A 40,876-nucleotide genomic window follows, 5' to 3' on the forward strand; every position below is an offset into this window, starting at 1 on the left:
TTTTTTCAACTCGACTTTCTCACTTTCAGTATACCCCATTTTGCCAAGATTCTGTTTTGTATTGGCTTCCCGTCATCCAAGCACCGACCTGCCAGCACCACAAATGTTCCTGAACTTTTGGTTCTTGTCGAAAGAGCGGGGGTGCGCTAGTCTTGGACAATGCTTGGATTCATCATGTGATACGTCTTTTATAGAGACGAAGTGTTGAACGCTGTCCCACCTACGCTTGCGCTTGGAGGTGGGGGGCATCGATTCATCCCATACTTACGCTTATGCGTGGAAGTGGAGGTCTTCCCGATGCGGGATGATAAAAATCCATTTCTTTATATGAGAAAGGGGCAAACCATGTCTAAGACGGATCGAAAAAACAACGCTTGACAACCGTCCTGTCTTTCCGATACGATGGTGATGTAATCGATTACATAAGCGAGAGGACTACGACCAATGGCAAGCATAAAAGACGTGGCGAAGCGGGCGAACGTATCGACGGCCACCGTGTCGCGCGTGCTGCGCAACGCGGGCAACGTCACTGAAGAGACAAGGCAGCGCGTGCTCGAAGCCATTGAAGCGCTGAATTACCAGCCGAACGTGCTCGGCCGGTATTTGCGGCGGATGGAGACCGAGACGGTGCTCGTCGTCGTGCCCGATATTACGAATCCGTTTTTCTCGAAGGTGCTGCGCGGCATTGAAGCGGTCGCCCTCAAGCACGGCTATCAGGTGCTGCTTGGCGATACGCAAAACGATGTCCGGCTTGAGGAGCAGTATTTGAATTTGCTGCCGCAGCGGCAAGTCGACGGGATGATTTTTTTGACCGCCCGCATCCGCAAAGAGCTGATGGAAGAGATGGCGGAGCAGTTTCCGATCGTCTTGGCGTGCGAGTATTTGGAAGGGGCGGACATCCCGACCGTTTCGATCGACAACATCAGCAGCGCCCGCAAGGCGACAGAACACTTGATCCGCCTCGGCCATCGCCGCATCGCTCACTTGTCCGGACCGATGGACGTTATTTTGAGCCGCGACCGGCTGCGCGGCTATTATCAAGCGTTGGCGCAGCACGAGATCGAAGTCGATGCGGCGCTCGTGCAGGAAGGTGATTTTACCTATGAGTCCGGATATCATTTGACGCTCAAGCTACTCGCCCTTGAGAAGCCGCCAACCGCGATTTTCGCCGCCAACGATGAGATGGCGATCGGGGCGGTTAAAGCCATTCGCCATCGCGGCGGGCGCGTTCCCGACGATGTAGCCGTTGTCGGATTTGACGACATTCACATGGCCTCGATTTTTGAACCGAGCCTTACAACCATCGCCCAGCCGATGTTTGAGATCGGCCAAAAAGCGATGGAGTTGCTGCTTCGGCTCATTGAAGGAATCGATGTCGAGCGGCGCCAGCTCGTTCTTCCCGACCGGCTTGTCATCCGCGATTCGTGTGGAGGCGGGCGCTCTGTCTGAAAAACTGGATAGAGCGTCCCGTTCCGGTCCTGGGGGACGGGCGGATTTTCTGGCGATGATGTAATCGATTACATCAAGCGAATGATGGGGAAGCGATGGAATATGGAAGCCGCAAACATAAAACGCAAGGGGGAAAAAGCATGGGGAACACGATTCCAATCCGCCTCGGCTTGATTGGAGCCGGAGGCATTTCCAAAGAACATATCAAGGCGGCGCTCACCCTGCCCGAGCGCGTCGTCTTGCAGGCGATTTGCGACGTCAATGAACAAGCGGCCGCGGAGAAAGCGAAAACGTACGGCATCCGCGAAGTGTATTGCGACTACAAGGAACTGCTCGCTTCACCAGATGTCGATGCCGTCATCATTACCGTGCCGAATTTTTTGCACGCCCAAGTGTCAGTCGACAGTTTGCGGGCCGGAAAACACGTTCTTTGCGAAAAGCCGATGGTGACGAAAGCGGAAGAGGCGGACGCCATCATCCGCGCCCGTGACGAATCGGGAAAACAGTTTATGGTGTCGTTGAACAACCGCTTCCGCCAAGCAGCGCAATGGCTGCATGAGCGAATCCAATCCGGTGCGTTCGGCGAGATTTATTACGCGAAAACGGGCTGGGTGCGCCGCCGCGGCATTCCCGCATGGGGGGCGTGGTTTTTTGACCGCGAACGCTCCGGCGGCGGCCCGCTCATCGATTTGGGCGTCCATATGCTCGATGTGACGCTTTGGCTGCTCGGGAACCCGAACCCGGTCGCGGTGACGGGGAAAACGTACGCGAAGTTCGGCCCGCGCCGCCAAGGGGCATGGCCGGGAACATCGTTTGCGCCTGATGCCGCCTATACGGTCGAAGATTTCGCCTCGGCGTTCATCCAGCTCGAAAACGACGCGACGGTGCTGCTGGAGACGAGCTGGGCGTCGCACATTGAAGAAGAGCGGGCATATGTCGAATTTCTTGGCACGGAAGGCGGCGTGCGCTGGGAGTGGAACATCGCCGGCAACCGCCAAGAAGTGAAATGGTTCCGCAACGAACACGGCGTTCCGGCCGATGTCACGCTTCATTTTGATGATCAAAGCGAACGGGTGGCGCTCCTTGACCATTTCTTGACGAGCATCGCCGAGAACACGCCGCCGCTTTGCACCGCTGAACAAGGGCTTACGATCGCCAAAGTGTTAGAAGCGATTTACGAATCGTCCGAAAAAGGGCGGCAAGTTCGCATCGAATGGTGAGAAACGCTCCATGAATCGCACTGGCGTCCCAACGAGTCGCGAACATGGGGAAACATTCCAAAAAACACTCGGCCTAGCCGCATACAGGCAGGCCGAAAGAACCAAGGGGGATCAATGAATGACTACACCCATCCGCGTTGTCGTCTGGAACGAATTTCGCCATGAAAAGAAAGATGAACAGGTAAGAGCGATTTATCCGGAAGGAATGCATACCGTCATCGCGAACTACCTAGCCGAAGCAGGGTTTGACGCCGCGACCGCTGTCTTGGACGAACCGGAGCACGGCTTGACCGACGAGGTGCTCGACCGGTGCGACGTCCTCGTCTGGTGGGGGCATATCGCCCATGACGAAGTGAAAGATGAGGTTGTCGAACGCGTCCACCGCCGCGTGCTGGAAGGAATGGGGCTCATTGTCCTTCATTCCGGCCATTTCTCGAAAATTTTCAAAAAGCTGATGGGGACGACATGCAATTTGAAATGGCGCGAGGCGGATGAAAAAGAGCGTCTCTGGGTCGTCGCCCCGGGCCATCCGATCGTCGAAGGGATCGGGCCGTACATCGAGCTTGAGCAGGAAGAAATGTACGGCGAGTTTTTCGACATCCCAGAGCCGGACGAAACGATTTTCATCAGCTGGTTTGAAGGCGGGGAAGTGTTCCGCAGCGGCTGCACGTTCACGCGCGGGAAAGGGAAAATTTTCTACTTCCGCCCTGGCCATGAAACGTATCCGACGTACCATCACCCGGATGTGCTGAAAGTGATCGCCAACGCCGTCCGCTGGGCCGCGCCGGTCAACCGCGGGGAAATCGTTTTCGGCAACGTCAAGCCGCTTGAGCCGATCAAAGCGAAACAAGGAGGAGTGACGCAGTGAAACCGATCAACGTCGGCATTATCGGCACGGGCTTTTCCGCTTCTTCCCATATTGAGGCGCTCCGCCGCCTGCCGTTCGTGAACATTGTCGCCATCGCTTCAAGCAGCCAAGAAAAAGCGGAGGAAGCCGCGCGCCGATTCGGGATTCCGAAAGCGTACGGCGATTACCGCGCCTTGGTGGACGACCCGGACGTCGAAGCCGTGCACAACTGCACGCGCAACGTCCTCCATTTCCCGATCAACAAGGCCGTGCTTGAGGCGGGAAAACATTTGTTGTCGGAAAAGCCGCTCGCCATGGACAGCGAACAGTCGGCGGAATTGAAGCGGCTCGCTGAACAAAGCGAAAGCCTTAGCGCGGTCTGCTTCAACTACCGCCACTACCCGCTCGTTGTCGAGGCGAAAGAGCGGCTTGCCCGTGAGGCGAAGCGCGTCCATTTCGTGTACGGCGGCTATGTGCAAGACTGGCTCTTGTATGACACGGACTACAACTGGCGGCTCGACCCGGCGCAAAACGGCCCGTCGCGCGCCATCGCCGACATCGGTTCGCATTGGTGCGACACGGTGCAATACGTGCTCGGCAAGAAAATCGTCGAAGTGTTCGCCGACTTGCGCACTGTCCATCCGGTCCGCTACAAGCCGAAGCAGGAAGGGAGCACGTTTACATCCGGCCACAACCAAGACGCCGAGCCCGTCCAGATTGACACGGAAGACGGCGGCAGCGTGCTCGTCCATTTTGACGACGGCACCCACGGGGCGTTTACGATTTCCCAAGTGAGCGCCGGCCGCAAAAACCGGCTCTATTTTGAAATCGCCGCCGATGAGATGACGCTCGCCTGGGACCAAGAGCACCCGAACCGCCTCTGGGTCGGGCGCCGCAACGGCCCGAACGAAGAAATCGTCCGCGATCCAGCACTCTTGTCGCCGCAAGCCGCCGCTTACGCCCATTATCCAGGCGGCCATGAAGAAGGCTGGCCGGACGGGCTGAAAAATTTGTTCCGTGATTTTTACAGCGCCATCATCCGGAAACAACGCGGTGAGGCGCTCGGGGAACTGCCGTTTGCGACGATCGCTGACGGCCACCATACGATGACGATCGTCGACGCCATTTTGGAAAGCCATCGCACCAAACGGTGGGTGCGGGTGGCGGAATAAGCGGCGTCAGCGCGGCCAGCACGGGCGCGAACGGCGCGCCAAAACAAAACGACACGGCGGAGCCGGCCGCCGACCGGCCGGCTTCACACCGCTAGAAAGGGGAGAAGAACGAGATGAAAGTAGGCGTATTTACTGTTTTGTATCAACAGCTGCCGTTTGAGGAGATGCTGGACAAAGTCGCCGCCATGGGCATCGAAGCCGTTGAGCTTGGCACCGGCAATTACCCGGGCAGCGCCCATTGCGATCCCGACGCGCTGTTGGATCAGCCGGAAAACATCAAAGCGCTGAAAAAAGCTGTCGCCGACCGCGGCCTCGTCATCAGCGCGTTAAGCTGCCATGGCAACCCGCTTCATCCGGACAAAACGTTCGCGAAACAGTCACATGACACGTGGCGGAAAACGGTCAGGCTCGCCGAGCAGCTCGAAGTCCCGGTCATCAACGCCTTCTCCGGCTGCCCGGGCGACCATCCCGGCGCCAAATACCCGAACTGGGTCACATGCTCCTGGCCGCCGGATTACTTGGAAATTTTAAAATGGCAATGGGAAGAAGTCGTCATTCCGTACTGGCGCGAAGAAGCCGCGTTCGCCAAGGAGCACGGCATCACGCAAATCGCTTTTGAAATGCATCCGGGCTTTGTCGTCTACAACCCGGAAACGCTCCTCAAACTGCGCGAACATGTCGGCGACGCGATCGGCGCCAACTTCGACCCGAGCCACCTGCTTTGGCAAGGCATCGACCCGGTTGAGGCGATCAAACTGCTCGGCCGCGAAAAAGCGATTTTCCATGTCCATGCGAAAGACACGTACCTAGACGAAACGAACATCCGCAAAAACGGCGTGCTCGATACGAAACATTACAGCCAAATCCTCGACCGCTCATGGGTGTTCCGCACCGTCGGCTACGGACAAAGCGAAAAAATGTGGCGCGACATCGTCAGCGCCCTGCGCGCCGTCGGCTACGACTACGTGCTGTCGATCGAGCATGAAGACATGCTCGCTTCGATCGATGAAGGGCTGTCCAAAGCCGTCGCGCTTTTGAAAAAGGTGCTGTTCAAAGAAGAACTGCCGGAGATGTGGTGGGCGTAAAAAATAGCGGCAAGGGAACACGATCCCTTGCCGCCTGCCGTTTCAAACGCCTGCGCCAGTCAGCCAACCGTCTGCCCCCATTTGTCAATGAGCTTCATCAACATGCGGACGAAAAACGATAAGGCAAAAATGGTGACAAATGAATGCATCCATGTCCATCGATGATACTCAATCAAATCCGTATGCTTTTCATACAACACCTCAACAGCCGTTAACGCAGCGGCATACAGCGCACATTGGCCGATGATTCCAGGAAGGCGCGAGCGGCGGGAAGTTTGATAGAAATACACACAGATGATCGGATACAGGAAGTATTCAAACAAAACGCTCGTCTCGAAATAGCGCCCTAAAAACCGGACGGGATACTCAAGCCAATGGTCTTCAACGACGATCACCCCAAAAAAAGTAGAAAAATACGCTTTCAACAGGAACACTATCACCTTTTCCTTGACTGGCGGGGTTCGCAAGGCGAAAAACAACAAGATCATCCCAACAACAAGCAGCGCCCACAAATGGATCCGGTCCATGGCTTATCGTCCCCTGTGAAGAATTTGCCTACTTTGCTAGTATGCACAGCCGAACAACGATCTTATTCCGTCCAGTTGTGTTTGCCCCAAACTAGAACGCCGCCCACCCGCTGCACCAATCGCGAAAGAGACCCCCAACGCCCGCAGAGGGGCCAACCGCCTGCTTTATACCGCCCGCGCCGTTTGACGGCCGACGCGCCCTTTCATGAACAGCAGCCGGTGCCCGTCCACCGTCAAATCAATCATCGCGCCATCGAACACGTCATCGCCTGACTTTTTTCCGTTCGCCTGCAAATACGCGACCCGATACCACTTGCGCCCATACTCAAAATACATGTACCGCCCGCGCCGGAAATCGATCCAAAACTTCACCCGCTCACCGTTTACGCTCTTCCACACATACCCCCACGCCCGGTCTTGGCGGATCGGCGCCATTTTTGGACGCGCGGAATTGATGGCTTCATAATACAGGCGGTGTTTGATGTCAAACAGCACCATCCCGTTTGCCTCCTTTTGGACATGATACTATATGTATAGCGCCAAACGGGCAAAAATAGACATGCTGGCTCACTCATTTCGTCTCAGCATTCGCCCAGCGAGCAACCGAACGGCCAACGTCAACAGAAACATTGTAACGAGTGAGTATTCCCACTTCCAACCATGATATTCGATCAAATCCGTATGCCGTTCAAAGACAACCTCAAGGGCTGTCAGCACCGCCGCATACCCCGCGCATTGCGCCGCCACACCCGGCCAGCGCGCTCGGCGCGAGGTGGCATAGACGTACACACTGACAACCGGATAGAGAAGATATTCAAAAATGACGCTGTTATTTATATAAGAAGCAAAAAAACGGACCGGATACTCGAGGAGCCCGGCCCCCGCCACGATCGAACCGAAAAAACTCGCCGCATATGCATTGAGCAAAAACGAAAGCCATACTTCCCTTGGTGAAAAAACGCGGAAGCTGAGCCCCAGCAAACCGATGCCCACCGCAACAAGCGCCCAGAGAATCCATTGTTCCATGATCGCCCCCTGGATGCGAATGATGTCGATTTTTCTTTAGTATGGGATGAGGGAGGGGGGAGTATGTGAATTTTTTAGTGTTTTCATTTTACGACAGCGCAATAGGCCTTAGAAGTGATGGTCTTATGTATGTTCTGTCCTATGAAAAAAAGTGGAATTTTGTAAAATAGTAGGCTCTTCACCACAAAATATACTTGACAATCAGGTTGTTTTCTGATCAAGGGTACAAAAAATGCGAAATTTCCTGTATGGTAAAGGTGACCAAACCATTATAAATGCACCTTGAAAAGTTAACCTTTGCATCACGCTGCACACCCCAAGCGTCGAAGCACCTCTTCCGGTTGTTGATCTATATATTCCATAAACCGGGCAATGGCTTGGTCAATATCCATTTGATCTTTGTGAAACACATTGGCAATGACCGCATCCTTGAGCCATTTCCACAAGCGTTCGATGGGATTCAGCTGTGGGGAATAAGGAGGTAAAAAGATCAAGTGAAACGATTCCCCTTCTTGGCGCAAGAAATCTCTCACCATTTTGGCATGGTGGATGCGGGCATTGTCGAGCACGAGCACGATCAGCTGGTCTGGATAACGGCTCTTCAAGATCTTTAAAAAATCCAAAAACGTCGTCGCATTCGCAGCGACTGCTCGATGAAGAACGGTGTCCCCATTGAGCACATTCACCGCCCCAAATACAGAAACGTGGGCATGATGGCCGTACGTGGGCACTTGTTTTTGCCGGCCTGCCTCCGACCAAGTGGCCCGCAGGATTTGATAAGACCGGACATGAGTTTCATCGGCATATAAAAGAATCGTATCGGGAGTGATCAGTTTTTTTTAATGAGATCCATTTGTTTCTCAAACGCCTGCTGTTGTTCGGCATCGCCTTTGGCCAGGGTATAGGTGGGACGAGTCCAAGACAATCTCATTCGATGTAAAAGTTTGCGAATTCCTTCCCGGTACATGTCCACCTCGTAGTGTTCGCGGATATAAGACTGAAGAATCCGCGTATTCCAAGAAGAAGCGATGTCCCAACCGAGTTCGGCCGGGGTGTGGGTCAAGATCGTCTGTTTCAGTTCCTGTTGCTGTTCCAGTGTCAAAAACGGCTCCCGGCCCGGCGGATATTTCCGATCGAGCAGGAGATCGAGCCCTCCTTCGTTGAATAAGGAGACATAAAATGCGACGCTTTGGCGGCACAGGTTGAGCATGGAAGCGACGTCTTTCCCCAGATACCCTTCCATGACGAGGCGAACGGCCATGACGCGTTGACGCAGGGAAATGTTTTTGATTTTTTTCTCTTCCTTTCGAAGGGTTCGTGGCGTCCATCCATGGTCATTGGTGATTTTCAATCGTTTCATTCCGTTTCCGCTCCTTTTCTTCGTGAAGTACCTAGGAGCAGTATAACCGGGGTGGAAGCCACTTATACGGACGTTAATGTTTCAATGTGCATCTATATGGATGAAACAGAAGCAAACGATTTATCAGTTCATTGTAAAAGTAGTTTCGCTAGTTAGTATAGTATATGGTTTATACTATATGTATCACATTGGTATAGAAGAAGGACTGTTATTTTAAACATATACACCATCCCCGTCTTTCAAAGGAGAGAAGGGGATGGTTTTTGTTATTGTGACTAAAATACAAATATAAACGGATGTTTTTCACAATTGCAATATCATGAAAATATATATTCCATTTCGAAATGAGCTGGATCCATTTTTCTATGAAAATCCCCACTCCTCGACCAAATCAGTATACGCGTTGATCGGGCCGGATATACTGAAAAATGGCCAAAGAAGGCAATAGAAAAGCAGAGGTGCCCGATTTTAGGGCATCTCGTATATTCTGTCCGCCTTTTGGCTATACTAATTAAGTTGTGGGTGGCGGAACGGCTCCTTGCGGGAGATCATGCAAAAGATGATCGTAAGCATTCGCCTTGCTGTGGCGATGAGTGCTTTTTTCTTCCCGCGTCGGGACGCCAACGACCAAAAATTCCTCGCTAATGGGTGATTCTTGGATCGAGCCACTGACCATGCCGCCTCGCATAATGCCGATCGGAGATGGGGATTGCCTTTGGTGGTTCGCGTACTCTTTCGCTTTCCGGCGCTTTCATGGTTGCTGGGGGGTCAATCCGGTCCATGAGGCGGCGCGCTCCGGTGTTTCGAGTACGCTCATATCGGTTCCCATCTCGGCAATCACGACGGCGGCGGTTTCTTTTTTTACTCCGGGCATGGTCATCAGAAGTTCCACTTCCTGTTTAATATTGTTGTAACAGCTGATCGATGCGTTGATCGATTTTTTTAAATCAAGTGTGTTAGGCATTTTCTGTTCGTAGTCACCTTTCCAAATGAAAGGGCTCACATGGGTGGCACCAAACGAACTATAACAGTTTTATGCACAGGGTCGAACCACCATTAAAAAGAACGTCTTTTTAATCTGTTTGTGTTTCTCATTCATTATGGGAAAGAGTGACTGATTTTCATGCATGGGTGGAGAGAGAATTTTTCTTATGGATGTTTTGTGTAAAAAAATATACAAAAACAATGTTAGAAAATATAACAAATTCATTGAACGATTTATCTTTGACTTTTACACTGTTAATTGAAAAGAAGAGAAAGGTTGCACAATTGAATAGTAAAAAGCTCTCTAGGGTTCCGTTAACAAGATAAACTGTGTATTGCAAAAAAAGTGTCTTGTTAAGTCTGGTCCAAGAGAGAGCGTATAGAAAAACGCTTAAAGCGTTTTTCTATATACACGGAGGGATAAAAGCCCGGGAGGACTTAGTACTTTTGAGCTTTTTATCCCTCATTTTATTTTTAACAAAATTGTTTATCGAGGTGAGAAAGATGAAAAGAAATTGGGGAGTAACCTATCTTTTAGCCATCATCTTGTTATTGGCAACAGCCTGTGGAAATTCGTCTACCAGCACGAAAGAGGATGGAAGTAAAAGTCAACCGATCAAAATCGGGTTTAGTGCATTGCCCAGCTGGTATTTGTGGCATTTAGTTGAAGAAAAAGGTTTTTTTAAAAAGCATGGAGTCGATGTAGAACTTGTATGGTTTCCGGTTTATGCTGATTCTCTTTCTGCATTAAATACTGGAAAAATTGATGCCAACAGCCAAGCGCTCATTGACACGATTTCTCCTATTGAAAAAGGAGTTGATTTAAAAGTTGTGTTCATTACTGATAACTCATTGGGAGGAGATGGACTAGTTGCTACTAAGGATATTAAGACCGTTGCTGACTTAAAAGGAAAGAAAGTCGGCACAGAAATTGGAACTATCGAGCACTTCTTTATGCTTACTGCTTTGAAAGAAGCTGGGTTAAGCGAATCGGATGTGAAATTCACTAATTTGACGGTTCAAGATGCTGGGAATTCGTTTATTGCTGGCAAGCTGGATGCGGCTGGGTTGTGGGAGCCATTCTTGAGTATGGCAGTGGAAAAAGGAAAGGGGCATAAGCTGGTGACATCCGCTGATTTTCCAGGACTTATTGCCGATGTTTTTGTTGTAAGAGAGGAAATCTTAAATACTCGAAAGGAGGATATTCAAAAAATAGTAGCTGCTTGGTTTGATGCAGTGAACTATCTCTCTAACCATTATGATGAATCGATCCAGTTAATAGCTGAACAAGCTGGGATCTCTAAAGAAGAACTTGACGCTGGGATGAAGGGATTTAAGTTATTTTCGCCAGAGGAAAACATAAGGGCATTTCAAGAAGGAAATACGTATCAGTCGATTTATTATACAGCTCGAAAAAATGCAGAATTCTTAAAAGAATTAGGTTTTATTCAAGAAATACCTGATTTGGACCAATTAGTTGATCAGACATTCATCAATGAAGAAATTAGGAGAAACAAATAAGGAGCTGATTTTATGGAATGGAGACAGGAGAGAAGAAACAATTGGAGGTTGCTGAGAATCCGTGAAGATATTTCTAAACAATGGTACTTTACTGGCGTAGCGGTAGCGTTTCTAGTTTTACTGGGCGTTTGGATTGGATTAAGTTACTTTAAATTCGTTGACGAAGTCTTTCTTCCCTCTCCTTTAAGTGTCATTCAGGCGTTATTTTTATCTTTGCTTAGTGTTGAATATTGGAAGGAAATTGGAATAAGTGTGTACCGCGTGTTTATGGGATTTTTACTGTCGTGTTTATTAGGTATACCTCTTGGAATTTTGGCAGGAACATTTAAATTTGCAGAATCGTTTGTTGTACCAATTTCTGAGTTTTTCCGTTATATGCCAGCTGCTGCTTTCATTCCGTTGATCATGGTGTGGGCTGGAATTGGGGAAACAGCCAAAATTCTTGTTATTTTCATAGGATGTTTTTTCCAAGTAGTATTAATGGTGGCGGATAATGCAAACCAAGTTCACAAGGATTTGCTTTACGCTTCTTACACTCTTGGAGCCAACCGCTGGCAAGTCATTTCGAGAGTGATTATTCCTGCTATGCTTCCGCAATTAATGACGACTATGAGACTCATTATGGGATGGGCTTGGACTTATTTAGTAGTAGCGGAACTCGTAGCTGCCAATAGTGGTCTGGGATATACCATTATGAAAGCACAACGTTTTTTGGATACGAATTCCATATTTGTTGGCATTATTGTAATTGGACTGTTAGGGTTAATCATTGATCGTTGCTTTGCAATTATCAATAAAAAGTTATTTCCTTGGGTTGAATGAAGGGGGAATTTAAATGCTGAGCGCAGTAAAGAATGATTATTTAACGCAAGAATCAAAAATTGAAATCGAAATTCAGAATCTATCGAAAATATACAAAACAAAAAAACGGCTCATTTCAGGCGTTAGAAAATGTGTCTCTATATGTAAAAAACGAAGAATTTGTATCCATCCTTGGTCCTTCAGGATGTGGAAAATCAACGATTTTAAGGATATTGGCTGGTTTAGAAGAACATACTTCGGGAAGTGTGAAAGTCTCGGGAGAAGAGGTGAGAGGACCTAGCAGAAAACGAGGAATGGTATTCCAATCGTATACCCTTTTTCCTTGGCTGACAGTAAGAGAAAATATTGAATTTGGGCTCAAGCTGAAAGGGATGAAGGAAAAAGAGAGGAGAGAAATTTCTGATCGTTATTTAGAACTGGTGGGATTAGAAAAGTTTGCTAACTCATATAGTAAGGAATTGTCTGGGGGAATGAAGCAACGTGTGGCGATCGCTCGGGCCTTAGCCAATCAACCTGAAGTGTTGTTAATGGATGAGCCTTTTGGAGCTTTAGACGCGCAAACAAAGCAATCCATGCAAAAATTATTGCTAGATATATGGAAAAAAGAGAAGACAACTATTGTATTCATTACACATGATATCGATGAGGCCCTCTTTCTTTCGCAACGGATTTATGTCATGGAGCAAGGCCGGGGAGAATTGTCGAAGAGATTGATGCAGATTTGCAATTATTCAAAGATGGAGAACTCGTAGACGTAGAACGATTTATGAAAATGAAAAAGCACATCATTTCTCTATTACATCATTAATTTTTAAAAACGTCTGCGAGTAAGCTTTGAGCGATGCCCGAGCATGGGAAATAAATACGACTCATGCCCTGGTGGGGGTTCTCACAGAACACGTCCATGAGATGCTTTCTCCTCCATTATTAAAGACAGCGTCTTGTGGATTAGGTTCAAAGAAAAATGAATAACAAAGTTTTCTAGGGTTCCGCAGATTAATTAGTATCTGGTCTGGTCCGAGAGAAAACGCACAGTGAGAAACTGTGTGCACGGAGGGATAAAAGCCCGGGAGGTGTCAGTGAAGACAATTTTTGTCTCGTTGTTGCCTCCTTTTGATTTTCTAACTCAGTAAAGGAGTAGTGGTCGCGAAGTGTACCTATGGATTGTTAGATATCAACAAAACTGAAAGAACATGTTATGGATTTTGTCGAAAAATATTTTTTGGCACCCATGAGAGGCCAAGAAATCTTGATATATCAACATTTTTAAAGGGAGGTTTACCGGTCATGAAACAATACTGGTCTAAATTGTTAGTTCCTGGAGGAAAGTGGTCTGGAGTGATTGGAAAGGGGAAATGTATTCGTTTTACGGCTCTCGATCAAGGTGCAAATGTTTCATTATTGCTGTATAACGCAAAGGATAAGTTTGAACGTTATAACATGCCGGATACACTAAAGGCCCAGCATACGTTTTACTTGACGAAGGGGAATGTACTGTTGAGTGACAACGGACGGGTGTTGGTTAGTATTATCGAGGATAGTGTTGGTTGGCATGATACTGTTTCAGGTTATACTACTCGAGAAATGACAGATGCCAAATATGGAGTGACTACCTATCAACAATTACGAAATGACTGGCTTCGCAGCGGAGAAGAAAATTTTGCGATGGAACTAGTTCGAAATGGATTGGGACTGAGAGATTTAGTTCCTGTTGTTAATCTTTTCTCAAAAGTGTATTGCGACCATCGGGGAGATATGCATTTTGTCGTTGATCATTGCCAAAAAGGAGATACGGTCACATTGCGAACAGAAATGGATGTATTGCTTATACTTTCTAATACGCCCAATCCGTTAGATCCAAGAACTTCTTATCCTTCTGTACCTGTAAAGATGGAAGTATATGACGCTGAGACTGTAAAGCAGGACGATTATTGTCTTAACTTTTGCCCAGAAAATCGGCGAGCGTTTGAAAATACATTGGAGTATTACCAATTAATGAGTTGATGTTATACAAAAAATCATTAAGGGAGGAAAGGAAACAATGTTAAATCAAGTAGAAAGTCCTCGAAAAGTAGAAAATGCCGTATATAACACAATTGTTCCGGCTGGAACAGGGTGGATGCGTGAATTGCTTCCAGGTCAAGTGCTTCGGATCGTTGATTTAGAAGGAAATCAAGCGGTTGATACGCTATTTTTTGATTCGGAAAATCCGGAAGATCATTACAGTGCTGTAGCGACAATTACCGCTCAGAAAAACATTTATCTAACAACGGGATCTATATTACGTTCAGAGTCTGGAAAGGAATTGCTAAAAATCGTTGCTGATACATGTGGGAGACACGATACGCTAGGTGGGGCTTGCTCTGCTCAGAGCAATACGGTGCGTTATTCTCATGACACCTTATTTATGCATAACTGCCGTGATACATTTATGCTTCTTTTGGCTCAACATGGCGGAAACTATACCAAAAGAGACTTGGCGCCAAATGTGAACTTTTTTATGAATGTTCCTGTTACGCCGGAGGGGAATTTGGAATTTGCGGATGGAATTTCTGGTCCGGGACGGTATGTTGAACTGCTTGCTTTGCGCCGGACTATGGTATTGATAAGCAATTGTCCGCAATTAAACAATCCATGTAATGCTTATAATCCTACACCGATCCAGTTGCTAATTTGGAACAAATAAAAAATTATAAGAGAAAATGGGGGGATATGGATGTTTAAAAAAGTTCTCATTGCCAATCGTGGCGCTATCGCTGTTCGGATTGAGCGTACGTTGCGCAAGCTTGGTATTCCATCGGTGGCTGTATATACAAAAGCAGATCAAGACAGCCTCCATGTTGAATATGCCGACGAGGCGTCCTCATCGGGGACGGTCCTCCAAAAGACAGCTATTTAAATGCTGATCTTATTTTAAAAACAGCAATAGAAACAGGAGCCGATGCCATTCATCCTGGATACGGATTTTTAAGTGAAAATGCAGAGTTTGCTCGCGCTTGCCAGCAACAAGGCATTACGTTTATCGGACCTAATCCAGAGCAAATCGAAATGTTCGGATTGAAACATTCAGCCCGTGAAATTGCCAAAAAAGCAGGAATACCCCTGCTTCCGGGAACAGATCTCATTACAGAGATTGAGGAAGCATTGCGTCAGGCGGATGCGATTGGCTATCCTGTTATTTTAAAAAGTACAGCAGGTGGCGGAGGCATTGGGATGCGCCTTTGCGAAAATGAAGATGATTTGCGCTCTGCCTTTGAAGCAGTGCGCCATCTTGCTGAAGTAAATTTTAAAGATAACGGCGTTTTTTTAGAAAAGTATATACGAACAGCACGACATATTGAAGTTCAAATATTTGGAAATCGTTTTGGAGAGGTCGTGGCATTAGGTGAACGAGATTGTTCAATTCAGCGACGAAACCAAAAAGTGATTGAGGAGAGCCCTGCGCCTAATTTGCCAGAGCGGGTAAGAAAAGAGATGTTAGAAGCAGCTGAACGTCTCGCGGCGGATGTCAATTATCGGAATGCCGGTACCGTTGAGTTTCTTTATGATCCTCAAACAGAAGAATTTTACTTTTTAGAAGTCAATACTCGCCTTCAAGTAGAACATGGGGTTACGGAAGAAGTATTAGGCATTGATTTAGTTGAATGGATGATTCTGGAAGCTGCTGATGAGTTGCGCCATTTGCCATCGTTAGTAAAACAACCTCAAGGGCACAGCATTCAAGTCCGTTTATATGCAGAAGATTGTTTCCATCAATTTCGTCCAAGCGCTGGCCAGATTGATCAAGTAATTTTTTCAGAAAAAGCGCGTGTTGAAACGTGGGTTAGAGACGGAGTGACGATCACAACACTTTATGACCCAATGGTAGCAAAAATCATTTCCCATGGAAAAAATAGGGATGAGGCGCTCCAAAAGTTGATTCAAGCATTAGAAGAGACACGATTATACGGAATTGCTACAAATCTTTCATATGTCGAGGCGGTTTTGAATGACAAAGAATTTCAAAAAGGCCATGTGTATACACGATTTTTACATGATTTTTCTCATGTAGAACATGCATTAGAAGTATTGGACGGAGGAATGCAAACAACTGTCCAAGACTGGCCTGGGCGAATTGGCTACTGGAATGTCGGGGTGCCTCCATCTGGACCGATGGACTCGCTTTCGTTTCGTATTGGAAATAAATTGCTTGGCAACGATGAGGGAGCACCTGGTTTAGAGCTAACATTACGTGGAGGTTCATACCGCTTTCGAGATGATATATGGTTTTGCATTACTGGAGCGGATATGAAAGCAACGCTTGATGGCGTTCCTATTCCGATGTATAAGCCGATTTTAGCGAAAAGAGGGCAAGTGCTTCAGTTTGGAGAAGCTGAGAAAGGAATGCGCACGTATTTGCTCGTTCGTGGAGGATTTGATATGCCTCGCATTCTAGGAAGTTCTTCTACATTTATACTTGGGGGATTCGGTGGGCATGGAGGACGTGCTTTGCGAACGGGAGATGTTCTTTCAGTTCGTACCGATTATAAATATCCACTCCATATAGAAGAACTTCCTGTCACAGCTAGACCAGCTTTTTCAAACACATGGACGATCGGTGTAATCCCAGGACCGCACTGTACAGAAGAATTTTTACATCCAGATTATCTTAAACAATTGACAGAAACAAAATGGGAAGTCCATTTTAACAGCTCACGTACAGGAGTTCGCCTTATTGGTCCTGCTCCTCAGTGGGCGCGCGAAGATGGAGGGGATGCCGGGCTCCATCCTTCGAATATTCACGACAATCCGTATGCAATCGGTACGCTGGATTTAACAGGAGACATGCCGATTCTTCTTGGACCCGACGGACCTAGCCTTGGGGGGTTTGTTTGCCCTGTGACAACAGCATCAGCTGAGTTATGGAAAATTGGGCAATTACGACCGGGCGATACGGTATGCTTTCGATTAATGACTCTTGATGAAGCAGAGACATTGCGAAAAGAAATGGAACATTATTTTCAGATGGTTGGAAATCATCAGGAAAGAGATACGATTACTGTTCCTGAATTACCAAAACAACGTATGGACATTTCTTCAAATTATCCATTGCTTGCTTACGAAGAAAAGAACAGAAGGTTTCCAATTACGATCCGCTGTTGTGGGGATGAAAATTTGCTGATAGAGTATGGTGGACTGGAATTGAATATTCTTTATCGTTTTCAAGTCCATGTGCTTATGCAAGCAATTCAAGAAAGTGGAAAGATTCCTTTTATTGATCTTACTCCTGGTATTCGATCGTTGCAAATTCATATCGATCCATCGCGAATATCAGTTAAAGAGGCGTGTCAATATGTTTTAGAATTGGATCGCACTTTGCCGCCTTTGGAATCGATTGAAGTGCCGTCACGAATTGTTCGCCTGCCGCTTTCTTGGGATGATCCAGCGGTAAGATTAGCAATAGAGCGTTATCAACAAAATGTTCGCCCGGATGCACCATGGTGTCCTAGCAATTTAGAATTTATTCGGAGAGTGAACGGTCTAGAGAGTATTGAAGATGTGAAACATATCGTATTTTCGGCCAACTATCTCGTTTTAGGGCTAGGAGATGTATATTTAGGTGCACCTGTAGCCATTCCAATTGATCCGCGGCATTGGCTTGTTACTACGAAATACAATCCAGCGCGGACATGGACCCCAGAAAATGCTGTAGGGATTGGTGGAACATATTTATGTGTATATGGTATGGAAGGCCCTGGGGGGTATCAACTTCTTGGGCGAACAGTACAAATGTGGAATAAGTTTCGTTCAACAAAAAATTTTGAATCTGGAAAACCTTGGCTTCTGCGCTTTTTTGATCAAATTCAGTTTTATCCGGTAGAGGCAGATGAACTTTTGCGTATTAGGGAAGATTTTTTGCGCGGTCGATTTGAAGTAGAAACAATTGAAACAACTTTTCGTTTGAAAGAATATCTTGATTTTCTTGAATCGATCAAAGACAGCGCCAAACGGTTCCGTGATCGTCAACAACAAGCGTTTTCTGAGGAGCGGGAACGTTGGAAAAAACTTGGTCTCGTAGAATACGTGCAAGAACATCATACAAAACCGGCAGATCATGAAGTCGACCTTCCAGACGGAGCAGTAGCCGTACGCAGCTCGATGCAGGGAAGTGTATGGAAAGTGTTGGTTTCTTCTGGACAGTATGTTCGCAAAGGAGATGTATTGATTATCGAGGAAAGCATGAAAATGGAATGTCCTCAAGTATCTCCTTGTAATGGATACATTGCTTCTGTCCACGTTCGTTCAGGTGAAGAAGTGCAAGCTGGGCAGATCATTGTCAGCATTTTTGAAGAAGATGCGGAGGTGCCAATGGCATGAGTATTCCACGTTTATTGACAATTGGATGGTTGCGCCAGATGTATGAAAAAGGGGAGATTACGCCGAAAGAGGTGATTGATGCAATTATTCAACGAGCTCAAAAAGAATCAAATATGAATATTTGGATTACACCGCCTTCACTCGATTGGATAGAACCATTTTTGGATCAATTGAAATATAAAGATTTTAAGACGTCCCCTCTATGGGGAGTCCCTTTTGCCATTAAGGATAATATTGATTTGGCAGGAATTCCTACGACAGCGGGTTGCCCTGATTATGCTTACGTTCCTTCAGAGCATGCACCAGTAGTTCAGAGACTGATTGATGCTGGGGCCATTCCGGTCGGCAAAACGAATTTGGATCAGTTTGCAACAGGGCTTGTTGGAGTAAGAAGCCCTTATGGAGAAACTCATAACGCCTTTCGTCCAGAGTTAATAAGCGGTGGATCTAGTTCAGGTTCTGCTGTCGCTGTGGCCCGGGGACATGCCGCTTTTGCGCTCGGGACAGATACAGCTGGATCAGGGCGCGTGCCGGCTGCGTTAAATCGCCTTATTGGATTTAAGCCCAGCTGCGGAGCATGGCCGGTAAGAGGAGTAGTTCCTGCATGCGCTAGTCTTGATTGCGTAACGGTATTTGCTCATCATTTAGATGATGTGTTACTAGTCGATTCGGTTGTAAGAGGGATAGATGAAAAAGATCCGTGGTCTAAGGAGATTCCATCTCCTGTGTTACAGCTTCCAAGCAAAATCTATCTACCACAAGGGACGCTTGACTTTTTCGGGCCATTTGCCAATGAATATAAGCATGCATGGGAGCGTGCTGTCATAAAATTGCAAACATTAGGGGTTCCTGTGGAATATATCGATATTCAGCCGTTTGCTAAAGCAGCTTCTTTGCTTTACGATGGTCCATTTGTTGCCGAACGATGGGCTGATTTAGGACCATTTATTGAGTCGCATCCGCAGTCTACATTCCCGGTAACAGAGCAAGTTTTGCGTTCTGGTTCGTCTTCTTATGATGCGGCATCGGTATTTCGAGCTTTGCACCAATTGCAGTCCATTAAATTAGACGTTCACAAACAGTTACAAAATGCTGTGTTCGTACTACCGACTTGTGGTGGAACATGGACGCGCGATCAAGTAAGAGAGGAACCGATTCGTACGAATAGCGATATGGGGCGTTATACCAATCATTGTAATTTATTAGATTTGTGTGCTGTTGCTGTACCTGCTGGCGATGCAGCCCTTGATCTACCATTTGGAGTTACATTTTTTGCACTCTCCGGACAAGAAGGGCTGATTTGCAGTGTTACCAATTTATTTTTATACGGCAACCAAGCACAGTTGCAATCGATTTTTTCTAAAGAAAACAAAGAAACAACATTAATTGCTGTTTGTGGTTTGCATATGAGAGGGTTTCCGTTGGAACAAGTAATGCACGAACATGGCGCGCGTTTTGTTTGTGAAGCGAGAACAGCAGCTAAATATCAGCTCTTTCGTCTTCCGACTCAGCCGGCCAAACCGGGACTCATCAAAAAGCGAGAGGGAGGAAGTGCTATTCAATTAGAAATATGGGAAATGCCGATCGATCGATTTGGCGCTTTTGTGGCCTCTATTCCATCTCCGCTTAGCATAGGAAAAGTAGAGTTGGAAGACGGTTCTGAAGTGCCCGGTTTTATATGTGAGCCATATATTGTTGAAGAAGCTGAAGACATTACAACATTCGGGGGATGGAAAAGAATTGTCCATGAACAGGCATAATGCATCATTCAATCTGTCCGAAGAGACAGGATACTGAAGAAAGTTTTAATGAGGATGGTTGTCTGGACAAAGGCGAAGAAAGTTGATTCATCAATGGATGATGGAAGACGTTTCTCTCATCATCATCGCCTATGACATGGTATTAGTATTGCATGTACCATGTTGCCTCTGGACTTTAAACCAAAAAAACACCGGTTCTTGTGATTAACTATACTATAATGATTAGAGGATATTATGTTCAGTATAAGAACATATATCCTCTTTTTTCATACATAATAGACCTATTATTTAGATGTTGAAAATATGGTCTATTATGTATAAAATAGGTAAAACATAATTTTTGTTTTTTAAAGAGGAAGGGGACATAGCCCACAGCGGGAGGGGTAGCGAGGTCTTTCGACCGAGCGTAAAAAAGAAAAGACTTTAGGTGGTGAAGGTCTATGAGGGTGCAAGAGGTTCTTTTAGAGAATAACAACAGGAGATACATATTGGTGGATGAGGAAGGATTTCCTGTGATTCCTGTGGTGAAGTATCTGAAGTATTTAGATACGACAGGGAAAAGCAGAAATACACTGAAGACCTACTGTTATGCGTTAAAGCAGTATTTTGTGTTTTTACAGGAAAAAAGAAGGATTACAGAGAAGTTCGTTTAGAGGACTTGGTGGAATTTGTAGCTTGGTTGAGGAATCCATATGAAAGTGCAAAGGTAACTCCCCTCCAACCTGTGAAAGCAAAGAAAACAGAAAAGACGATTAATTTGACGATTACAGCCGTCACCAATTTTTATGATTATTTGTATCGGAACGAGGAAATCCAAAACGATATGGTTGATAAGCTACTGAAACAAGTGTTTACAGGAGGAAGAACCAGATACAAGGATTTTCTGTATCATGTCAATAAAAATAAGCCTTCTAACCGTCATATTCTGAAGGTAAAAGAGCCGAGAAAAAAGCTGAAAGTTTTAACGAAAGAAGAAGTACAACAATTGATAGAAGCAACCACCAACATCCGAGATAGATTGTTAATTCAATTGCTTTTTGAAACAGGATTACGGATTGGTGAGGCACTTTCCCTATTCATCGAGGATTTTATTTTTGACCATAAGAACGGACATCGGATTCGTTTAGTCAACCGAGGAGAGTTGGAAAATGGAGCAAAACTAAAAACAGGAGAACGGGAAATTTATGTTTCCCAAGCCTTAATGAATTTATTGGATGATTACTTGTATGAGGTAGTGGATGAATTGGATTTAGACACCAATTTCGTGTTTGTTAAACTTCGTGGAAAGAACATAGGACAACCCATGACTGTTTTCTGCAACTAAAAAGTTAAGCGAAACGCAAGATTTTTTTCAGCACCCCAAGCCTTTTTATAAGTTCATATAAGAATGTTTCAGACGATAACTAGTTCCTGTAAATGTTAAGAGATAGCTGTGATGAACAAGGCGGTCAATGATAGCCGTAGTCAATCGTTCATCATGGAATATGCTATTCCATTTACTGAATTCCAAGTTGGTGGTAATAATGACACTTCTCTTTTCGTAACATCCTGCAATGACTTGGAAAAGGAGCTGCGCTCCTTCTTTGCTTACAGGGATGTAGCCCCATTCATCACAGATCAGTAAATCGATTTTTTCGAGCTGATTCATCATCTTGTGGAGATTTCCTGTATTCTTTGCTTCAATCAGCTCATTGACCAACGCGGCTGTTCGATAAAATTTCACGCTTTTCCCTTGGTTACAGGCTGTAAATTAATCACTTTATTTCGGAACAAAAGAGCCATTTTTTTGCACATTCCTTCATAAAGCCCTCTCCCCTTTTCTGAAGGAATGTGCTAAATTTTTTGTGAATTGTTTCGGACAAAGATTTCCATTCGTTTCAATGAGGGGGAGGAAGTGTGATCCAGTTTCACGACTTTGGCATTGACATTCAAACGTATACGGATCGTAGGAAAGGGAACGATTTTCCCGACGTGAACCAATGCCCCCACTGTCCATCCCGCCGCCCCTTGCATCGTCACGGATACTACCAACGCTATGCGTTGACGGCAGAGGGGGAGTATCACCTTTGGATCGCACGATATCGCTGTCAAGAGTGTCGCAAAACCGTGAGTGTGCTGCCTTCTTTCCTCCTCCCGTATGTTCAATATACACGATCGGTTATTTGGCAAGCGGTCAAAGCATGGTTCGAAACGCCAAGGCAAGGAGCGAAGACCAAACAGGTTGTTTTTCCCACCAAGGAGGTCATCTTGTTTTATGTCCGACGATTTTTACGGAATCTCTCTCGCTTGCATCACGCGGCGGTGAGAAGGTGGGGGATCATCGGCCTGTGGGGAACGCAAGAACAGAACGGGCGGTTTGGTGGATGCAGACCTTGGAGGGACGGGGGGTGGGCTCGATCATCCAAGACCTGTGGACAAACGAGAGGTGGCATCCGTTTGCGGATCAAATTGCTTCCTGATTTTCTACTTAACACCAAAAATGGATATGATTGATGTTCCCACAAACCCTTCCTCTCGACGAATCTCGAGCCGTTTCGTAAGATAGGAGGCAGAGGGACCGGAACGGTCCAACATCACAGGGAGACAGGGAGGAGATCCGGATGGATGAATCGATGAGACACGACATCGCGCTGTTTCGGTACGGGCTGATCGCTCCGTTGGTGAATGGCCAGGTGGAGCCCAAAGCGTATTTGAATGAGGTGGGCGGGCGAGTGCATTCGATTCCTCATCAAGGGGACAAGCCCATTGCGGCGAAGACGATTCTGGATTGGTGCGCCCGATACAAAAAAGGGGGCTTCGACGCCTTGAAGCCGAAGCGCCGTTCGGACCGCGGCCGCTCCAGACGTCTGTCCCCCGATGATGAGGATCATATTCTAGCATTGAGGAAGGAACATCCCACCATGCCCGTGACCCTATTCTACGAACAACTCACCAAGCAGGGGGACATTCCCACCACCCTCTCATACTTTACTATATACCGATTGTTGAAAAAACACAACCTGGTGGGAAAAGAAATCTTGCCGATGCCGGAGCGAAAGCGTTTTGCGTATGACCAGATCAATGAGCTATGGCAAGGGGACTTATCCCATGGACCCACGATTCGCGTCCATGGGAAAGCCCAGAAAACGTTTTTGATCGCGTATATCGATGACTGCTCGCGGTTGGTGCCGTATGCCCAATTTTTCCCTTCGGAGAAATTTGACGGGCTGCGGATCGTCACAAAGGAAGCGGTGCTTCGTTGCGGGAAGCCGAAACGCATTTACTCGGACAACGGGAAAATTTATCGATCCGAGGTGCTGCAGTATGCGTGCGCCGAGATGGGGATTACGCTCATCCACACTCAGCCGTATGACCCGCAAAGCAAAGGGAAAATCGAACGGTTCTTCCGCACCGTACAGACACGGTTTTATCCGCTGTTGGAGCTGAATCCGCCGAAGTCGCTTGACGAGTTGAACGAGCGTTTTTGGAAGTGGCTTGAAGAAGAGTATCATCGAAAACCGCACGCCTCGCTTGATGGGAAAACGCCGCATGAGGTGTTTCAGTCCCAAGTGGAACGAGTGGTGTGGATCGAAGACATCGATTGGCTGGACGCGATTTTTCTGAAACGGGAGCACCGCAAGGTGAAAGCCGATGGCACGATCACCCTGAATAAACAGCTATACGAAGTGCCGCCTCGGTTCATTGGGCAATCGATTGAGCTCCGCTATGACGAACGAGGCGTCTATGTGTACGAAGAGGGCAAACGGGTGGCGGAAGCCATTCGGGTGCGTATGGAGGACAATGCCTATGTAAAGCGCCATCGGTCGCCGTTTGCGGCGGTTTCGGCGAAGGAGGGCGAACAGGATGTATAAAACGTTTTATTCCCTCTCGCGGGAGCCGTTTGCGAAAGAAACCGACCCGTCTGAGGCGTATCAAGGGACAGCGTTTCAAGAAGCGCTGCGGGCGCTGGAGTACGTGAAACGAACCCGGGGGATCGGGCTGTTGATCGGAGAGCCGGGGGCGGGCAAGACGTTCACCCTTCGGGCGCTGAAAGAGTCATTGAATCCATCATTGTATCATGTCGTCTACTTTCCGTTATCCACCGGAGGCGTGATGGATTTTTACCGTGGACTGGCCTTGGGATTAGGAGAGGAACCGAAGTACCGCAAGGTAGATCTCTTCCGCCAAATCCAGCAGGCGATCGAGCGATTGCATCATGAACGGCGGATCACGCCGGTGTTCATTTTGGACGAGATGCATTTGGCCAAGGATGCCTTTTTACAAGACATCGCCATCTTGTTCAACTTTGAGATGGATTCGACCAACCCATTTGTCTTGATTTTGGCCGGGCTGCCCCATTTACAGGGGAAGCTGCGGCTCAATCAGCACCGCCCTCTCGACCAGCGGATCATCATGCGATACCGGATGGGGCCGCTGGAGAAGGAAGAGGTGGCGGGCTACATCGAGCATCGGATGAAACAGGCCGGGGCGAAGCATCCGATCTTCACCCCATCGGCGTTAGAGGCGATTGCCCTGCAGTCGCGGGGATGGCCTCGGGTGATCAACACGTTGGCCACGACGTGCCTGTTATACGGGTATCAGCTGAAAAAGGACGCCATTGACGAAGAAGTGGTGCGCATGGCCGCAGAGGAAATGGGGTATTAGCACGAAAGGGGCCGAATCGGCCTCTTTTGTGCTTTCTCTTTTCCATCGGTCCATCAGGCGCGCTGGAAATCTTCATCTGAAAGAGCGTGCAAACGTTCCGAAAGAATGTGCAAAATCCGGAACAATCCGCAAAAATTTTGCACATTATTTCAGAATCCATCTGAAATAATTTGAAAAAGTGATTCTGAAATAATGTGCTAATTTACAACAATGACACCGAAAAAGGTGGAAAAATAAGCTTTCAATAAAAACACGAGAATCACGTCTTTAATGGGCGGTTTGCGCAAGCTGAAAACCAATAGGATGAGGCCCAGCACCAGCAACACCCATAAGTGGATTCGATCCATGTCTTCATCCTCTCCTGTCAGGGGTTCTGTTGTCCAGCCTGTGCATAGATCCATCGGGTGTTTGAACAGGCATGGGCGCAAGCGCGGCTGTAGACCGATTCATGTAGGGCGGCCCAGGGAGCAACAGTCTTTTACATAGCGCGCGCCGTCTGGCTGCGGATGCGCCCCTTCAGCAACAGAAGTCGATGCCCATCCACAGTCAAATCGATCATCGCCCCGTTCAATATGTCTTCGCCTGATTTCCGCCCGTTCGCCTGCAAATACTTCACCCGATACCATTTTCGTCCATATTCAAAATAGAGATACCGCCCGCGCCGGAAATCGATCCAAAACTTCACCGCCTCGCCGTTTACGGTCTTCCAGACATACCCCCACGCCCGGTCTTGGCGGATCGGCGCCATTTTCGGGCGCGCGGAATTGATGGCTTCATAATACAGGCGGTGTTTGATGTCAAACAGCACCATCCTGTTCGCCTCCTTTTGGACAACGATACTATATGTATAGCGCCAACTAGGAGAAATAGACATGCCAGCTCACCCGTTTTCTTTCAGCAGCCGTCCCGCCATCACCCGAACCGCGAGCGTCACGACAAACATCGAGACGAATGAATATTCCCACTTCCACGCATGGTATTCGATCAAGTCGGTGTGCTGCTCCAACAGGATCTCGACCGCTGTCATCACCCCTGTATAAGCGGCGCATTGCATCCATATCCCCTTCCAGCCCGAGCGGCGCGATGTCCCGTAAACGTACACACTAACAACAGGGTAAAGCAAGTATTCAAAGATCACGCTGTCGTTCGTATATTTTGGAAACAGCCGCACCGGATAGGCAAGCATTCCCGCCCCGCTGACGATCAGGCCTGCCAAACTGGAAATATACGCATTCAGCAAAAACGAAAGCCATACTTCCCTTGGTGAAAAAACGCGGAAGCTGAGCCCCAGCAAACCGATGCCCACCGCAGCAAGAAGCCAAAGGATCGAGTGTTCCATCATAGCCCCCAAGCGCGAATGATGTCGATTTTTCTTTAGTATGGGATGAAAGAGGGGGGAGTATGTGAAAAAGTTAAGGTTTTTAATCTTATGCCAGCATATTCCGGTAAGTCATTGACGGTCCCAAATTTCTTACAGTAAAATAAAAATAGTTTCAAGAGCGAATGTAGGGGAACAAGTCTTACTTATGAATTCTGTTTACTTAGATTAGAGGTGAAACAAAAAGTGATCGGGAATCCATTTGTGACATATTTAGACAAGTTTAATGTACTTTCTCCTAATCATTCGAAAATCTACGATGAATACAATCGGGAGATGGAAACGGAAGAATCGTTTGATTTCACCATTGCAACAAAAATTGAAGAGCATCTGAAAAACATCTTCTCCAATAACCCTCACAGTGTTATCCTAACAGGAAACGCTGGTGACGGCAAGACTAGACTGTGCCGTTTAATTCATGATCAATTTTCTGATAAATCTTTAGTGAACTGGCCGGAAAATGGGGTTGTAACTGTTCAGTATGAAAAGGGAACCATTAAAATTGTTAAGGATTTATCGGAGTTAAAAGAGGAAATTATATATGGTATTCTACTGGAATTACAGCGCTGTGTTTGTAATCGACATAAGGATAAAGTGTTCTTTCTGATTGCGGCAAACGAAGGAAAATTGTCAAAGGTATTGATGCGCTATAACGAGTTAAGTGTTTTGCGTCAATACATTATGGCACGGTTCGATTCGTATGAAAATAATGACGACCATTTAAGTGTTATCAACTTATTAGATGTGACTTCCTCTGTTTATGTAGAAAGGGTATTAAACGAATGGAATAAAGAAGAATATTGGAAGGCTTGCGAACAATGTGAAAAGAAGCCTCAGTGCATTATTTATTTAAATCATCGGCGCACTTCCCAACCGTCTATACAGAGAAAAATAGTAAGCCAGTATCGTTTGCTCGATTATCTAGAAACTCATATCACCCTAAGGGAAATGCTAATACATATGAGTTATTTAATTACCGGGGGATATGTTTGTAAAGATATTTTGGAAGCGGATCATACGCATATACGGGAACAATCTAAAAAGGCTTATTACCAGAATTTTTATGGTGTAGGAGTTGGTGAAGAAGGTTTTTCCGAGATGAAGGCATTGAGGGCATTTCGTTCTTTAGATCCAGGTCTTTATTCTTACTCGCCGATTGATGATTTTATTATGAATGGCGATATTAATGGGGATGAAGAAATAGAAAGGTTATATAATGAAGTTTTTGATGATGATTTAGATATAGAATTTGACTATTTTAAGAAAAAAGTTAGATTTTATAGAGAATATGGTCAAAATATTGATCAACCCTTTTTAGAGCATTGGATGCCTAAGTTAAGAAGAAAAGTATACTTCGAACTCGAAGGACAAAATTATCTTAATACCTTGAAACTTCTCCCGTTTGAGTATTTAGAGCAATACATTGGTTTATTTGATAATGACAGCGCTCAAAGTAATGTCCGAAAGGATTTAGTAAATGGACTAAATAGAGCCTTTTCTCGCAGGCTTACCCATAAATTTAAATCCAAAGGCTCTTTCTATTTGAAAGTTTCTAATGAGACATTGATGATCTATGGATCTTTTGACCGAAGAAAGATAGAGCTATTGCAGGAGAAAGGGAGAGACGACCTAGATCATTTGTCTTCGAAGTTCTTCCTTGTTGTTGATGGAGAGGTAAGATTGAAAATTAATTTATCGGTTTTTGAGTACTTAATGCGGTTAAGTTCTGGGGGTACGCATAATATTCTTAGTCAAGAAGTGGAAATATTATTGAATACATTTAGAAACGAACTAATTAGAATTAGTGAACCAGATATGGATGTATTGGAGATATACCGGTTAGATAAAGATAGCGGTGTTTACGTCGAACATGTGCTAGATGAGTGAAAATAAACATAGTTTTGGATGAAGGGAAGGACAGGAATGGCCACTGGAACTGAAGGATTTGCTGCTCAGTTGGCATCAGAAATATGGGGACACCGATTTATGGATGGTCAACGAGGCCCAGAGTATGTTCTTGAGTTTATGAACGTTCTTGCAGGGACAAATTATACATTAAATGCTGATAAGTATAAAAGAAGAAAGGCAGAGGGATTTAGGAGATTTGTTTTTGAAGGGGACAAGGAAGGAAGTAAAAATGACATTGTTCAATTAGAACAAGAGAAACGTCAGCTATTATATAAAGAAGTTGGTGGAGAAGATACAGTGATGGTGATTAGGGAATTCTTTAGAAATCTGGAAATCCCTTTATATGATGGACGAGGGAATTTAGCAGATCGTTCTTGGTATGCAAAGACTTTGTACCCCCTTCATGAGTCTTTGCTGTTTTTTGAACTAAGAAGAAAAAAAGGAGAAAAGGTTGCTAGTTATGAAAGAAACTTCTTCGCGCGAGGTGGAGAGTTGTACTATCTTATGTTATCTTATGGAACAGAGAAACAACCATATCTAAGGAAAGAAATCGAAGCTAGAATGGAAGAGTTGTTGCAACGCAATAAAGCAATTGAAAAAATTGTTAGTAAAATTATTAATGTTTTAGATAATGATGAAGAGACGAAAGAATCTGATTATGCCCTGTTGAAATCCATAGAGAACGTTAATCGAGAATATCCGAGATTGCCTATAACAGAGCATGTTCTTTTTGATAGATTTGCTCAAGAGTATCATCAACTTATCCATCTCAATCTAGATATTTTTGAAATGTTTCATTTGTTAGTCAGCCTCGTTGGTTTTCAATTGATCCAATATATGTATGATAGAACCAAGAAAGACGATAATGATAAACTTATTATGTTTTTTGATTGTTTAGATGGTCAAGTAGGTCAGGTTTTAAAATTATCAGCCCAGTCATTTCAAGAGAATGAAGCAATGGTGAGAGAAAAATTTGAAAAGGAACTAAAAAGACTTTTAACTGAAAAGATTAGTGCAATTTATGAGGCCAATAAAAAACTTGAGCAATGGCAGAAAGACCCTGATGAATTGCTCAAAGTTTTAGGATTGAAAAAAGTAAGGACTGGAAAACAACGAATTATTAAGGCTTTAAGCCAAGCGAAATCATTTGAGGAGTTGGTAGACGATATCACAATAATTGTGCAAGAAACAGTATCACCACAACTCAAAAAACATTATCTTTCCATTATTCGTGGAATTATAAGGGATAGCGGAATGGGGGGGTTTCGTGCAGGAACAAACTATCGTTATTTTATGACAGATAAATTTTTAGAGATGTTGGTTTTAGTAAATATTCCCCCTCAACAATCGATGGAGTTTGCTGAATTTCTTCATCAGATCTACAACAAGTATGGTTTTGTCATAGGTGAAGAACACGCAAGGTTGAGTGGGCTGTATGAGAAATCGAAGCTGAACGTAAGTTATTTCCATAAAAACGAACAATCTTTGCGTGAGAAGTTGAAGAGCAACGGCTTGCTTATTGAATACTCAGATGCGACGGCAATGATCAGAAATCCTTACAATTCTGTACTAGAAAAGGTGGGATTATGATAACAAGCGAGCAATTTTTGGCTAAGTGGATTAACCTTACTATTTTAGAACATTTAAAAAAAACAGAAGGATAATGCAAAGAAACTTTTTATTAAGCTTAGTGGTTTTTCGGGCAAAGATGTACATTTTGTTTTGAATGAATTGAATAGCAATTTAGATGTATTTAAGAAATATTATGAACCGATCATACGTACTATTGCCTCTGTTCCTGGATTTGAGGAGTACAAATTTCGTGACCATGAAACGAGTACGTGGTTGAGAAATAATATTAAGGACAACCAAGCGCTAGTGTTAATCATTAATGAAATGACTACGGAAGCGCAAAGTTTGGAAAACTTGTTTGCTATTGATGAATCATATTTGTTATCTCCAAAAGGGCTTAGTATACTTTACGAATTATTGGTTCAGGAATTTCGTTTTGCTTCGGATGAAATCGAGGAGTTGAAAGTATTTCTGGAGATGGTTCGGGACGTAACTGATCCCCAGCTGCGAATATTGTTGCAATTTCTTGTAGCGATTACACATGAAAATATGTTAACCATCACACATAGAATCCAAAAGCATTTGCCTTCATTGGGTTTTTTTAGGGATTCTAAATTAAAAATCGGGAATAACCATACAAAACGTTTAAAAAGTAACTATATGTTGGCCAATCTGCAAAAAGGAACATCATTGCTGGATGGGGAAAAGCTCCTTGAAAAACTTGATTCATTTCTAGAATATGAGGAGAAACAAAACTGGGTAAGCGAGCTATGGAACGAGGTTGAACCGGATATTTTTCGAAAAGAAGCGATGCAGTTTATTCAAACAGGCAATAGGGAATTTCTTAAGTACGAATTTGAGATTATTGAACAGATCTTTAATTTTAAGGTTAATCAAAGTTTAGCTGAAAAGGTTAGTGAGGCTATTAGCATACACAACAAAACGGATCAAGAGAAGAAAGAAATTGAATGGGGAATTGAAGCTATTCGCAGGGAAGAAGATCCTGACGATATTCAGGAGTTCTTAGACAAGTACGAAAAGGAGATTTCCTCGCCGGCAATAGTTAAACGGATTAATCGGTTAATTGAAAAATTGCGTCACCCTGCTGAATATGATGATATTCATAAAGCACTTTTATATGAATCATTTTTATTAATAGATGAGTACTATTCAAATGATAATTTGCAACGGTCAAATATCAAAGAAGCACATTTTCAATTGAGGGTCGTCACTTCCAAGGTGAATGAAAAAGAGAAACAGTTGTTAAATATATATTTCAAGGGCTTATCCAGCATTGTTCCTATTATAAAGTTCCATGAGGAAAGCATACCTGTAGAATGTGATGAAACTGTAAAAAATGAAGGAATTACCTTTGAGTTGGAATTTATCCATGATAGCACTGTATTAGGGAAAAACAAATTTAAGCTTCTTAACTTCGCAGATAATATTATCTACTCGTTGATTGATGAAATTAACCAAGGAATATTGCCCTATATAAAAAATTATTTCCAGCATAGGGTTGATAAGGTAGATGTGAGGGAGTTGGTAGGCGATAATATAAAATATTATTTAATTTCCAAAATGGAAGGAATAGAATTACACTTTGAAAAGTGGAACTCATTTATCGATGACTATTGTTTGTTATTAAAAAATGTTTTGATAAACGGGGTGTGTAGCATAAATCCCGATGAGTTGGACGAGATATTAGGCCGTTTATTATCTAATATATATTCCTCTGTCAATGTCGCAAAACTTATTTATAAGGCGTTACATTATATTGGAACTATTGATATGTTTGATTCTATAGATGAGAAAACTTTAGCGGCTCCTATTGAAAGAGTTGTCACTGTATTTAATCCAATTCGACTGTTGAGCTATTTGCGTCGACTTCAGTCAATAAATAGCTGCATTGAAGATTGGATTCAAAGAGCAAGCAATAATAACCTTGAGGTTTATAAAGTAGATGATTATTTAGTTTTTACTATAGATAAGTATTCTCATCTGGCTCCGCGTTATATGCTTAACGAAGATGAAGAGACTTACTTAATAGCGAACCATGAAAACTTTGGAAACGGATGGTTTGTTTTAAATACGCACGCAACGAATTCCAGTATTCATTTATCTAAAGAGTTGTCTTCGGAATTGGTTAATGTTGTAAAAAACTACTTAGAAGTATACCCTTACGCAAGAGATGGTCTTGATTTGCTGTTTTTGTATTGTCAAAGTGCTGACGTTGTTATTCGATCGATTGATGAGCTGGTTAAGCGCGTTCCGAGCTTAACAAAATTAAAGTTGACAGTTCATAGTGTTCATGCCGCCCAGTTGCATAAAGAATTGAATAATTGGATTGAGTTAAGAGAAGAATATAAAAATCCTTCTTTTAATATGATGTTCCCTAAATTAGAGGTTAATGTGATTAACGGGGCAGATATTGATGAAATCTCAACTCAAGTCCGTGAACAAATGATAGATACAGATTTAGTAGTATTGATGGATTACTTTGGGCAAAATGGGCAGGTTAAATATAATTTTAATAAGGTTAACCCTTTACTGAGCAATGACTGGTTCAGCGAACCTTATAAAGAACCACTGTCTGTTCAAGAAGCGTTAAAACGTATTCCTTATGTAAGTAATAGTTTGCCAAGAACGCTTCAGTATTTTTATCAAATGCAGTATATTATTTATAGTAAATCTATGCCCAATGAGGATGAACTTTACTTACTGAACGTAACCATTTCTCCTAATCATTTCAGTGGTTCTTTGGTTGACTTTATTCATGAACACTTTAACTGGGTTATGATTATGGATCGTTTCTTGGATAAATCTTTATTACAAAAAATTTCTTCAAGAGCACAAATCATTCAATATAAGTCAAAAGCAGGGAAAAATAAAAATTTTAAGCTTATTTTGTCTTCATCCAAATATATAAGAAAGTTAAGCCATCAAACCCAAGATTATGCTTACTATGACCGATTGCATCGTAAGCTGGCAGATATTTTGAAAAACAGCCAAGTTCAACGAGAAGCTGTTATCGAGGCGGTAGACAAGGTAAAAGATATTTCCGGAGCATTAGTTCTAAAAGTAATTGGTCCGGGAAAGTATGCTCATGAGATGCTAGCCACTTATTTGACCACTAAACGGAAAGATCAAATGGACTGCAAAGAAAATTCATTGACTGTTTGGTCGTGGTGTGATGAGTTGCCATGGTTTTCGGCGAATACAAGAAGACCTGATCTTGTACGTTCTGTCATTTATAAGAGGAATGGCCGACTAGTCATCGATTTTGAATTAATAGAACTCAAGTTCGTAAACCATCATATTTTAGATAGGGAAAGAATAGATGCTATCAAGCAAGTCGATGTCGGATTGAAAGAGTACAAACAACGTTTTTCATTCGCTGATAATCACGCTGATGCAGAATATTGGAAAAGTGAGCTAGTGCATTATCTAGTGGAAAAACAGGCTTATTTGCCGTTCGAGGTTGAACTTTTAAAAGACATGCAAAATACTCGAGCACAGGATATAGAAGTGAATGTTTCAGCTTCCATTGATGTTTATTGCTATACGTCCAACTTAACTGATCGAGAGTTCAAAGAAGTGGAAAAAGGGGTTTACGTTGATATCATTGGCGATAGTTACTACAATTATATTTACGGACGTCATTATATACTCGAACAATTGGGGGCTGATGAGCAACAAATTCCTTCTTATGACGAGCTTTTGGAAGAGGATGATGAGTTGGCTGCACAGCTGCCAATTGTTGTGGATACAGACAAAACAAAAGTTATTAGTGATAAGGAAATAGGGAATGAAGAAGAAAACAAGCAAGCAGTGGACGACTATAACAGGGAAGATAATGGGGAAGATAACGGGAAGGATAAAGAGAGTGATAATGTTACATTAGGTGATTATCCAGAGCTTATAGCGTTAAGAGGGATTCAACTGAACCACACAAGTATTTCGCAAGACTACACAGAGATATTGCATGAATTAGAGAAAAATTTGGTGCGTAATTTCCTAAAAAACGGCTTAGATGTTAAAATTAAAAAGAGTATAGTAGGATCAAGTGTAATTAGGTTTTATTTGAATATTCCAGGCGATGTTTCAGTGAAAAAAGTTGTATCTCGTTCTCAGGACATTCAAATATGGTTAGGGTTAAACAATGAACCAACTTTTGCTATTGACAAAAATGGTGTTTATATGGATGTTATAAGAGACGATCCTGAAATTATTTACTTTGAAAAGTTCATGAGACTAGTTAGGGATCAACTTAGCGAAAAAATCACACGAACGAACTTGATTGCACCATTAGGCCTTGATCCATTAAATAACGTGGTAAGCATAGACTTAGCTAACCCCGTGTCACCACACCTGCTCGTTGGTGGAACAACCGGGAGTGGTAAAAGTGTGACACTTAATTCTATTATTCTTAGTATTATGTGTTTATACAGTAGCAAAGATGTTCAATTCATTTTTATTGATCCGAAGCAAGTGGAATTTAACTTCTATGAAGGAAAATCACATACCCGTAAAGTTATTACTCAGATAGAGGAAGCTGTTCAGGCATTAGAAGAGCTAGTTGAGGAAATGGATCAACGGTATGCCGTCATGAATAAGGAGTATGTGAGCAATTTGGAAGAGTTTATCGGTTTGACTGGAAAAAGTATGCCTAGAATAGTGGTTGTGTTTGATGAGTTTGCTGATTTTATGAGTCAGGATAAAGAGACTGCAAAACGGGTTGAAACGGCGATACAAAGGCTAGGTCAAAAGGCAAGGGCGGCAGGAATACATCTAATTATTTGTACACAATATCCTAAAGCTGAAATTGTCAATACAAAAATACGTGCGAATTTGCCGGGAAGACTGGCATTAAAAGCAGCAGATAGCGTGGCATCTCATGTCATTCTTGAACAAGAAGGTGCGGAGAGATTAGGAGGTAAAGGGGATTTCTTGGCAAAGGTTGGTTCAGATGGGGTTGTTCGTGGTAAAAGTCCGTTCCTCACACCTGAAGTTAAAAGGGCCCTGCTAAAATATTTTGAGCAAGAAATATATAGCATCTAGATACAATCCTGTATCTAGATGCCTCTTTTTCGATTTTCAGCACTGCTGGACAAGTCGTTCCATTAATGTTACGAGGTGATTAAAGTTGGCATATGGTCAACATCAAAGCTTTTATTTACGAGATCGTTGGCTAAGTAAAGCTCTTCGCTATTTATTAGAAGATAAACGTTTCTTTTATAACAAGGATTCATTTGAAAAAGTCGGTTTAGGAAAAAATATGCTACAATCATTACGTTTCTGGGTTATTGCTACTCGTGTGGTTGAGGAAAAAGTGGATAAAGATCAGAAAAGGGTGCATTATATAACCCCTCTAGGGGAAGTAATTTATAAATTTGATCGGTTTGTGAGATTTAACGAAACGGCATCCATCCTGCACTATGAAATGACAAAAGAAAAAGAACCGGCGACTGCTTGGTATTGGTTTTTTAACATATTTCCTCAGCAGGTTGTTTCAAAGGATGAATTGCTTCAGTCATTTGTTTACTGGGTAAATGAACAGGAAACAAGGGAAGTGTCTATAAAATCACTAAAGAGAGATATAGAGTGTCTGCTAAAACTTTATACGGCTGGACACTCGACCTTCGATCCTGAGGAAGTGATACATAGTCCTATACATAAGATAGGGTTAATCGAGGAAAATAACAATATAATTTACAAAAAAGTTCCTGGTATAGATGATATAGGAATTACTGCCTTAATGTATTCTTTATTAGACTATAAGGTAAGAAAGGGAATAGATACTGTTTCGGTAGACGAGATTGCAAACGAAAAAGGATTATGGGGAAAGATTTTTAACATGGATCGCTCTAGTGTTGTGAATGCATTGGAGTTGCTTGCGAATCGATCTGTATATCCTATTTCATTTACCAGGACAAATAATTTGGACACGGTTAAACTTCCAGATATTTCTCCAATTGAATATTTGCAATTCGAATATGCGAGAAAGGTTGAGAGTTTAGTATGACTTTTAAATCAAGCATCAACATTAGGTTCGACTTAGGCAAGCTTGAATATTTCGAGAGATATATGCCTACCCCGTCACATGCGGAAGTACTAAGAGGGGTATTGAGAGGGATCAATTACAAAGAGTCTAGAGCTCATATCGTAGTGGGACCGTACGGGACGGGTAAATCTCTTTTGGGTACTATTATTGCAGGCATTGTTTCAAAAAACGTAGATCCAGCTGCATTTAATATTTTGAGAAAAAAATTTAACCAAGTGGATGATGAGATTTATAATGAGCTGGGCAATGTACACTATCACTCATATCGCTATTTACCCGTTATTTTAAATGGATATGAAGGAAACTTCCGTCAAGCTATTTTGTCGTCAATTATGAGGGTCTTAAAACAGAATCGTATTCCGATTGTTGCTCCTGGAGTTGTCAGCCGCATTCTAGGAACCATTGATACGTGGGAGAAGGAGTACAAGCAGACATATAAAAAGTTTCTACAAATGCTCAATGATAAGAAAAAAGATTTAGAGATTTGGCGGATAGAAATATTAAATTACAATGAAAAAGAAATTAAATGGTTTCAAGATATTTATCCTGCACTAACCTCTGGAGCAGAACTTGTATTTGATTTTGAAGAAGAATTTATTTTTCAAGTTCAATATATTTTAAATGAATTAAGCAAACAACGTATAGGTCTTTTCATTGTATACGATGAATTTGGACGGTTTTTGCAAAATATCCATGTAAACCAAATTTATCAGACGATGCAAGACATTCAGGATTTGGCTGAGCTAGCAGATCACGGAAGTGATAACTTCCATATTATGTACATTACTCATAAAAATCTGCGCCATTACTTCTTGAAATATAGCGAAGAATACCACAATGAGTTTCAACGCATTGAGAAACGTTACAACATATATCATATTGAAAGTGACGGGGCAACTTATATTCGACTCATTCAACATATCATTAATGAACTGTATGGGAGAGGGAATATAAGCGAGAATAGGAAAACAAAATATATCAATTATTTGCGTAAGTTCCCTCTTTTTCCTGAGTTTAACCAAGTAGAAATAGAACGACTGGTAGTTGAGGGAACATATCCAATGAACCCAGTAGCATTGGCTTTGCTGCCAAATGTATCTAGTTTATTTGGCCAAAACGAGAGAACGTTATTTACTTTTTTGGAAAGTCGTCAGGTTGGGGGATTGATGTATTTTGTTACAAAAAAAGAGGAAGAGGTCTATACAGCAGCGCATTTGTTTGATTATTTCTTTCCAAATGTAGAAGAATTAGATTTGGAAGAAGGCTTTGAGGAGTTAGGAACATATCAAAAAATAATAAAGAAAACCCCACATCTTGATAATAAGCATTTAGCAGTGCTGAAATTTGTAACTTTATGGAATATTGCCGGATTCCAAGCTACATATCCCTTGACCACGGATTTAATTGCATTTGCCTTAGACAGTGATGAGGATGAAACAGAAGATGTCTTAAATAAGCTAGCAAATAATAAGGTGATAAGATTTAACAGCATTTTAGGGTATTGGGAGCTATTTGAAGGAAGTGGGGTAGATGTTGGAGAAATTATCGAAGAGAAAATAAAAGGATTTTATTTAAAAAAGGATAGAAAACTAGAGATTCTCGAAGAGCATCTTGAAAAGAAGTTTTATTTAGCCAATGAATATAATGATGTGAAAAGTATGACGCGATTTGCTTCAGTACGTTTATTATTTAGTTCTGACATTTTAACAGGAGATTTACCAGCCGTCTCTATAAATAGCAAAGCAGATGCGATGATTTATTTAGTTTTATTGGATGATAAGAATGACAAGGATAAAGTGATTAAAACACTGCAAATGCGTAGGGATCCAGATCGCTTATATTGTGTACCGAACTTTGATGATAGATCATTAGAAAATCATGTTGAGGTTTTTGAGCTCATTGACAATATTCTTTTGAAGGATAAAGAATTACTGAAAACGGATCCGAATCTCAAAAACGAACTGATTTTAAAGAAAGAAGAAACAGCGTTTGTTATTCGAAAATTCCTATCTCGATATATTAATTTTAATGAAGATTTAGTATGGATTGTAGGCGGTGAGATACGCTACATACCAAATGAATTCGTCTTGGAAAAAATATTGTCAGACATAATGATGGAGCTTTATCCATTGACTCCAGAAGTGAGAAATGATTCTTATAATCGAAGAACGGTAAATCGCGTTCAGTTTAAGGCAGGATGCAATGTTATTGATCATATATTAAGATACTGGGACTCCCCCCAATTCAATATCAAAGGAAATGGACCGGACTATTTGCTTTATGCAACAATTTTTAAAAATAATAATTTAGATATTACAAAACTAGATGAGATTTCGGACCAAAACTTTAGATTAATGAGGAATAAACTAGTACAATTAGTAAATGAAGAGCCTATAGGTTCGCTGCAGTCATTTAAAAACATTTTTAGCAATCCGCCTTTTGGAGTAAGGGAGCCACTTATCCCTATCTATTTTGTCAGCTTGCTTAGAGATAAATGGGATTGTTTGTCGTTTTATCGAAATAATATGTATGTACCTGAGATTAACGGTGAGAAACTCTTTAGCATGTTTGAAGAGGCTGATCAGTATCAGTACATTTATTATGAGTTCGGAACAGAATACGAAAATCTCTTTGTACAAATTGAAGAAATTTTTCTACAATATGGGTTAGAGAACTCGATGCCCAGACATTTAAGGGCAGCAAATTTAATATTAAAATGGCTACGCTCTTTGCCGAGATTTACACAGATTAGCGGAAGAATGGATGAACAACTCCTCCGTTTAAAAACAATGATAAGGAAAGTAGAGGTTAATCCGAACAAAGCTTTAGAAGAGCTTGCAAGTGTATATGGGGATAACCCGGGATTGTTGAAAAATCATGCGAGGAAGCTAGAAGAATATTGTACGTCACAAAAAGAGAGATTTAAGCATACTGTGCTCCAAATTTTGGGTGTTAGTACAGATGAAGAACTAGTGGAGTGGGCGAATAGACAAAACGTTCTGGATAAAAAACAAAATCCCCTACTCACTTCCATACTAGATTCTTCCGACTGGTTTGATACATTAGTTGATCGTCTTGTTGGTGTTCCTTTTGAGGATTGGTCTGATAATACGGCAGATATGTTTTTAGTGCAGATGAAAAACGAGCTTGATCAAATTGATGGTGCATCTCATTCTAAGGATAGTATTTTATTGTCAATTGGTGGTCGGGAAAAAGCGGTTGCTAAAGTAGAGTTGTCTCCGAAATCAAAAACACTTTACCAAAATATTCATCGTATCATTACAAATGGTGGAAGAACAGTTCCGAGAGAAGAAATTGAATATTTGATTTACAAACTTGTGGAGGAATTTATCAAATAGAGAAGGTGATTACATTGAATAGAAAGCCTGTCCATGTGGCTATGTTCAGCGGAGGTGCAGCAAGCGCCTACGTTGCGTACCGGATGGTACAAGCATATGGAAAAGAAAATTGCATTCTTTTCTTCACTAATACTCTTTGGGAAGATGAAGATAACTATCGTTTTATGGAAGAAGTGGCCGAATATATTGGAATCGAGATTACGGAAAGAATTGATGGACGCACCCCAGAAGAGGTATTTTACGATTACCGATTTTTAGGTAATGCAAGACTGGCCAAATGTTCTGAGGAACTTAAGGTAAGACAAACGGTCATGTTTATAGAGGAGTTACGTGATGAACACAATTTGGAGCCCATCTTATATTTTGGGATCGGCCCACATGAAAAACACAGGGCAGATAATTTGCGGGAATTTTATAAGCATGTTCCTCTCGAGCCAGTAGAGACACGATTTCCGATGATTGAAACATTTACAGAAGATATCGATGTCAAGTCAATTATTGAAAATGAATGGGGAATCCGGCTCCCGCGAATGTACAAATTAGGATTTGCACATGCTAACTGTGGTGGGCGCTGCGTTCGAGGCGGTTTTTATCATTACGCTCAACTATATAAGATTTGGCCTGATCGTTACAAAGAACAAGAGGAGATGGAGGAAAGATTTAGAGCATATTTTCAGAAAGATGTGTCCATCTTGAAAAAGAATGGAAAACCTTTTACATTGCGGGAATACCGAGAACAATTAGAGAGAGAAGGAGTCGAACGGTTTTTAAAACGAAGACGATACCATTCCTTGTGTATGTTCTTATTCATAAACATTCGTATAATGGTTGAGTATAGGGAAAAAGTTTCATAATGATACAAAGCCATAGTCCCTTTCTCCTTCTCGATAAACGGAGAAAGGGGAATGGCTTTTTCTAAATTCGCTTTTATATTTAGGAGGAAATAAATGGGGGAACAATGGCTAAATGAAATAATTAAAGCTTTAAAAAAGCTCGGGGGAGTCGGGACATTACATGAAATTTATGATCAGATAGAAAAAAACGGTGGGATTGACCTTAGCTACTATACTGACTGGAAGTCACAGGTTAGAAAGCATATTTATCTTCATTCTAGCGACTGTGACATTTTTAAAGGCACTAAGGGAGGAGAGAATGATCTTTTTTACTCCGTTAAGGGAAAGAGAAAAGGGAGTTGGGGACTTAGAGGTTTCGGATCTTCGTAGGACATAGGAAAACCCGAGTTCGACAGTCACCCGAGTTCGACAGCGACTAGGCAAACAAAATCCCTCTGATCCTTTGATACAAAAGGGATCAGAGGGATTTGGGCATACTTTAGGCGTGTATCTAGGGGCGAGGATGGATGCCTAGAATCTTCGGAGGAGGCTCCATCCCTAGAGCCGCAAAGAGTTGAGCCTGTTTGGCCGTCAGTTCGGTTCGTTGATAAAGGTCGCCGTTTTTTGAAGAAAAATGTCCAAGCATGAGACGCTCGCATTCGTCTCTTACTTTCGGCCACGATTCATGAGTTCGGATCTCCACGATCCGAACCAGCAAGAGAGCCAGCCAACTGAGTAGCACATGCGCCCGGATACGGTCTTCCAAGCGATGATACATGGGGCGCAGCTCGAGTGTTGATTTCAACGTCCGAAAGGCCTGCTCGATATCCACCAGTTGCTTATACCCGAGCGCGACATCCTCGGCAGACAAGGTGTCATCGGAGGTTCGGATGAGATATTTGCCATCGTACTTTTCCGCTTCACGAACCGCTTGCTTGTCGATGCGAAGCGTTCCATCCTTCAATTGACGCAAGTATTTTCCGTAGGA

29 protein-coding genes, 5 pseudogenes and 2 riboswitches are annotated in these 40,876 nt (G+C 43.4%); of the genes and pseudogenes, 23 read left to right on the plus strand and 11 right to left on the minus strand.

Going from position 1 to position 40,876, the window contains the following annotated elements; translation table 11 throughout:
* Positions 1 to 444 precede the first annotated feature (444 nt).
* The 5 genes from I656_RS07760 to I656_RS07740 all read left to right on the plus strand — a co-directional run bounded on the left by I656_RS07760 (position 445) and on the right by I656_RS07740 (position 5,773).
* Complete coding sequence (locus I656_RS07760) at positions 445 to 1,449, plus strand: LacI family DNA-binding transcriptional regulator (protein ID WP_020755131.1); 1,005 nt, start codon at positions 445 to 447, stop codon at positions 1,447 to 1,449.
* Positions 1,450 to 1,589: 140 nt separating this feature from the next.
* The gene (locus I656_RS07755; RefSeq protein ID WP_033005682.1) at positions 1,590 to 2,669 is read left to right on the plus strand and encodes a Gfo/Idh/MocA family protein; all 1,080 of its coding nucleotides are present in this window, start codon (positions 1,590 to 1,592) and stop codon (positions 2,667 to 2,669) included.
* 118 nt (positions 2,670 to 2,787) lie between these two features.
* A complete protein-coding gene (locus tag I656_RS07750) occupies positions 2,788 to 3,537 on the plus strand; it encodes a ThuA domain-containing protein (RefSeq protein WP_011231598.1) in 750 nt (249 codons plus the stop codon).
* On the plus strand, positions 3,534 to 4,688 hold the full coding sequence (locus I656_RS07745) for a Gfo/Idh/MocA family protein (protein ID WP_020755133.1): 1,155 nt from the start codon (positions 3,534 to 3,536) through the stop codon (positions 4,686 to 4,688). Before I656_RS07750 ends, I656_RS07745 begins: the two co-directional genes overlap by 4 nt.
* Before the next feature lie 113 nt (positions 4,689 to 4,801).
* Entirely contained in the window at positions 4,802 to 5,773 is a 972-nt protein-coding gene (locus I656_RS07740; RefSeq protein ID WP_020279282.1) for a sugar phosphate isomerase/epimerase, read from the plus strand.
* A gap of 59 nt (positions 5,774 to 5,832) precedes the next feature.
* Here the strand turns inward: I656_RS07740 and I656_RS07735 are convergent, their stop codons facing one another.
* The 6 genes and pseudogenes from I656_RS07735 to I656_RS17950 form a co-directional block, all read right to left on the minus strand.
* Positions 5,833 to 6,300 (minus strand): CBO0543 family protein, encoded by a 468-nt coding sequence (locus I656_RS07735; protein ID WP_020755134.1) that lies wholly within the window; start codon positions 6,298 to 6,300, stop codon positions 5,833 to 5,835.
* A 165-nt stretch (positions 6,301 to 6,465) separates the two neighbouring features.
* Positions 6,466 to 6,798, minus strand: coding sequence for a hypothetical protein (locus I656_RS07730; RefSeq protein ID WP_020755135.1), 333 nt, complete (start codon positions 6,796 to 6,798; stop codon positions 6,466 to 6,468).
* 69 nt (positions 6,799 to 6,867) lie between these two features.
* Positions 6,868 to 7,326, minus strand: coding sequence for a CBO0543 family protein (locus tag I656_RS07725; protein ID WP_020755136.1), 459 nt, complete (start codon positions 7,324 to 7,326; stop codon positions 6,868 to 6,870).
* A gap of 302 nt (positions 7,327 to 7,628) precedes the next feature.
* Positions 7,629 to 8,159 carry an IS630 family transposase gene (locus I656_RS07720; RefSeq protein ID WP_015375204.1) on the minus strand — a complete coding sequence of 177 codons (531 nt, stop codon included), beginning with the start codon at positions 8,157 to 8,159 and terminating at the stop codon, positions 7,629 to 7,631.
* Positions 8,156 to 8,686: a winged helix-turn-helix domain-containing protein gene (locus I656_RS07715; RefSeq protein WP_020755138.1), complete on the minus strand. Its 531-nt coding sequence runs from the start codon at positions 8,684 to 8,686 to the stop codon at positions 8,156 to 8,158. The genes I656_RS07720 and I656_RS07715 overlap by 4 nt, the downstream gene beginning before the upstream one ends.
* A gap of 507 nt (positions 8,687 to 9,193) precedes the next feature.
* Positions 9,194 to 9,630 (minus strand): annotated as a pseudogene (locus I656_RS17950) (transposase); the annotation flags it as partial.
* Between the two features lie 333 nt (positions 9,631 to 9,963).
* Positions 9,964 to 10,107: riboswitch (guanidine-I (ykkC/yxkD leader) on the plus strand.
* Between the two features lie 67 nt (positions 10,108 to 10,174).
* Between I656_RS17950 and I656_RS07710 the strand changes: the two are divergent.
* The 8 genes and pseudogenes from I656_RS07710 to I656_RS07670 all read left to right on the plus strand — a co-directional run.
* Entirely contained in the window at positions 10,175 to 11,191 is a 1,017-nt protein-coding gene (locus I656_RS07710; protein ID WP_033005684.1) for an ABC transporter substrate-binding protein, read from the plus strand.
* A 12-nt stretch (positions 11,192 to 11,203) separates the two neighbouring features.
* Positions 11,204 to 12,013, plus strand: a complete 810-nt coding sequence (locus tag I656_RS07705) for an ABC transporter permease (protein ID WP_020755142.1) — start codon at positions 11,204 to 11,206, stop codon at positions 12,011 to 12,013.
* Between the two features lie 59 nt (positions 12,014 to 12,072).
* Positions 12,073 to 12,765: an ABC transporter ATP-binding protein gene (locus I656_RS07700; RefSeq protein ID WP_020755143.1), complete on the plus strand. Its 693-nt coding sequence runs from the start codon at positions 12,073 to 12,075 to the stop codon at positions 12,763 to 12,765.
* 218 nt (positions 12,766 to 12,983) lie between these two features.
* A riboswitch (guanidine-I (ykkC/yxkD leader) is annotated at positions 12,984 to 13,088 on the plus strand.
* Between the two features lie 212 nt (positions 13,089 to 13,300).
* Positions 13,301 to 14,017 carry an urea amidolyase associated protein UAAP1 gene (locus I656_RS07695; RefSeq protein ID WP_033005667.1) on the plus strand — a complete coding sequence of 239 codons (717 nt, stop codon included), beginning with the start codon at positions 13,301 to 13,303 and terminating at the stop codon, positions 14,015 to 14,017.
* A 37-nt stretch (positions 14,018 to 14,054) separates the two neighbouring features.
* Entirely contained in the window at positions 14,055 to 14,699 is a 645-nt protein-coding gene (locus I656_RS07690) for an urea amidolyase associated protein UAAP2 (protein WP_020755145.1), read from the plus strand.
* A gap of 30 nt (positions 14,700 to 14,729) precedes the next feature.
* Positions 14,730 to 18,370: pseudogene (uca, locus tag I656_RS07685) on the plus strand (urea carboxylase).
* On the plus strand, positions 18,367 to 20,130 hold the full coding sequence (atzF, locus tag I656_RS07680; protein ID WP_020755148.1) for an allophanate hydrolase: 1,764 nt from the start codon (positions 18,367 to 18,369) through the stop codon (positions 20,128 to 20,130). The pseudogene uca and the gene atzF overlap by 4 nt, the downstream one beginning before the upstream one ends.
* 440 nt (positions 20,131 to 20,570) lie before the next feature.
* Positions 20,571 to 21,436, plus strand: a pseudogene (locus tag I656_RS07670) (tyrosine-type recombinase/integrase); the annotation flags it as partial.
* A 63-nt stretch (positions 21,437 to 21,499) separates the two neighbouring features.
* Here the strand turns inward: I656_RS07670 and I656_RS07665 are convergent.
* A pseudogene (locus I656_RS07665) lies at positions 21,500 to 21,874 on the minus strand (ATP-binding protein); the annotation flags it as partial.
* A gap of 227 nt (positions 21,875 to 22,101) precedes the next feature.
* Here I656_RS07665 and I656_RS19190 point away from each other — a divergent pair.
* The 3 genes from I656_RS19190 to I656_RS07650 all read left to right on the plus strand — a co-directional run bounded on the left by I656_RS19190 (position 22,102) and on the right by I656_RS07650 (position 24,774).
* A complete protein-coding gene (locus I656_RS19190) occupies positions 22,102 to 22,623 on the plus strand; it encodes a DUF6431 domain-containing protein (RefSeq protein ID WP_369770203.1) in 522 nt (173 codons plus the stop codon).
* 107 nt (positions 22,624 to 22,730) lie between these two features.
* Positions 22,731 to 23,981, plus strand: a complete 1,251-nt coding sequence (locus I656_RS07655; RefSeq protein WP_020755153.1) for an IS481 family transposase — start codon at positions 22,731 to 22,733, stop codon at positions 23,979 to 23,981.
* Positions 23,974 to 24,774 (plus strand): ExeA family protein, encoded by an 801-nt coding sequence (locus tag I656_RS07650; RefSeq protein ID WP_033005669.1) that lies wholly within the window; start codon positions 23,974 to 23,976, stop codon positions 24,772 to 24,774. The genes I656_RS07655 and I656_RS07650 overlap by 8 nt, the downstream gene beginning before the upstream one ends.
* A gap of 197 nt (positions 24,775 to 24,971) precedes the next feature.
* On the opposite strand, the gene I656_RS18655 is transcribed toward I656_RS07650, so the two are convergent.
* The 3 genes from I656_RS18655 to I656_RS07640 all read right to left on the minus strand — a co-directional run bounded on the left by I656_RS18655 (position 24,972) and on the right by I656_RS07640 (position 26,113).
* Positions 24,972 to 25,121: a hypothetical protein gene (locus I656_RS18655; protein ID WP_164832324.1), complete on the minus strand. Its 150-nt coding sequence runs from the start codon at positions 25,119 to 25,121 to the stop codon at positions 24,972 to 24,974.
* 131 nt (positions 25,122 to 25,252) lie between these two features.
* Positions 25,253 to 25,585: a hypothetical protein gene (locus I656_RS07645; RefSeq protein WP_033005671.1), complete on the minus strand. Its 333-nt coding sequence runs from the start codon at positions 25,583 to 25,585 to the stop codon at positions 25,253 to 25,255.
* Between the two features lie 69 nt (positions 25,586 to 25,654).
* On the minus strand, positions 25,655 to 26,113 hold the full coding sequence (locus tag I656_RS07640) for a CBO0543 family protein (protein WP_223810925.1): 459 nt from the start codon (positions 26,111 to 26,113) through the stop codon (positions 25,655 to 25,657).
* Between the two features lie 225 nt (positions 26,114 to 26,338).
* Between I656_RS07640 and I656_RS07635 the strand changes: the two genes are divergently transcribed.
* From I656_RS07635 to I656_RS07605, 7 genes are all read left to right on the plus strand, one after another.
* Complete coding sequence (locus tag I656_RS07635; protein WP_128570078.1) at positions 26,339 to 28,039, plus strand: ATP-binding protein; 1,701 nt, start codon at positions 26,339 to 26,341, stop codon at positions 28,037 to 28,039.
* Positions 28,040 to 28,075: 36 nt separating this feature from the next.
* The gene (locus I656_RS07630; protein WP_235048623.1) at positions 28,076 to 29,650 is read left to right on the plus strand and encodes a hypothetical protein; all 1,575 of its coding nucleotides are present in this window, start codon (positions 28,076 to 28,078) and stop codon (positions 29,648 to 29,650) included.
* A gap of 132 nt (positions 29,651 to 29,782) precedes the next feature.
* Positions 29,783 to 34,693, plus strand: a complete 4,911-nt coding sequence (locus I656_RS07625) for an FtsK/SpoIIIE domain-containing protein (protein ID WP_020755161.1) — start codon at positions 29,783 to 29,785, stop codon at positions 34,691 to 34,693.
* 85 nt (positions 34,694 to 34,778) lie between these two features.
* Positions 34,779 to 35,657, plus strand: a complete 879-nt coding sequence (locus I656_RS07620) for a DUF4007 family protein (RefSeq protein ID WP_020755162.1) — start codon at positions 34,779 to 34,781, stop codon at positions 35,655 to 35,657.
* Positions 35,658 to 35,830: 173 nt separating this feature from the next.
* Positions 35,831 to 39,055 (plus strand): hypothetical protein, encoded by a 3,225-nt coding sequence (locus I656_RS07615; RefSeq protein ID WP_223810923.1) that lies wholly within the window; start codon positions 35,831 to 35,833, stop codon positions 39,053 to 39,055.
* A gap of 5 nt (positions 39,056 to 39,060) precedes the next feature.
* Complete coding sequence (locus I656_RS07610; RefSeq protein ID WP_020755164.1) at positions 39,061 to 39,909, plus strand: hypothetical protein; 849 nt, start codon at positions 39,061 to 39,063, stop codon at positions 39,907 to 39,909.
* A 93-nt stretch (positions 39,910 to 40,002) separates the two neighbouring features.
* The gene (locus tag I656_RS07605) at positions 40,003 to 40,278 is read left to right on the plus strand and encodes a hypothetical protein (protein WP_020755165.1); all 276 of its coding nucleotides are present in this window, start codon (positions 40,003 to 40,005) and stop codon (positions 40,276 to 40,278) included.
* A gap of 121 nt (positions 40,279 to 40,399) precedes the next feature.
* Here I656_RS07605 and I656_RS07600 read toward each other — a convergent pair.
* Positions 40,400 to 40,876 (minus strand): annotated as a pseudogene (locus I656_RS07600) (transposase); the annotation flags it as partial.

The sequence above is a fragment of the Geobacillus sp. WSUCF1 genome (assembly GCF_000422025.1).
Taxonomy (GTDB): Bacteria; Bacillota; Bacilli; order Bacillales; family Anoxybacillaceae; genus Geobacillus; species Geobacillus zalihae.

Coding starts and splice junctions, on each gene's coding strand:
- I656_RS07760 (WP_020755131.1), top strand. CDS start 445: ATGGCAAGCATAAAAGACGTGGCGAAGCGGGCGAACGTATCGACGGCC.
- I656_RS07755 (WP_033005682.1), top strand. CDS start 1,590: ATGGGGAACACGATTCCAATCCGCCTCGGCTTGATTGGAGCCGGAGGC.
- I656_RS07750 (WP_011231598.1), top strand. CDS start 2,788: ATGACTACACCCATCCGCGTTGTCGTCTGGAACGAATTTCGCCATGAA.
- I656_RS07740 (WP_020279282.1), top strand. CDS start 4,802: ATGAAAGTAGGCGTATTTACTGTTTTGTATCAACAGCTGCCGTTTGAG.
- I656_RS07735 (WP_020755134.1), bottom strand. CDS start 6,300: ATGGACCGGATCCATTTGTGGGCGCTGCTTGTTGTTGGGATGATCTTG.
- I656_RS07730 (WP_020755135.1), bottom strand. CDS start 6,798: ATGGTGCTGTTTGACATCAAACACCGCCTGTATTATGAAGCCATCAAT.
- I656_RS07725 (WP_020755136.1), bottom strand. CDS start 7,326: ATGGAACAATGGATTCTCTGGGCGCTTGTTGCGGTGGGCATCGGTTTG.
- I656_RS07715 (WP_020755138.1), bottom strand. CDS start 8,686: ATGAAACGATTGAAAATCACCAATGACCATGGATGGACGCCACGAACC.
- I656_RS07710 (WP_033005684.1), top strand. CDS start 10,175: ATGAAAAGAAATTGGGGAGTAACCTATCTTTTAGCCATCATCTTGTTA.
- I656_RS07705 (WP_020755142.1), top strand. CDS start 11,204: ATGGAATGGAGACAGGAGAGAAGAAACAATTGGAGGTTGCTGAGAATC.
- I656_RS07695 (WP_033005667.1), top strand. CDS start 13,301: ATGAAACAATACTGGTCTAAATTGTTAGTTCCTGGAGGAAAGTGGTCT.
- I656_RS07690 (WP_020755145.1), top strand. CDS start 14,055: ATGTTAAATCAAGTAGAAAGTCCTCGAAAAGTAGAAAATGCCGTATAT.
- atzF (WP_020755148.1), top strand. CDS start 18,367: ATGAGTATTCCACGTTTATTGACAATTGGATGGTTGCGCCAGATGTAT.
- I656_RS07655 (WP_020755153.1), top strand. CDS start 22,731: ATGGATGAATCGATGAGACACGACATCGCGCTGTTTCGGTACGGGCTG.
- I656_RS07650 (WP_033005669.1), top strand. CDS start 23,974: ATGTATAAAACGTTTTATTCCCTCTCGCGGGAGCCGTTTGCGAAAGAA.
- I656_RS18655 (WP_164832324.1), bottom strand. CDS start 25,121: ATGGATCGAATCCACTTATGGGTGTTGCTGGTGCTGGGCCTCATCCTA.
- I656_RS07645 (WP_033005671.1), bottom strand. CDS start 25,585: ATGGTGCTGTTTGACATCAAACACCGCCTGTATTATGAAGCCATCAAT.
- I656_RS07640 (WP_223810925.1), bottom strand. CDS start 26,113: ATGGAACACTCGATCCTTTGGCTTCTTGCTGCGGTGGGCATCGGTTTG.
- I656_RS07630 (WP_235048623.1), top strand. CDS start 28,076: ATGGCCACTGGAACTGAAGGATTTGCTGCTCAGTTGGCATCAGAAATA.
- I656_RS07605 (WP_020755165.1), top strand. CDS start 40,003: ATGGGGGAACAATGGCTAAATGAAATAATTAAAGCTTTAAAAAAGCTC.